The following is a 57671-nucleotide window of genomic DNA, read 5'->3' on the forward strand; positions in this document are numbered from 1 at the left end:
CTGCGCCGGGGCGGCAACGAGGGCAGCCGGGTCTGGAACACGATCCTCACCCCGGTGCTGCGCCACCCGCTGGCCGCCGCCGGCCTGGCCACCGCCGCTCTGCTGGCGATCGCCGCGCCGGCGCTGACGATGCACACCGCCAATCTGACGTTCCAGCAGCAACTGCCCAAGGGCAATGCCCTGGTGGCCACCTCGCAGCGGATCCAGGACGCCTTCCCCGGCTCCCCCTCCCCCGCCACCGTGGTGGTCAGGGCGAAGGACATCTCCTCCCCCGAGATGACGCAGGCCCTCGCCGACCTCCAGTCCAAGGCCCTCGCCACCGGCAAGATGCACGGCCCCACCGGCCTGACGCTGCACGCCGAACAGAACGTCGCCACGGTCGACATCCCGCTCTACGGCAGCGGCAACGACACCACCTCCGCCGAGGCGCTGAAGGTGCTGCGCGAGCAGGTCGTGCCCGCCACGGTCGGCAAGGTCCCCGGCACCGAGGCCCCCGTCACCGGCGCCACCGCCGGCTCGGTCGACTTCAACAAGCAGATGTCGGACTCGATGCTCCCGGTCTTCGGGTTCGTGGTCGCCTTCGCCTTCCTGCTGATGCTCTGCTCGTTCCGCTCGCTGTCCATCGCCGTCACCGCCGTGCTGCTCAACCTGCTCTCGGTCGGCGCCGCCTACGGCGTGCTGTCGCTGGTCTTCCAGCACGGCATCGGCGCCTCGCTGATCGGCACCGCCGGCGTCGGCGCGGTGGAGAGCTGGGTCCCGCTGTTCCTGTTCGTGATCCTCTTCGGCCTGTCGATGGACTACCACGTGTTCGTGGTCTCCCGGATCAAGGAGGCGCACGACCGGGGCCTGCCGACCGGCGCGGCCGTCGCCCACGGCATCCGCACCACCGCCGGCGTGGTCACCAGCGCCGCCGTGATCATGGTCGGGGTGTTCGCGGTCTTCGGCACGCTGTCCATGCAGTCCATGAAGCAGATGGGCATGGGCCTGGCGGTCGCCGTCCTGATCGACGCCACGGTGATCCGTGCCGTGCTGCTGCCCGCCGCGATGTCCCTGCTCGGCGACAAGAACTGGTACCTGCCGCGCTGGCTGCACTGGCTGCCGCAGCTGGAGGGCGAGGCGCCCTCCCCGGCCCCGGCCGGCACCGGATCCCACCGGCGCCACGACGAGCACGAACTGGTCGGCTGACCGCCCCCCTCCCTCCCCGCGGACCCCGGTTCGCCGACAATGAGCAGGTGATCTTCGACGAATCGGGGGCCCAGGCCCTCCTGCAGCAGGCGTGCGCCCCGGCCGGCATCGACCCGGCCGGGGCCGCGCTCATTTCGCTCGGCCAGAACGCCGTCTTCGACCTCCCCACGCTCGGCCTGGTCGCCAAGGTCGGCCGCACCCCCGGCTCGGCCGACCGCGCCGCCCGCGAGCTCGCGCTGGCCGACTGGCTGGACGGCGCGGGCGTGCCGGTGGTCCGCCCCGCCGACCCCGCGGTGCACCTGGCCCAGGAGCACCCCGTCACGCTGTGGCACCGGCTGGAGCCCGCCGTCCGCCCCGCCCGGCCCGCCGACCTCGCCCCGCTGCTGCGCGCCCTGCACGCCCTGCCGGCCGAGCCGGCCCCGCCGGTGGCGCTCGGCCGGCGCGATCTCCTCGCGCCGGTGGACAGTTGGCTGGCAGGCGCGGAGGGTCACATCGATCCGGCGGACGTGGCCTTCCTCCGTGACCGGAAGGAGACCTTTGTCACCGCTATTTCCGAATTGACCCCTTTCCTCCCGATGGGTCCGATCCACGGCGACGCGCTGCCGCGCAACGTGCACATCGCCCCCGCCGGCCCGGTGCTGCTCGACCTCGAGTACATGGCCTCGGACTTGCGCGAGCACGACCTCGTGGTGCTGGCGCTCAGTCAGGACCGGTACGGCGTACCGGCCGAGGAGGTCGCCGCGTTCAACTCGGCCTACGGCTGGGACGTCCGCGAGTGGCCGGGCTTCGCGGTGCTGCGCGGCGCGCGGGAGACCGCCAGCGCGGCCTGGGTGGCGCAGCAGTCGGCCGGAAACCCGTCCGCCCGGGCCGAGTTCCGTCGCCGGGTGGACTCGCTGCGTGACGGCGAGGCGGCAGTACGCTGGTTCGCGTTCTGACCGCTTCCGTTCGGTGCCCGCCCTGTGGCGCAGCGCACATCCGGACGGAACCACCTCGGTCGTACCTGGCGTCGTATCCGATCGGACGCCCCGCCGTGCAGGCGACAGGTACGACGTCAGGAGTCGTTCCATGGTGAAATCCCGCATATCCGCCCGTCGTCGTTCTCTTCTCATCGGTGCCACCGCACTGCTCGCCCCGGCCGTGCTGGTGGCCTGCGGCGCCCACGGCACCCCCCTCGCGGCGGGGGACGCCGCGCAGCACTCGGCGGCGTCGCCGAGCGCAAGCACGAGCACGAGCGCGACCACGGGCGGAAGCGGGACCTCCTCGGTGGCGGCCCGGCCGACGCCGAGCGAGGGCCCCTCGTCCCCGTTCGCCACGCCGAGCCAGGACCCGGCCACGCCGAGCCGGACGGCCACCCCGTCCGCGCCGGGCACCGCCCCGGCCACCCCGTCCGCCCCCGGCACCGCTTCGAAGCCGGCCGGCGGGCAGCCGAGCCACGCCCCGGCCACGCACGTGCTGTCGCATACCGCCTCGGGCGGCAGGACGGTGGCGCTGACCTTCGACGACGGCCCGGGCCCGGCCACCGGCCAGGTGCTGGACCTGCTGGCGAAGTACGACGCGAAGGCGACGTTCTGCGAGATCGGCGACAACGCGAAGGCGAACCCGGCGGCGGTCAAGCGGATCGTCGCCGAGGGTCACCGCCTGTGCGACCACACCGTCGACCACCCGCAGCCGATGCACACCCAGTCGCACCAGCAGCAGGTGGCGGAGATCGCCGACGCCAAGGCGGAGATCCTGAACGCCGCCGGCGGCGACGCGCAGATCAGCTGGTGGCGCGCGCCGGGCGGCGACTTCACCGCCGAGAACGAGAAGATCGGCGCCGACCAGGGCATGAAGTCCCTCGGCTGGTCGGTCGACCCGCGCGACTGGTCGCGCCCGGGCGTGCAGTCGATCGTCACCACCGTGCAGCAGAACCTGCGCCCGGGCGGCGTGGTGCTGATGCACGACGGCGGCGGCGACCGCACCCAGACCGTGGCGGCGCTGAAGCAGCTCCTGCCGTGGCTGGTGGCGCAGGGCTACACTTTCGACTTCCCCCAGTCCTGACCGGCCATCCTGCCGAGGCGTCCCGACGGTCCGTCGGGACGCCTCTTCGGCTGGTACGGGCTGGAGGCCGGGACGGGTTCTTCGTGCACATCGGCACCGACCGCCCGTACGAGCGCGCCGCAGCCCGGGTCCGCCGGCTCGGCCTGTTCCCAGAGAGTCCTGGCGGCCGTTCACCTCCCCGTCCGACCTGGCCCCGGTGGGTGGGCAGGTCACGGCCGCGGTGCTCGGCGCCGACCTGGTGCGGGAGGAGCTGCAGCTGTCGCTGAGGGCGCTGCAGGACAACCCGCTGGAGCAGCTGTCCGCCCGCGTCGGCGAGTTGGTCGACGGGGTGGTCACGGGGGTGCTCCCGTTCGGCCTGCTCGTCCGGATCGAGGACCGGCCCGACGGCCTCCAGGGGCTGGTGCCCGCCGCCGAGTCGGCCGGCGGGGCCGTTCAGGTCGGCGACGGGCTGACCGTGCGGATCCTCGAAGTCGACCTGGCTCGGCAGCGGTTCGTGCTCTCCTGCCGCTGACCGTCGGCCGCCGCCCTCAGGAGGCCGCCTTGAGCGGCCAGCGCGGGTCGACGGTGGCGGCCGGGTCCTTGCGGCGCAGCCAGGCCTGGAGGTCGGTGGCCCAGGTGCGGTACCAGTCGATCTGCCGCCGGTGGAGTTCGTCGAGCGGGAGGTCGCCGGCCTGGTCGGGGTAGCGGTGGCCGAGGGCGACGGCGACCCGGACGGCGGCGAGGGCGTCGCTGCCGGCCTCGTGGGCGTCGTGGAGTTCGACCCCGTAGACCTCGCAGACCCGCTGGAGGGTGCGGGAGCCCTTGCGGTACTTGTCGAGGGCGCGGTCGACGACCATGGCGTCGACCACGGGGGTGACCGGGCCGCCGAGGCGGTCGGCGAGGGTGGGTCGGCCGTGGCGGCGCAGTTCGGCGTCGAGCAGCGACAGGTCGTAGGGCGCGTTGAAGGCGACCACGGGCCGGCCGGCGGCGAGCCGCTGGTGCAGGGCGCGGGCGATCTCCTCGATCGCCTCGGCGGCGGGTCGGCCGTGGGTGCGGGCCTCGGTGTCGGTGATGCCGTGGATGGCGGCGGCCTCGGCGGGTATCGGGACGCCGGGGTCGAGCAGCCAGTTGGTGACCCGCTCGACGCGGCCTCCGAGGGTGTCGACCACGGCGGCGGTGACGATCCGGGACTCCTCCGGGTCGGTGCCGGTGGTCTCCAGGTCGAAACCGGTGAGCGGCCCCTTCCACCAGGTCATGGGGTGTGTCTCCTTCCGTCGGCACTGCCAGGACGCGGACCATCATCGCGCGCGGCTGTGACAGTGCCGACGGCGCGTCCGCTGTTCCGCGGGCATGTGCCCTGGTCAGGACACTGCGCGGGAGTCTCCCCAGAGGTCTTCGAACTCCTCGCGGTAGACCTCCAGCAGTCCGGGTTCGGTGCCGCCGACCTCCTGTCCGGCGCCGCCGCGCAGGACGAGGGCGGGTGATTCGATGCCGCGGGCCTTGCGCAGGTAGGGCTGGATCACGCCGAGGTCGGTGGAGCGCCGCCGGCCGCCGGCGCCGGTGGTGCGCGGGCCCTCGACCAGGTAGGCGGTGAACCGGGGCAGTTCGTCGAACACCCGGATCTCGAACGAGCCGGGGTCGCGCAGCCGGGCCCTCACCCGTCGCACGTGCATGATGTTCATCTCCACCGAGCGCCCCAACTCGCCGCGCCCGATGCCGAGTTCGCGTTCACGTCGGCGGACGGCGCTGCTCGCGGGGTTGAGGAACAGCAGCCGGACCCGGCAGCCGTCGGTGGCGAGGCGCACAAGTCGTTTGCCGGTGTAGTTCTGGCAGAGCATGCCGAGCCCGATGCCGACGGCGTCGAGGCGGCGGGCGCCGTCGAGGAGGTCCTCGACGGGCAGGTCGCGCTGGAGGCGGACCCGGTCGGGGTGGACGGCGACCACGTCGGCGTAGCGGCCGGCGACGAGTTCCTCGACCACGTCGGCGGGGACGCCGCCGTGCGCGCCGTCGAGCAGCGCGAGCAGCCGGGCGGCGGCCCGTTCGGTCTGGTCGAGGACGGTCTGCGACAGCGCCCGGTTGCGGGAGACCACGTGCCGGGCGACCTCCAGCTCGTCGAGGGCGAGCTCGATCTCGCGCCGGTCGACCAGGTGGGGTTCGAACAGCGGCCAGTGCTGGACCATCAGTTCGCGCAGCTGCGGCAGGGTGAGGAAGACCAGCGGGTCGTCGTCGACGGGGTCGAGCAGGTAGCCCTTGCGGCGGGAGACCTCGCGGACGGCGGCGGCCCGGTGCACCCACTCCTCGCCGGCCGGTCCGGCGGCGGCGGTGACCCACTCCTCGCCGTGCGCGGGCGCGTAGACGGGGCGCAGCACCTCGTGGACGAGGGCGCGGGTGCGCTGTTCGACGAGGTTGAGCCAGACATAGGCGCGGCCGGCCAGGCGGACCCTGTGGTAGGCGTCGTCCCACTGGTGGCCGGCCCAGGCGGGGGGCATGCCCTCGGCGGGGCCGCCCTGCGGGGGCAGCGGTCCGCGTCCGCCGCCGGTGCGGACGACCAGCGTCGGGGCCTCGCTGCTGCCGGCCCGCGGGTCGTGTCCGTCGCCGTCGGCGGGGAACGCCATCCGCCACCTCACCTCTCGTCCGCCGCCGGCCGGCTGACGGAGTGTCCGCCGGGTCGCTCCACCGTCGCGGCCCCCGATCGTCGGCCGCGCGGGCCCGGGGTTCTCGCGGTCCGGACGATCAAGGGTATCGCCCCCCGTGCCCGTGACACAGCCCTCTTGACAGCTCCCGCCGCACCGGCCGACGGTCCGTCACGGACCGGTCGCGGCAAGCCGTCCGGCCCGGCATCCGGGACACCCGTACGGGCGAACAACGGGCGAATGGAGGCGGATGGGCACGGTGTCGGCCCGCCCGGCGAGGAGGATGCGGATTGTGCCGGGCACCGCGTCGCCGATGCCCGGCACCTGCTCGGGCGCTCCGCCGGGTGACCGCCCGCGGGGCGCCGATCGGCGTCTGGCACAGGGAAGTCGAGGACACATGCAGGTCTGGCCGGGGCAGCCCTACCCGCTCGGCGCCACCTACGACGGCGCGGGCACCAACTTCGCGGTGTTCTCGGAGAGCGCGGACCGGATCGAGCTCTGCCTGATCGGCGAGGACGGTTCGGAGACGGCGGTGGAGCTGCGCGAGACGGACGCCTTCGTGCGGCACGCGTACCTGCCGGGCGTCCAGCCGGGCCAGCGGTACGGGTTCCGGGTGCACGGCCCGTTCCAGCCGGGGCTGGGGCTGCGGCACAACGCGTCGAAGCTGCTGCTGGACCCGTACGCGAAGGCGATGGGCGGCCACATCGACTGGGACGAGTCGGTGTACGGCTACCACTTCGGGGCGCCGGAGCGCCGCAACGACCTGGACTCGGCGCCGCACACCATGCACTCGGTGGTGATCAACCCGTACTTCGACTGGGGCACCGACCGGCCGCCGCGCACCGACTACCACCGCACGGTGGTGTACGAGGCGCACGTGAAGGGCCTGACCAGGCTGCACCCGGGCATCCCGGAGGAGATCCGCGGCACCTACGCGGGCCTGGCGCACCCGGCGGTGATCGAGCACCTGGCGAAGCTGGGCGTCACCGCGATCGAGCTGATGCCGGTGCACCAGTTCGTCCGCGACCACCGGCTGCGCGACCTCGGGCTGTCCAACTACTGGGGCTACAACACGATCGGCTACTTCGCCCCGCACTCCTCGTACTCCTCGACGGGCGACCGCGGGCACCAGGTGCAGGAGTTCAAGTCGATGGTGAAGGCGCTGCACGCGGCCGGCATCGAGGTGATCCTCGACGTGGTCTACAACCACACCGCGGAGGGCAGCCACCTCGGGCCGACGCTGTCGTTCCGCGGCCTGGACAACGCCTCGTACTACCGGTTGGCGAAGGACCAGCGCTTCTACGAGGACACCACCGGCACCGGCAACTCGCTGCTGATGCGTTCGCCGCACGTCCTTCAGATGATCATGGATTCGCTGCGGTACTGGGTCACCGAGATGCACGTGGACGGGTTCCGCTTCGACCTGGCGGCGACGCTGGCCCGGCAGTTCCACGAGGTGGACCGGCTGTCCTCGTTCTTCGACCTGGTCCAGCAGGACCCGGTGGTCTCGCAGGCCAAGCTGATCGCCGAACCGTGGGACCTCGGCGAGGGCGGCTACCAGGTCGGCAACTTCCCGCCGCTGTGGACGGAGTGGAACGGCCTCTACCGGGACACCGTCCGTGACTTCTGGCGCGGCGAGCCCGCCACCATCGCCGAGTTCGGCTCCCGGCTGACCGGCTCCTCCGACCTGTACCAGGACGACGGCCGCCGCCCGATCGCCTCGATCAACTTCGTCACCTGCCACGACGGTTTCACCCTGCGCGACCTGGTGTCGTACAACGACAAGCACAACGAGGCCAACCGGGAGGACAACCGGGACGGCGAGTCCTTCAACCGCTCGTGGAACTGCGGCGCCGAGGGCGACAGCACCGACCCCGGGGTGCTCGAACTCCGGGCCCGCCAGCAGCGCAACTTCATCGCCACCCTGATGCTCTCGCAGGGCGTGCCGATGCTCTCCCACGGCGACGAGCTGGGCCGCACCCAGCGCGGCAACAACAACGCCTACTGCCAGGACTCCGACCTGACCTGGGTGGCCTGGCCGACCCGGGACGGCGAGCAGGCCGACAGCCGGCTGCTGGAGTTCACCCAGGGCATGATCTGGCTGCGCCGCGACCACCCGGTCTTCCGCCGCCGCCGGTTCTTCCACGGCCGCCCGGTCTCCGGCACCCACGACGCCCTCACCGACATCGCCTGGTTCACCCCCGGCGGCGAGGAGATGACCGAGCAGGACTGGTCGACCTCGTACGCGAAGTCGCTGACGGTGTTCCTGAACGGCAACGCCATCTCCGAGCCGGACCGGCGCGGCGGCAAGATCGTCGACGATTCGTTCCTGCTGATGTTCAACGCCCACGCGGAGCCGATCGCCTTCACCGTCCCGGCCGGCCACGGCGAGGCCTGGCAGGTCGTCGTCGACACCTCGCTGCCCGCCCTCCCCGCCCCCGGGACCGGCCCCCGCGCCAAGGCCGGCGACACCCTGCGGCTGCTGGACCGCTCGCTGATGGTGCTGCAACGACCGGCGTAGCGGACCCGGCCGAAACCACCCGTTCGGGGCAATGCACGGTACGCCTCGGACCGGCCGGGTAGGGATCGGGCCATGACGTCAGTCGCCGCGCGACCTTCGACGGCCCGCTTCCCGACGGCCACCTATCGGCTCCAGTTGCAGCCGGAGTTCACCCTGCACGACGCCCGCCGCGCCGTGCCGTACCTGGCGGCCCTCGGGGTCTCCCACCTCCACCTGTCGCCGCTGCTGGAGGCGGTGCCGGGCTCCACGCACGGCTACGACACGGTCGACCACGGCCGGGTCGCCGAGCAGCTGGGCGGCGAACGGGCGCTGCGCGAGCTGGCCGGGGCCTGCCACCGGCACGGCCTCGGCCTGATCGCCGACGTGGTGCCCAACCACATGGCCCTGCCCGTGCCGGAGCAGCTGAACCGGCCGCTGTGGCAGGTGCTGGCGAACGGCCCCGACGACCCGTTCGCCGCCTGGTTCGACATCGACTGGACGTCCCAGCCGGGCCCGGTGGACGCCCCGGAGCGCGGCCGGCTGCTGCTGCCGCTGCTCGGCGACCGGCTGGGCGCGGAACTCGACCGGCTCACGGTCGACGGCGAGGTGCTGCGCTACTACGAGCACGAGTTCCCGCTGCGCCCCGGCACCGCGCAGCTGCCGCTGCCGGAGCTGCTGGACCGCCAGTGGTACCGCCTCTCCTGGTGGCAGCTCGCCGACGAGCAGATCAACTACCGGCGGTTCTTCACCGTCAACGAGCTGATCGCGGTGCGGATGGAAGTCCCCGAGGTGTTCGAGGCGACGCACGCGGTGCTGCTGCGGCTGCACCGCGAGGGCGTCCTGGACGGCTTCCGGATCGACCACCCGGACGGGCTGGCCGACCCGCGCGGTTACCTGCGGCGCCTCGCGGAGGCGACCGGCGGCGCGTACACGGTGGTGGAGAAGATCCTCACCGGCGAGGAGCGGCTGCCCGCCGACTGGCCGTGCGCGGGCACCACCGGCTACGACGCGCTGCGCCGCATCGACGGCGTGCTGACCGACCACCTGGGCGCGGAACGGCTGGCGGCCGCCTACCGGCGCGACGTCGGCGACCGGGCGGACGCGGCGACCACGGCGCTGATCGGCCGGGCCGAGATGGTCGCTCCGGACGGGGCGCTGTCGGCGGAGACCGACCGGCTGGTGCGCCTGGTCGGGCGGATCTGCGCGGACGGGCCGGAGCTGGCCGACCACTCGCCGCTGGCGGTGCGCCACGCACTGGAGGCCCTGCTGACCGAGTACCCGGTGTACCGGCCGTACGTGGTGCCCGGCGAGCCCGCGCCCGCCGAGGCCGCCGAGGCGCTCGCTCCGCCCGAGGGCGCGTCCGACACCGAGCGCCTGGTGCGCCGGCTCGCGCTCGGCGAGCTGGGCCGTTCGGCCGCGAAGGACGAGTTCTGCCACCGCTTCGGGCAGACCGTCTCCGCAGTGGCCGCCAAGGGCGTGGAGGACACCGCGTTCTACCGCTTCAACGCGCTGCTGTCGCTGAACGAGGTCGGCGGCCGTCCCGAGCACCCCGGCGTCACCCCGGCGGACTTCCACCGCTGGTGCGAACACCGGGAGCAGCACCAGCCGCAGGCGATGACGGCGCTGTCCACGCACGACACCAAGCGCAGCGCGGACGCCCGGGCCCGGCTCGCGGTGCTGGCGGAACTGCCGGAGGCGTGGGCGGCGGAGTGCACGGCGTGGACGGTGGCGGCCGGCCCGTGCCCGGACCGGGCGTCGGCGTGGCTGCTGTGGCAGACCCTGCTGGCGGCCTGGCCGCTGTCCGGGGAACGGCTGCTGGGCGTGGTGCTGAAGTCGGTGCGGGAGGCGAAGCGCCGCACCTCGTGGAAGGCCCCCGACGAGGCGTTCGAGCAGCGGCTCGCCCAGTACGTGCGGGACGCGCTGGCCAACCCGGGGCTGTGCCCGCGGATCGCCGGGTTCGTCGGCATGCTGGAGCCGTTCGCCCGGGTGAACTCGCTGTCGGCGGCGCTGCTGCACCTGCTGGCGCCGGGCGTGCCGGACGTGTTCCAGGGTGGCGAGGAGCCGCTGTACACGCTGGTCGACCCGGACAACCGGGCGCCGGTCGACCTGGACGCGCTGGCGGTGCGCCTGACCGACGCGGCCTCGCCGCGCCCCGGCGACCTGGCCCGGGAGAAGCTGCACCTGACCGCCACCGCCCTGCACCTGCGCCGCTCCGGCCCGCTGGGCGCGTACCGCCCGCTGGCCGCTGCGGGCCCGGCGGCCGAGCACCTGGTGGCGTTCGCCCGCGGCGGGCGGGTGGTGGGCGCGGCGACCCGCCTGCCGTACGGGCTGCACCGGGCGGGCGGCTGGCGCGGCACCCTGCTGGAGCTTCCGTCGGGCCGCTGGACGGACCGGCCGACAGGCCGCCGTTTCACCGGCGGTTCGGTCGAACTGTCGTATCTTTTCCAGCAGTTGCCGGTGGCGTTGCTGGTGGAGGGGGAATGATGCGGTACCGAGTGTGGGCGCCGGAGGCCAAGGTCGTCGAGGTGGAGGTCGGAGCGATCCCGTACCTGCTGGAACGCGACCCGGCGCACCCGGGCTGGTGGCACGGGGACGGCCCCGACGGCGATTACGGCTTCCGGCTGAACGGCGGCCCGGCGCTGCCCGATCCGCGCTCGCCGCGGCAGCCGTTCGGCCCGGACGGGCTGTCCCGCCCCGTCGACCACGCCGCGTTCGCCTGGACGGAGACGGTGTGGCGGGGCCGCCCGCTGCCGGGCGCGGTGGTGTACGAGCTGCACGTGGGCACCTTCACCGCCGACGGCACCTTCGACGCGGCCGCCGCCCGCCTCGACCACCTGGTCGAACTCGGCGTGGACTTCGTCGAGTTGATGCCCATCTGCCCGTTCCCCGGCCGGCACGGCTGGGGCTACGACGGGGTGGCGCCGTGGGCGGTGCACGAGCCGTACGGCGGCCCGGACGGGCTGAAGCGCTTCGTGGACGCGGCGCACCGGCGCGGACTCGGCGTGATCCTCGACGTGGTGCACAACCACCTGGGCCCGTCCGGCAACTACCTGCCCCGGTTCGGCCCGTACTTCACCGACCGGCACCACACGCCGTGGGGCGCGGCGGTGAACCTGGACGCACCGGGCTCCGACGAGGTCCGGGCGTACCTGATCGGCAGTGCGCTGGCCTGGCTGCGCGACTACCGGATCGACGGGCTGCGGCTGGACGCGGTGCACACCCTGGCGGACGACCGGGCGCTGCCGTTCCTGGAGGAACTCGCCGCAGCCGTCGACGAGTTGGCGGAGGCGACCGGCCGTCCGCTGTTCCTGGTCGGCGAGTCGGACCTGAACGATCCGCGCACCACCGCGCCCCGGCCGGCCGGCGGGCTCGGGCTGACCGCGCAGTGGAGCGACGACTTCCACCACGCCCTGCACACGCTGCTGACCGGCGAGGGGCAGGGCTACTACGCGGACTTCGCGGCCGACCCGTGGGCGGCCCTCGGCAAGACCCTCACCGGCGGGTTCTTCCACGACGGGACCTGGTCCTCGTTCCGGGGCCGCTCGCACGGCCGCCCGTTCCCGACGGCGTACGGGCACCGGCTGCTGGGCTACGCGCAGACGCACGACCAGATCGGCAACCGGGCCACCGGCGACCGCCTGTCGGCCGCGCTCCCGCCGGGCCGGCTCGCCGTGGCGGCCGCGCTGGTGCTGACCTCGCCGTTCACGCCGATGCTGTTCATGGGCGAGGAGTGGGGGGCGTCGACGCCCTGGCAGTACTTCACCGACCACACCGACCCGCAGCTCGCCGAGGCCGTCCGGCAGGGCCGCCGCCGGGAGTTCGGCGAGCACGGCTGGCGCGCCGAGGACGTCCCCGACCCGCAGGACCCGGCCACGGTGCGCGCCTCCACCCTGGACTGGTCCGAGCCCGACCGCAAGCCGCACGCCGAACTGCTCGGCTGGTACCGGGAGTTGATCCGGCTGCGGCACGCCGCGCCCGAGCTGACGGCGGGCGACCTGGCGGCGGTGCGGGTGCGGCACGACGCGGCGGCGGGCTGGCTGGCCGTCCACCGGGGCCGCTACCGGGTACTGGCCAGGATCGGCGGCGAGGGACCCGCCGCCGTCCCGCTGGAGGGCGAACTCGCCGCGCTGGAGGCCTCGTTCGGCGAGGTGCAGGCCGGCGTGAACGGTACGGTGCTGCTCGGGCCGGACTCGGTGGCGGTGCTGCGCACCACGGCCTGAGCCGCCGGCGGCTGCGTCACCACAGGCACCACAGGCACCACAGGCCGAGCCGCCACAGGCCGAGTCACCACAGGAAGGCCGCGATCCGGGCGTGCAGGCCGGTCGCGTCCAGGCCGTACGCCGCCAGGTGTTCGGGCATCGACCCGTAGTGTCGGTGCTCGGCCACCGGCACGCCCAACCCGAGGACGCGGTGCGGCAGTTGCTCCAGTGCGCGGTGCACCTCGCGTTCCGAGGTACCGGCCAGGTACGGCTCGACGACCACCACGTCGGCCCGGCCGCCGACCGCCGCCCGCAGGCCCGCCGCGTCGAACGGCCGCACGGTGGTCGCGTACATCACCGTCACGTCCAGCGTCTCGGTGGCCTCCAGCACCGCGTCCAGCATCGGGCCGACCGCCAGCACCACGCCGCCGGCGCCCTCGCGGACGGTCAGGAACCGGCCGGGTGCGATCGGCCGGGCCTCGCGGTTCTGCTGGGCGGACAGCCGCACGTACTGCAGGCTGTCGCCGGCCGCGACGGCGTGGCGCAGCAGCAGGTCGGCCTCGGCGGGGTGGCCGGGGACGTGCACGTTCCAGTCGGGCAGGGTGTCCAGCAGGGCGACGTCGCCGGGCGCCATGTGGGTGCGTCCGCCGGCCGGCCAGTCGTACGATCCGGCCGCGCTGACCAGGACCGCGCCCACGCCCTGGTGGTTCAGGTCGAGCTTCACCTGTTCGAAGGGCCGCTCGATCAGGAAGCTGGCGAAGGTGTGCGCGATCGGCCGCATCCCGGTCAGCGCCAGGCCGCCGGTGACGCCGATCAGCAGCTGCTCGCGGATGCCGACGTTCACCACCCGGTCGGGGTGGGCGGCGGCCGCGTCGGGGAACTGGGCGGCGCCGATGTCGGCGAGCACCAGGGCGGTGCGCGGGTCCCGGTCGAGCAGTTCGGCGGTGGTCAGCGCGAACTGGTCGCGCATCGTGAACTCCTGGGTGGTCATGGCGTGCTGTCTCCGCTCCGGCCCGGTCTCGGGCTGTCGGTTCTCGGGCTGACGGTTGTCGGGCTGACGGTTCTCGGGCTGACGGTTCTTGGCCTGTCAGTCCTTGGGTTCGACGCGGGCGACCACCACGTGCGGGCGGCCGGGGTGCGGGGCGGTGAACGCCCGGTACAGCTCCTCGTGGTCGCGGCCGTCCACGGTGGCCGCGGACCAGCCCTCGCCCGCGAACCGGGCCGCGATGCCGCCGTTCCAGCCGTGCGTGGCGGAAGAGTTGTCGATCACCACGACGTGCAGCCGCTCCAGGCCGTACGCGCCGGCGAACGCCACCGCCTCGTGGTTGCTGCCCTCGTCGAACTCGGCGTCCCCGACCAGCACCCACACCGCCGGGGCGTCCAGGCCCTGCGCCCGCAGACCCAGCGCCGTCCCGACGGCCAGCGGCAGCCCGTGCCCGAGCGAGCCGGAGCCGATCTCCGCGCCGGGCACCAGCAGCCGGTCCGGGTGGTGGCCGAGCGGCGAGTCGTACGACCCGAAGCTGGACAGCAGCTCCACCGGGAAGAAGCCCTTGGCGGCCAGCACCGCGTAGTACGCCATCGGGCCGTGGCCCTTGGACAGCAGGAAGCGGTCCCGGTCGGCCGCGTCCACGGTGGCCGGGCCGACCTTCAGGACCCGGTCGTAGAGCACCCAGAGCGCGTCCAGGGTGGAGGTCGCGGCCGGGGAGTGCTTCTCGTCGCCGGTCATCACCGACATCAGGTGCGGCAGGTCGGCCCAGCCCGGGCCGGCGGGGCGGCCGGGAGTGTGCGCTGTTTCGCTCGTCATGCCACCGAGCATCCAACTTCAAGCCCGCTTCAGGTCAAGGGCGCGCGCCGGTAGTGTTCCGGGGCATGACGCCCTCCCGGCACGACCGCCTCACCATCGGCCAACTCGCCGAGCGCAGCGGCCTCGCCACCTCCGCGCTGCGCTACTACGAGAGCCTCGGCCTGATCCACTCCGAGCGCACCACCGGCAATCAGCGCCGCTACCCGCGCGCCGCGCTGCGCCGGATCGCCTTCGTCCGGGCCGCCCAGCAGGTCGGCCTCTCCCTGGAGGAGGTCCGCACCGCGCTCGCCCGACTGCCCGAGGACCGTGCGCCCACGCCCCGCGACTGGCACTCCGTGGCCAGCACCTGGCAGCACCGCATCGACCGGCAGATCGCCGAACTCCAAATGATGAAAGCCAAGTTGACGGGCTGCATCGGCTGCGGCTGCCTCTCCATGAGCCGCTGCGCGCTGTACAACGCCGGCGACCGCGCCGCCGCGGCCGGGCCCGGCGCCCGCTACCTGCTCACCCGCGACCCGGACGACGGGCCGGAGCCGGTGGTCGGACCCGAGCGCCGACTCTGACGACGGCCCGGCTGTCGGACCCGGGCGCTAGCCTGGCCGCCGGGGACCGGTTTCGGCCATCCGTCGTCGAACCGGTTTCCCGGCCGTCTATGCTGCCCCGAAAGCGTGTTCCATCAACGGGGGGCCGGATATGACCGATCATCAGGAGATCTCGCTCGACTGGATGTCCGGCGCCCAGAGTCCGCCGCCGTCCGCCGAGCTGCGCCCCGAGGTCCCGCACCCGGCCCGGATGTACGACTACTACCTGGGCGGCAAGGACAACTTCCCCGCCGACCGGGCCGCCGCCGAGAAGGTGCTCGCGCTCAGCCCGCTGGTGCGGATCAGCGCGCTCGCCAACCGCGCCTTCCTGCAGCGCGCGGTGCGCACCCTCGCCGCCGAGGAGGGCGTCCGCCAGTTCCTCGACATCGGCACCGGCATCCCCTCCGCGGGCAACACCCACGAGATCGCCCAGTCCGTCGACCCCGCCGCCCGGATCGCCTACCTGGACAACGACCCGATCGTGCTGGTCCACGGCCGGGCCCTGCTGGCCGGCGCGCAGCAGGGCAGCGTCAGCGTCCTGCAGGCCGACCTGCGCGACCCGAAGGCGATCCTCACCGACCCCGCCGTCCGCGACCTGCTCGACCTCGACCGGCCGGTCGCCCTGATGCTGTTCGCGATCCTGCACTTCATCGACGACGCGGACGACCCGTACGCCGTCGTCCGCACCCTGGTCGACGCCCTGCCCTCCGGCAGCTTCCTGGCGCTCTCGCACGGCACCGCGGACTTCATCGACGACGCGGAGCACGCCTCGAAGGGCCCCGCCGTGTACCGCTCCGCGACCGCCCAGCTCACCATGCGCTCCCACGCGCAGGTGCTGCGCTTCTTCGACGGCCTGGAACTGCTCGAACCCGGTCTGGTCACCGCCCCGCAGTGGCGTCCCGACCAGGCCCCGCAGGACACCGACGACCAGGTCGCCATCTGGGCCGGCGTCGCCCGCAAGCCCTGACACCGCGTCACCGGCCGTCCGGCGGCAGTGCGATCATTCTTGCCTCCCCCACCTCCGGAGGCTGTCCCGTGACCGCACTGCCGCCGCCCCTGGTCGACCCCTCCTGGCTCGCCGACGGCCTCGCCGACCCCGACCTGGTGGTCCTGGACGCGAGCCTCGGCGCGCACCGCCACGCCGCGCTCCGCATCCCCGGCGCCCGCCCGTTCGACATCGACGGCCCGCTCTCCGACCCGGCCTCCGAACTGCCGCACACCATGCCCCCGGCCGCCGACTTCCAGCGCGAACTGCGCGCCCTCGGCGTCAACGACCGCTCCACCCTCGTCCTCTACGACGGCGCCGGGACCTACTCCAGCCCGCGCGCCTGGTGGATGCTGCGCGCCATGGGCTTCGACCGCGCTGCCGTCCTGAACGGCGGACTGCCCGCCTGGCAGGCCGCCGGCCACCCCGTCACCTCCGAGCAACTCCCGTACTCCCCCGGCGACTTCACCGCCCGCCCGCGCCCCGGCCTGCTGATCGACCGGGACGCCGTGGCCGCCGCCCTCGCCGACCCCGGCACCACCGTCCTGGACGCCCGCTCCCGCGAGCGCTTCACCGGCGACGCCCCCGAACCCCGCCCGCACCTGCGCCGCGGCCACCTCCCCGGCTCCGCCAACCTCCCCTTCACCTAACTCCTCACCCCCGACGGCCGCTACCTCCCCCTCCCCGACCTGCACGCCCGCCTCGCCGCCGCCACCGCCCACCGCCCCCGCCTCGTCACCACCTGCGGCTCCGGCGTCACCGCCTGCATCCTCGCCTTCGCCGCCCACCTCACCACCCACCCCACCCCCACCGTCTACGACGGCTCCTGGTCCGACTGGGGCCGCCCGGAAACCACCCTCCCGACGGCCACGGGGGACTGACCGACCGGCACCTCGCGCACACCTCGTCCACGTCGGCCAGTTCGGGCACCAGGCAGGCGAGTTCGTCCGCGATCCGGGTCAGGTCGGCGTGCGAGGTGCGCAGGTCCAGCCGCCGGTACTGGCAGTGGGCGAGGGCGGCGAGCGGCTCGGGGAGGCGTTCGGGGCGCAGCCTCGGGGTGGCGCCGACCAGCACCGGGACGACCAGCGCGCCCGCCGCGAACGCCTCGGCGATCTCGCGGCACGGCCAGTCCTCCGGGTCCTCCACCGCGGCACGCCCGTCCCGGCCCCGGACGTCGAACCAGCGCGGCCCGATCACCGCGAGCAGCACCGGGCAGGACCGCACCGCGGCGATCAGCTCCTGCGGGTAGCAGCGGCCGGGCGCGATGGACTTGCAGGCCCGGAACACCCGCTCGCTGCCGAACCGGTGCGACAGCCCGTGGTCGAGCAGCGCGGCGACCGCTTCCTCGTCGCCCGTGCGGTAGTTGACGAAGACAAGGGACATGCCCCCATCCTCTTCGGCGCCGTCCCACCCGTCGAGAAGGGCGACGCCGGCGACCGGTCAGGCGCGGCGCAGTTCCAGTTGGTGCCAGAGGTCGTGGACGCGGGTGGTGAGTCGGTCGAGGGTGCCGCTGTTGTCGAGGACCAGGTCGGCGACGGCGAGGCGGGCCTCGCGGGTGGCCTGGGCGGACATGCGGGCGCGGGCCTCGTCCTCGGGCATGCCGCGGAGGGCGGTGAGGCGGCGGAGGCGTTCGGCGTCGGGGACGTCGATGACGACGACCAGGTCGTAGAGGGGGGCGAGGCCGTTCTCGGCGAGGAGGGGGACGTCGTGGACGACGATCGCGTCGGGGCCGGCGGCGGCCTCCAGTTCGGCGGATCGGGCCCGGACCAGGGGGTGGACGATCGCGTTGAGGGCCGCGAGGCGGGCCGGGTCGGTGAAGACGATCCGGCCGAGGGCGGGGCGGTCGAGGGCGCCGTCGGGCAGCAGCACCTCGGGGCCGAACTCGGCGACCACCGCGGCCAGTCCGGGTGTACCGGGGGCGACCACCTCGCGGGCGATCAGGTCCGAGTCGATGATCACCGCGCCCAGCGCGGCGAGTTGGCGGGAGACCTCGCTCTTGCCCGCGCCGATTCCGCCCGTCAGTCCGATCCTCAGCATGCGAGTCAGGTTACCGGTCCGTACCGGGGCGCTCGGAGGGGCCCGCCCGGAGCGAACGCCGGACGGCCGCAAGGGTAACTTCGCGGGAATTCCGGGGAGGCCCGCCCAAGGGGCGTCCGGGACGAGTTGTCCGTACAGCTCTGCGAGGCCAATTCCCCGGTTAGGGTGCCGACGAACACCTGCCCCACCCTCGAACGATCGGAGCACACCCGTGTCCAGCAACTGGCCCGCCGGCCCGCGCCGGGTCCTGGTCGTCGGCATCGACGGCGTCCGTCTCGACCTGCTGCCCGAGCTGCGCACCCCGCACCTGGACGCGGTCGCCGCCGCCGGTTTCCTCGGCCGCGTCGAGGTCGACGACGCCACGCCGACGATGTCCGGCCCGTGCTGGGCGACCATCGCCACCGGCGTCGGCGTCGCCAAGCACGGCGTGCTCGGCAACCACTTCGGCGGCCACCGCCTCGACGTGTTCCCGGACTTCACCACCCGCCTCGCCAAGACGCACCGCCGCCGCACCTTCGCGGTCGGCGGCTGGGAGCCGCTGTTCCTGGCCCGCGACGGCGGCCCGCTGTTCAACGCGCCCGGCCGGCTCTCGTACATCGCGCCGCTGGAGGACACCCCGGAGGCGTGGGAGGTCTGCGACGAGCGGGTCACCGCCGAGGCCGAGTACGTGCTCGCCCGGTCCGACGACGACCCGCAGGCGTCCTTCGTCTACCTCGGCGCGGTGGACGAGACCGCGCACTTCCGCGGCTGCGGCGAGGACTACCGCCGCTCGATCGAGGCCGCCGACGTCCGCCTCGGCCGCCTGCTGGCCGCCCTGCGCGAGCGGCCCACGTACGCCGCCGAGGAGTGGACCGTCGTCGTCGTCACCGACCACGGGCACGTCGACGCGGGCGGCCACGGCGGCCGCAGCGAACTCGAACGCACCGCGTGGATCGCCGCGTTCGGCCCCGGCATCACCCCGGGCGCGCCGGTCGGCCCGCTGCACCACACCGACGTCGCGGCGCAGGTGTACGCGGCGCTGGAGATCGCCCCCGACCCGCACTGGACGCTCGACGGCCGCCCGTTCACGGCCGCCGCGACGGTGCACTGACCGGACGTCAGGACAGGTCGACGGACTCGCCGGCGCCCAGCATCCGGTACTCCACGCCGCCGGTGCCGGGCCCCTGCGGGCCGAGCAGCCGCCCGTGCACGGCCTGCCCGGCCTCGCTGAGGGTCGCCTCGTGGATGCCCACCGCCTGCCGGGGCCGGGCGTCGCGCAGGTAGTCGACCAGTTCGCCGACCTTCACCCAGGGCGCGCCGATCGGCAGCAGCAGCGTGTCGACGGTGTCCGGCGCGACGGTCAGCGCGTCGCCCGGGTGGAAGACCCGGCCGCCGAGCAGGAAGCCGATGTTCGGAATCCGCTCGATGTCCGGGTGGATCTCCGCGTGCCACTCGCCGTGCACCGTCACCGGCAGCCCGTCCAGCTCGAACGCGTCGCCGTCGCCGACCACCGTCACCCGCGTGCCGATGCCCTCCAGCTGCCGGGCCACCGAGCGGTTGGTCCAGACCCGCAGCCCCGGGTTGGCCTCGACGGCGGCCCGCACCTGCTCCTCGGTGAAATGGTCGGCGTGCTCGTGCGTGATCAGCAGCGCGCTCACCCCGCGCACCACGTCCGGGCCGGTGAACATGCCGGGATCGATCAGCACCGCCCCCTCCGCGTGCTCGATGCGGACGCAGGCATGGCCGTACTTCGTCAGTCGCATACCGCCCAGACTAGGGGGCAGGCGCAAACCCCGGCTGTTTGGGCAGGCGCGGGGCGGGCAGCGCCACGGGCAGCGTCAGCGGGCGCAGCGGCGGCAGTTCGACGTGCTCGCTGAGGCCGATGATTCCGTGCAGGCGGCGCAGTGGGGCGGGCGCCCACCAGTTGAGGCGGCCGAACAGCGACATGGTGGCGGGCACCAGCAGGGTGCGCACCAGGGTGGCGTCCACGGCGACGGCGACGGCGAGCGCGATGCCCATCTGTTTGACCATGAGCATCTGCCCGAAGGCGAACCCGGCGAACACGATCACCATCAGCAGCGCGGCCGAGGTGATGATCCGACCGCTGCGTTGCAGGCCCAGCTCCACCGAGCGCAGGCAGCCGTGGCCCTGGTCGTGGAGTTCCTTGATCCGGGACAGCAGGAAGACCTCGTAGTCCATCGACAGCCCGAACGCGAAGGCGAACACCAGCACCGGGATCACCGTCTCCAGGCCGCCGGTCGGGGTGAACCCGAGCAGCCCGCTGAAGTAGCCGTGCTGGAACACCAGTGTCAGCGCCCCCAGCGACGCGCCCAGCGACAGCACGTTCATCAGCAGCGCCTTGACCGGCAGCACCACCGAGCCGGTCATCATGAACAGCAGCACCAGCGTCCCCGCCGCGACCAGGCCCAGCGCCCACGGCCCGCGCGAGTCGATCTCGTGCCGGAAGTCCACCAGCGACGCCGCGTCCCCCGTCACGGACGTCTCCAGGCCGCCGCGGTGATCGCGCAGTTCGGCGACCACCCGCTCGGCCTCCGCGCCCTGCGGGTCGCCCTTCACCAGGACGTCCACGGTCTGCACCCCGTCCGAGACGGGCGTCACGGCCCGCACCCCCGACACGCCCGGCAGGCTCGCCACCACGGTGTCCGCGTAGTGCTGCGCCTGCTGCGGCGTCCCCTCGACGACCACCTGAACGGGGGCCGGGACCTGCGCCGGGAAACGTTCCTGCACCGTCTCGGCGACCTGCCGGGACGCGAAGCTCTTCGGCAGCACCTCGGCGCCCGAGTTGCGGAAGTGCGAGCCCAGGAACGGCGCGCCCGCCGCGAGCAGCAGCGCCACGCAGGCCAGCATCACCGGCACCGCCCGCCGCTGCACCCGGCGCACCGTCCGCGAGAAGAACCCCTCGTCCGGCACGGGCCCGCCGGGCGCCTTGATCCGCCGGCCCATGAAGCCCAGCAGCGCCGGAATCAGCGTCAACGCCGCCGCCACCGCGATCACCACCACGCTCACGCCGGCCACCGCGACCGCCCGGAACACCGGGCTGGTGAACACGAACAGGCCGCTCAGCGCCACCGCCACCGTCAGCCCCGAGAACGCCACCGTCCGGCCGGCCGTCGCGGACGTCCGCTCCACCGCCTGCGCGATCGTCGCGCCCAGGCCGCGTTCCTCGCGGAAACGGTTCACCATCAGCAGCGCGTAGTCGATCGACAGGCCCAGGCCCAGCACCGTCGCGATCGGCAGAACGCTGGTGTCGATGTCCATGATCCGGCTGAACCCGAACATCGCCAGCAGCGCGCCGCCCACCGACGCCACCGCCCCGATCCCCGGCAGACCCGCCGCGGCCAGCCCACCGAACACCAGCACCATCACGATCAGGGTGAGCGGCAGCGTCACGATCTCCCCGAAGCGGGTGTCCTTCGCGGTCTGGTCCTTCACCTCCTGCTGCAGCACGAGATCGCCGCCGACCACGGTGTGCGCGCCGTCCGCGGTGATCCGCTCCAGCCGGTCCGTCACCGCGCTCAGCTGCTTCGCCGACGCGCCGTCCGCCATCCGCACGCTCACCAGCGACGCCCTGCCGTCGTCCGCGCTCAGCCGGCCGCCCGTCGAGTACGTGTCCGCCACCGAGAGGACGCCGGGCAGCTTCGCCACCTCGGAACTCGCCTGCTGGACGGCCGACTTGACGCCTTCGTCCGCCACCTGCGGACCGTCCACCACCGCCGTCACGGTGCCCTGCGCCGGGTCCGCGGCCTGGACCACCGCCGCCCCCCGCGCCGACTCCGACCCACCACCGCCGGTCCCCGCCACCGAGCCCTCGAACACCCGCCCGCCGATCAGCACCCCCACCACGAGCACCGCCGCCCACACCCCCAGCACCCAACGCCGGTGCCGGAAACACACCCGCCCGAGCGCGGCCGACCGGCCACGAACCTGGGAAACCTGGACCTCTGCTACTGCGTTGGAGCGAGAGCTGCGCATGCGGGGAGCCTTTCGGACAACTGACCCCAAGGTATGCGCGACCACCCAAACGTTCTATAGCCGGACGATGAGCCTCATCTCACAATTCCCTTCACATAAACGCCACTTAAGCTCCTCCGTTCCCACCCTTCGACGCGACGGGACACGACGGGACGCGACGGGACGTGACGGGACGCGACTGCGGGCGCAAAAACAGGAACCCCCCGCCCAGGCAAGCCTGGACAGGGGGTCCCTGTTGAGTCAGCAGTCAGCTACTCCGAAGCGAGAGCGTTCAGCTCTGGCCACCGGCCAGCTTCTCCCGCAGAGCGGCAAGCGCCTCGTCGGACGCCAGCGCGCCCGAGCCCTCGTCGCTGCTGGAGGAGTACGAGCCGCCACCGGACACCGGGGCCTCCTCGCCGGCCTCGGCGGCAGCAGCCGCGTCCGCCTCGCGGGACTTGATGACCTGGGCCTGGTGCTGCTCGAAGCGGGACTGGGCCTCGGCGTACTGCCGCTCCCACTCCTCGCGCTGCTTCTCGAAGCCGGGCAGCCAGTCGTTCGCCTCGGGGTCGAAGCCCTCCGGGTAGATGTAGTTGCCCTGGTCGTCGTACGAGGCAGCCATGCCGTACAGGGTCGGGTCGAACTCGACCGACGCCGGGTCGGCACCGAGGGACTCGTTGGCCTGCTTCAGCGAGAGGCTGATGCGACGACGCTCGAGGTCGATGTCGATGACCTTGACGAAGATCTCGTCGCCGACCTGGACGACCTGCTCCGGGATCTCGACGTGGCGCTCGGCCAGCTCGGAGATGTGGACCAGGCCCTCGATGCCCTCGTCCACGCGGACGAACGCACCGAACGGAACCAGCTTGGTGACCTTACCCGGCACGACCTGGGAGATCTGGTGCGTACGGGCGAACTGCTGCCACGGGTCCTCCTGGGTCGCCTTCAGCGACAGGGAGACACGCTCGCGGTCCATGTCGACGTCGAGAACCTCGACGGTGACCTCCTGGCCGACCTCGACAACCTCGTTCGGGTGGTCGATGTGCTTCCAGGACAGCTCGGAGACGTGCACCAGACCGTCGACGCCGCCGAGGTCCACGAACGCACCGAAGTTGACGATCGAGGAGACGACGCCGGAGCGGACCTGGCCCTTCTGCAGGGTGGTGAGGAAGGTCTGGCGGACCTCGCTCTGGGTCTGCTCGAGCCAGGCACGGCGGGACAGGACCACGTTGTTGCGGTTCTTGTCCAGCTCGATGATCTTCGCCTCGAGCTCCTTGCCCACGTAGGGCTGGAGGTCGCGGACACGACGCATCTCGACCAGCGAGGCCGGGAGGAAGCCGCGGAGGCCGATGTCGAGGATGAGACCACCCTTGACGACCTCGATGACGGTACCGGTGACGATGCCGTCCTCTTCCTTGATCTTCTCGATCGTGCCCCAGGCGCGCTCGTACTGCGCGCGCTTCTTGGACAGGATCAGGCGACCCTCCTTGTCCTCCTTCTGGAGAACCAGGGCCTCGATGTTGTCGCCGACCGCGACAACCTCGTGGGGGTCGACGTCGTGCTTGATCGAGAGCTCGCGGGACGGGATGACACCCTCGGTCTTGTAACCGATGTCGAGGAGCACCTCGTCACGGTCGACCTTCACGATGACGCCCTCAACGATGTCGCCGTCGTTGAAGTACTTGATGGTCTCGTCGATGGCGGCGAGGAAGGCCTCGGCGTCGCCGATGTCGTTGACCGCAACCTGCGGGGTGGTGCTGACAGAGGTGTCGGTGGGGCTCGTCATTAGGAAAAGGGCTCCGGTACGGACATGAAGTCGTAGTAATGCCACGCGGAGGGCCCTGATCGCTCCCACCGAAAGCCGTACAGGCCAGAAAGCGGCCACCGAAACGATTCCGTCAACGGGAATCCCGGTGTCCGTCTGACGACCGTGGGGTCTTCGACAGATGCGAGCGCGACCTGCTCCGTCCGAGGCGCGCAGGCCCGCAGCGCAACTTGTAGCATACGGGGACACCCGGACACGGTCAATGCCGAAGTCGGCGAGACCGGTAGAGGCCGGGACGGATCAGGCCATATTCTCCGAAGGCGCACCTCGCGGCGGCTCGAACACCGGCCCTACTCCCCGGATGCCACGGCCCGACCCGATCCCGCCAGGGACCGGCTCCGCGGCAGCGGCGCTTCCGCATCCCATACCTTACGTGACGGATTCCATGACCCACTCCACCACCCCCGGTCCCATCGAGCCCCGCGACTACGACCCCGCCGAGTACGACGTTCCGAGCGCCTACCAGGGCGACGCCGAGCAGGACGAGGACGGCGACGAGGCGCTCCGGAGGGAGGCCGGGGAGGTGGAGTCGAGCCGGGCGAGCCGGCACTGGTGGGACCGGAACGCGGACGAGTACCAGGACGAGCACGGGGAGTTCCTGGGCGACGACCGGTTCACCTGGTGCCCGGAGGGCGTGGACGAGGCCGAGGTGCGGCTGCTCGGCGAGCCGGCGGCGCTGAAGGGCGCGGACGTGCTGGAGATCGGCTCGGGCGCGGCGCAGTGCTCGCGCTGGCTGGCCGCGCAGGGCGCCCGGCCGGTGGCGCTGGACATCTCGTACCGGCAGTTGCAGCACTCGCGGCGGCTCGACCTGGGCCGCGGCCTGGAGCCGGTCGCGGTGGTGCAGGCGGACGGCGCGGTGCTGCCGTTCGCGGACGGCTCGTTCGACCACGCGTGCTCGGCGTACGGCGCGGTGCCGTTCAGCGCGGACACGGCGCGGCTGATGCGCGAGGTGCACCGGGTGCTGCGGCCGGGCGGGCGGTGGGTGTTCTCGGTGACGCACCCGATCCGCTGGGCGTTCCCGGACGAGCCGGGCGAGGAGGGCCTGACCGCGTCGTCCTCGTACTTCGACCGGACGCCGTACGTGGAGCAGGACGAGCAGGGCGTGGCGACGTACGTCGAGCACCACCGGACGGTGGGCGACCGGGTGCGGGAGCTGGTCGGGGCCGGGTTCACGCTGGTCGACCTGATCGAGCCGGAGTGGCCGGAGGAGCTGGAGCAGGAGTGGGGCGGCTGGAGCCCGCTGCGCGGCCGGCACATCCCCGGGACGGCGATCTTCGTCGCCCGCCGGAACGGCTGACGGTGCGCGCCGGGGGGCTCGAACTGCCCGTCCGCACCGCGCTGTTGCCGCTCGCGGCGGCGCTGGAGGAGCACGGCGCGGCGGTGCTGTCCGCGCCGCCCGGCACCGGAAAGACGACGCTGGTGCCGCTGGCGCTGGCGGGCCTGCTGGACGCTTTCCCGGGCCCGCCGCGCCGGGTGCTGGTCGCCGAGCCGCGCCGGCTGGCGGTGCGGGCGGCGGCCCGGCGGATGGCCTGGCTGCTGGGCGAGCATGTCGGCGGCCGGGTCGGGTTCACGGTGCGCGGCGAGCGCCGGGTCGGCCCGGAGACCCGGGTCGAGGTGGTCACCACCGGCGTCCTGCTGCAGCGTCTGCAGCGCGATCCCGAACTGCCGGGCGTGGACACGGTGGTGCTCGACGAGTGCCACGAGCGGCACCTGGACGCGGACACCGCGCTGGCGTTCCTGCTGGACGTCCGGGCGGCGCTCCGCCCGGAGCTGCGGCTGCTGCTGGCCTCGGCGACCGCCGACACCGGCGCCTGGGCCGAACTGCTGGACGGCGCACCGGTGGTGGCCGCCGAGGGCGTCTCGCACCCGGTGGCGACGGTGTGGGCGCCGCCGCCGGCCGCGGTCCGTCCGCCGCAGGGGACGCGGGTCGATCCGGCGCTGCTGGAGCACGTCGCGGCGACGGTCCGCCGGGCGCTCGCCGAGCGCACCGGGGACGTGCTGTGCTTCCTCCCGGGCGTGGGTGAGATCGCCCGGGTGGCCGGGCAGTTGGCCGGCGTCGAGGTGCTGCAGCTGCACGGGCAGGCGCCGCAGTCCGTGCAGGACGCGGCGCTCGCGCCGGGCGCCGCGCGGCGGGTGGTGCTGGCCACCTCGGTCGCCGAGTCCTCGCTGACGGTACCGGGCGTGCGGGTGGTGGTGGACTCCGGGCTGACCCGGGAGCCGCGCACCGACCACGCCCGCGGCCTGTCCGGGCTGGTCACCGTCCGCACCTCGCTGGCCGCCGCCCGGCAGCGGGCCGGCCGGGCCGGCCGCGAGGCCCCGGGCACGGTGTACCGCTGCTGGGCGGAGGTGGAGGATGCCCGCGCGGCCCGCTTCCCCACGCCCGAGATCGCGCTCGCCGACCTGACCGCGTTCGCCCTGCAGGCCGCCTGCTGGGGCGACCCGGACGCCGCCGGCCTCACCCTCCCCGACCCGCCGCCCGCCGGGGCGATGGCCGCCGCCCGCGACACGCTGCGCGCACTGGACGCGGTGGACGCCGACGGCCGCCCCACCGACCGCGGCCGGACGATCGCCCGCACCGGCCTGCACCCCCGCCTCGCCCGCGCGCTGCTGGACGGCGCCGCGGCCGTCGGCCGTCGGCGTGCCGCCGAGCTGGTCGCGCTGCTCTCCGAGGAGCCGCCGCGCGCCCTCGGCGACGACCTCGCGCAGATCTGGCGCACCGTCAGGCAGGGCGACGACCCGTACGCGCGCCGGTGGAAGGAGGAGACCCGCCGGCTGGAGCGCGGCCTGGAACAGCACCGGGAGGGCGGCCTCTCCGACGCCGCCGCGGCCGGGCTGGTGGTCGGCCTGGCGTACCCGGAGCGGCTGGCCAGGGCCCGGGAGGGCGGCGACGGCGCGTACCTGATGGCCTCCGGGACGGCCGCCCAGGTGCAGGGCGGCTCGCGGCTGCCGGCCGGCGGGTGGCTGGCGATCGCGGTGGCCGACCGTCCGGCCGGTTCGCCGTCGGCGCGGGTGCTGCGGGCGGTGGCGATCGACGAGGCGACGGCCCGCCGGGCGGGCGCGCCGCTGCTGGACGGGCGGGAGGAGGTCGGCTGGTCGGCCCGGCAGCGGGAGGTGACGGCCCGTCGGGTGGAGACCCTCGGCGCGGTCGAGCTCGCCGCGGTGCCGCTGGCCTCGCCCGATCCGGCGCTGGTCCGCGAGGCGCTGCTGACCGGTCTCGAACGGGAGGGCGTGTCCGCGCTGTTGAGCTGGCCGCCCGCTGCGGCGGGGCTGCGCGAGCGGCTCGCCTTCCTGCACCGCACCCTGCGCGGGGTGTGGCCGGACGTGGGCGACGCCGCGCTGCTGACCGCCGCCGAGCAGTGGCTGGAGCCGGAACTCTCCCGGGCCCGCCGCCGCGCCGACCTGGAGCGGATCGACACCGCCGCCGCGCTGCAACGCCTGCTGCCGTGGGCGAGCGGCCAGGCGGGCCGGCTGGAAGAGCTCGCCCCGGAGCGGATCACCGTGCCCACCGGCAGCCGGATCCGGGTCGACTACACGGGCGACCGGCCCGTCCTCGCCGTCAAGCTCCAGGAGCTGTTCGGCTGGGACGCCGCCCCGGCCCTCGCCGACGGCCGCGCCCCGCTCACCGTCCACCTGCTCTCCCCCGCCGGCCGCCCGGCCGCCGTCACCGGCGACCTGGCCGCGTTCTGGCGCGAGGGCTACCGCGCCGTCCGCGCCGACCTGCGCGGCCGCTACCCCCGCCACCCCTGGCCGGAGGACCCGACGACGGCCGAGCCCACCCGCCGGGCGAACCCGCGCAGGTGACCGGGGCCGGACAGGCCCTACCGCCAGTCCTCCGCGAGGGCGGCCATGTCGATGTCGTCGATCCATTCGTCGCCGTACCGCAGCACCTGTCGGCGGACGCCCTCGACCTTGAACCCGGCCTTCTCGTAGGCCCGTTGGCCGCGCCCGTTGAAGGCGTAGACGCCCAGCGAGACCCGGTTCAGGCCGATGGCGCGGATGGCGTGGTCGGTGGCCATCCGGACGGCCTCGGTGCCGAAGCCGCGGTCGCGGCCGTCGGGGCCGATGCAGATGCGCAGGTTGCAGGAGCGGTTGGCCTCGTCCCACTCGTTGAGGACGATCTCGCCGACGCCGCGGCCGGTCGACCTGTCGACGATGATCAGGTCGAGTCGGTCGGTCTGCTCGTTGCGCGTGGAGTACCACTCGACGATGCGCTTCTCCATCGCCTCGTCCCACTCGGGCGCGACGGGCATGTACACGGGCGAGGTGTAGCGCAGTACGTCCGGGTCGTCGAGCATGACGCGCAGCCAGGGAAGGTCCTCCTCGGCGTTGACCGGCCGGAGGACGATCCGCTCCCCCTCCAGTGTCGGCTTGTCGGCGAACGTGGCGGTGGGAGTGGGAAGTTGATCAGTCATTCGGCCAGTCTCCGAGCCCCGGGCGGGGCCCTGCAAACGATTTAGCCGTCTGCAGGGGCCGCCGCCCGGGCCGGTGAGGGCTCAGTGCGCGGCAGCCTCCCAGTTGGCGCCGACGCCGACGGAGACGTCGAGCGGGGCGCGCAGCGGGTAGGCGGCGGCCATCTGTGCGCGGACCAGGGTTTCGACCTGCTCGCGTTCGCCGGGGGCGAGTTCGAGGACGATTTCGTCGTGCACCTGGAGGAGCATCCGGGAGGTGAGGCCGGCGGCGCGCAGGGCCTCGTCGACCCGGAGCATGGCGATCTTGACGATGTCGGCGGCGGAGCCCTGGATGGGGGCGTTGAGGGCCATCCGTTCGGCCATCTCGCGGCGCTGGCGGTTGTCGCTGGTGAGGTCGGGCAGGTAGCGGCGGCGGCCGAGCAGGGTCTCGGTGTAGCCGACCGCGCGGGCCTCCTCGACCACGTTGTGCAGGTAGTCGCGGACGCCGCCGAAGCGCTCGAAGTAGGTGTCCATCAGGCCCTGGGCCTCGGCGGGCTTGATGCCGAGCTGCTGGGAGAGGCCGTACGCGGACAGGCCGTAGGCGAGGCCGTACGACATGGCCTTGATCTTGCGGCGCATCTCGGCGTCGACCGCGTCGGGGGCGACCGAGAAGACCTGGGAGGCGACGGTGGTGTGCAGGTCCTCGCCGGAGGCGAAGGCCTCGAGCAGGGCTTCGTCCTCGGAGAGGTGCGCCATGATGCGCAGTTCGATCTGCGAGTAGTCGGCGGTGAGCAGCGACTCGTAGCCCTCGCCGACCACGAAGGCGCGGCGGATGGCGCGGCCCTCCTCGGTGCGGACCGGGATGTTCTGCAGGTTCGGGTCCTGGGAGGAGAGCCGGCCGGTGGCGGCCACCATCTGGTTGAAGGTGGTGTGGATGCGGCCCTGCGGGGAGACGGTCTTGAGCAGGCCCTCGACGGTGGTGCGCAGCTTGGCCTGGTCGCGGTGGCGGAGCAGGATGACCGGCAGTTCGTTGTCGGTCCGGGTGGCGAGCCAGGTGAGGGCGTCGGCGTCGGTGGTGTACCCGGTCTTGATCTTCTTGGTCTTGGGCAGGCCGAGGTCGCCGAACAGGATCTCCTGGAGCTGCTTGGGCGAGCCGAGGTTGAACTCGCGGCCGGCGGCGGCGTGCGCCTCTTCGACACAGCGCTGGATCTCGGCGGCGAACTGCGCCTCCAGGCCCTGCAGCCAGGCGCGGTCGGCGGCGATGCCGTAGCGCTCCATCCGGGCGAGCAGTTCGGCGATGGGCAGTTCCATGTCGTGGAACAGCTTGGCGGCGCCGACCTCGTCGAGCCGGGTGTCGAAGAGTTCGGCGAGGTCGTGGACGGCGCGGGCCTCGGTCATCAGGGCCTGGGCGCCGGCCGTCGGGTCGGGCTCGTCGGAGTCGAAGCTGAGTTGGCCGGTCTCGGCCTGCGCGGCGGCGGGGGCGAGCGAGCGGGCCAGGTACTCCTCGGCGAGGACGTCGAGGGTGAAGGTGCGGCGGCCGGGCTTCTCCAGGTAGGCGGCGAGCGCGGTGTCGGCGCTGACGCCGGCGAACTGCCAGCCCTGTTCGGCGAAGGCGCGCATGACCTGCTTGGCGATGTGCAGGGCCTTGGGGCGGTCGGCGTCGGCGAGCCAGGCGGTGAACGCCCGGTCGTCGTCCTCCTCCAGTGCGGCGGGGTCGAACCAGGCGGCGGCGGTGCCGGTGGCGAGCGCGACCTGCTTGACCCGGCCGCTGCCGAGGGCCCACTCGTAGTCGGCGGCGAGCGCGGTGCGTCCGCCCTTGCCGGTGTGCTCCTCCAGCCAGGCGGTGAGCGCGCCGGGGACGGTGAGCAGGTCGCCCTCGACGGCGGGGCCGGTGGGCATCTCGACGGCGGCGCTCTCGGCGTCGGCCGGGTCGATGCCGGCCACCCGGTCGCGGAAGTTGGGGTTGCGGAACTCCAACGCCTCCATCAGCCGGGCGATTTCCTCCCGGTCGAACGGCGTGCGCTCCAACTGCGGGACGGTGAGCGGGAGTTCGACGTCCCGCACGAGCTCGGTGAGGACCCGGTTGCGCTTGACGGAGTCGAGGTGCTCGCGCAGCTTCTCGCCGATCTTGCCCTTGACCTCGTCCGCGCGTTCGACCAACTCCTCGAAGGAGCCGAACTGGTTGACCCACTTCGCGGCGGTCTTCTCGCCGACGCCGGGGATGCCGGGCAGGTTGTCGGACGGGTCGCCGCGCAGCGCGGCGAGGTCGGGGTACTGGTCCGGGCGCACGCCGTACTTCTCGGCGACCGCTTCGGGCGTGTAGCGCTTCATCTCCGAGACGCCCTTGGTCGGGTAGAGCACCGTGACGTGCTCGTTGACCAGTTGCAGCGAATCCCGGTCGCCGGTGACGATGAGGACCTCGAAGCCCTCGGCCGCGGCGGCGGTGGCCAGGGTGGCGATGATGTCGTCGGCCTCGAAGTTCTCGGCGGTGATCCGCGGGATCCGCATGGCATCGAGGAGTTCGCCGATCAGCGGGATCTGGCTGCGGAACTCGTCGGGCGTCTTGGCGCGGTTGGCCTTGTACTCGGGGAACTCGGCGGCGCGGAAGGTCTGTCGGGACAGGTCGAAGGCCACTGCGAGGTGGGTGGGCGCTTCGTCCCGGACGGTGTTGACCAGCATCGAGGTGAAGCCGTACACCGCGTTGGTGTGCTGGCCGGTGGTGGTGGAGAAGTTCTCCACCGGCAGGGCGAAGAAGGCCCGGTAGGCCATCGAATGCCCGTCCAGCAGCATCAGCCGGGGCCGGCCGGCCGCACTCTTGCTCGCACCCTGTGTCGCCACGTCACGTCCCGTTCCTGCCGGATTGCACTGCCGTCCCCGATCCTAGGGCCCGGGGCCGACATCCCCCGGCGCGGCGCGGAGCACCTGCCTACCGACGGGTAGACAGTCGTACGATCGACGCGCATCAACGGAGTGAACCCCGAACAGGAGCACCATGACCGACGCGGCGCCCGTACTGAACGTGCCCCAGGACGTGCTGGACCACTTCGCGAAGCTGGGGGTGAGCCCGGAGACCTTCTCGGGCGGGCACCTGGGCGAGAAGCTGGGCATCACCATCGTCGAGGCCTCCCCGGACCGGGTGGTGGGCACCATGCCGGTGGAGGGCAACCAGCAGCCGTACGGACTGCTGCACGGCGGGGCGTCGGCGGCGCTGGCGGAGACGCTGGGGTCGATCGGCGCGATGCTGCACGCGGGCCCGGGCCGGTACGCGGTGGGCGTGGACCTGAACGCCACCCACCACCGTTCGGCCACCTCCGGCCTGGTGACGGGCGTGGCGACGGCGGTGTTCAAGGGCCGCACCGCGGCGACCTACGAGATCGCGGTGACGGACGACACCGGACGCCGGATCACCAGCTGCCGGCTGACCTGCATGCTGCGCGACCTGTAGACCTCCGGACGGGCCCCGGAGCGGGCCGTCGAACGGGTTCCCCCCGGAGGGGCCCGAATGTCTCAACTCCCCACGCGCCCCCTGGGTTTGGCCGCTCCCCGACAGGGGCACTCTCGGCTGGACGAGGGGGCGCCGCCATGTCCGCAGAACCGACGGGCGAGCCAGGGGGGTTCCTCGGCCCGGTGGAGCCGGGCGAGGGCACCTGGACGCAGCTGAGGCTGTACACCGAGCAACCGCCACGCCTGCTGAGCGGCCGCGTGAAGGCCCTGCTGGCAGCCGTTCTGATCCTGCTGGCCCTGCTGCTGACCGTGCGTCACGCGATCAACAGGTCTGCTGCCGCAGCGAGTTCGGCCCCGCTGCCGAACGTTCCGTTCCCCTCGCAGTCCGTCCGCTTCGAGTACGGGGGCCGGCTGCCGGCCTGGGAGGACTCGCTCGCACTGTCGCTGACGGTGCACAACACCGGCCCGGCGCCGGTGGACGTGCTGGGCGTGAGCCAGGGCTACCGCGGCCTGTCCGTGGTGGTGTCGGGCTGGCTGCCGCAGACGGTGCCACCGGGTCAGACCATCTCACTGCGGGTCGGCCTGCGGGTGACGGACTGTCCGACCGCCCCGGCGGACGCCGCGCAGCCCGAGCTGGATGTCACGCTGCGTAACGCTCGCGGGATGCAGACGGTCAGCCAGATCCTGGGCGACGCGTACGCCCGCGACCTGTCCGTGGCGCTGCACGCCACCTGCGACGCACCCGATAATCGGACGCCGACGACCAGCCCGACGATTGCGGACACCGCTGTTCGATAAGCGGAGTTTCCGTGTGCCACCAGGGAGTTGGGAACGTCAACCATTCCCCCCGCCTGACAGGGACCGGAATCTCCAGCCCCACCTGCGGTTTCTCGACCACGATCTGAGATCAACTTCCGGCGTGGTCATAACAAGAGAATCACAGCCCTCTCACCCCTCTGCCCGAGCCGCCGCGCCCGGTCTAGAGTCACGCCCAGTCACCGGCTGTCCGATTACCGGGCTCGGTCGAAGCGTTCCGGCACCGCCAGCCCTGGGCGCGTGTCTTCCATTGCAGAAGGAGACCACTCGTCGTGCGAAAGAGCTCACTGCTTGTCGTGACCATTGCAGTTACCGGAGCGCTCACCCTGTCGGCCTGTGGCTCGCGCGGCGCCAAGTCCGGCTCCGAAAACGCGGGCGGCACCACCAAGGTGGTCATCGGTGTGGACGCCCCGCTCAGCGGCAAGCTGTCCGCGCTGGGCCTGGGCATCAAGAACTCCACCGACCTGGCCGTCAAGAAGGCCAACAAGGAGAACCTGGTCCCCGGCGTCACCTTCGCCCTGGAGTCCAAGGACGACCAGGGCAACCCGAACACCGGCGGCCAGAACGCCACCGCCCTGGTGGGCATGAAGGACGTCGTCGGCGTGGTCGGCCCGCTGAACTCCAGCGTCTCGCTGACCATGCAGAAGATCTTCAGCGACGGCAAGCTGACCCAGATCTCCCCCTCCAACACCACCCCGGACCTCTCGCTCGGCCCGGACTGGACCAGCGGCAAGTACACCCGCCCGTACCCCACGTACTTCCGCACCGCCACCACCGACCTCGTGCAGGGCCGGTACGCCGCCCAGTACATGTTCAACGACGCCAAGAAGACCAAGGTCTACGTCCTCGACGACAAGAAGACCTACGGCGCGGGCCTGGCGGCCATCTTCCAGGACGAGTTCAAGAAGCTCGGCGGCACCGTGGTCGGCACCGACCACATCAGCCCCGACGACAAGGACTTCTCCGCGGTCGCCACCAAGGTCGCCTCCTCCGGCGCCGAGGCGGTGTACTACGGCGGCGAGTACCCGGAGGGCGGCCCGCTCTCCGACCAGATCAAGAAGGCCGGGGCGAAGATCCCGCTGATGGGCGGCGACGGCCTGGTCGACCCCGAGTTCATCAAGCTCTCCAACAACAACAGCGAGGGCGACCTGGCCACCTCGGTCGGCGCCCCGGTCGAGCAGCTGGACTCCGCCAAGGCCTACATCGCCGACTACACCGCGGCCGGCTACAAGGACGGCTACTCCGCGTACGGCGGCTACTCGTACGACGCCGCCTGGTCGATCATCCAGGCCGTCAAGGCCGCGGTCGAGCACAACGGCGGCAAGGTGCCCGACGACCTGCGCACCAAGGTGCTGGCCGAGATGGCCAAGGTGAGCTTCACCGGCGTCGGCGGCCAGGTCTCCTACGACCAGTACGGCGACACCACCAACAAGCAGCTCACCGTGTACACCGTCAAGGGCCCCGACTGGAAGCCGATCAAGACCGGCACCTACACCGGCTGATCTCTTCCTGCACCAGCCGCTGTCCGGCGGGGGGCGCCACAAGTGCCCCCCGCCTCCTCATACCCCTAACCACGGAGGCCCGCGGTGCACGAACTGCCGCAAAATCTGGCCAATGGGCTGATGCTCGGCCTGATGTACGGCCTGATCGCCATCGGGTACACGATGGTCTACGGCATCGTCCAACTCATCAACTTCGCCCACGGCGAGATCTTCATGATCGGCGGCTTCGGGGCCCTGACCGCCTTCGCGGCGCTGCCGCACGGCACTTCGCTCTGGCTGGCCCTGCCGGTCATGATCCTGGGCGGGGTGATCGCCTCCGTCCTCACCGCCACCGCCGCCGAGCGGTTCGCCTACCGGCCGCTGCGCGGCGCTCCCCGGCTGGCCCCGCTGATCACCGCGATCGGCCTGTCCATCGCCCTGCAGCAGGTGGTCTGGGCGTTCTACCCGGGCGCCAAGAAGGCCATCACCTTCCCGCAGTTCCAGGGCGACACCGTCGACCTCGGCCTGTTCAACCTCCAGCGCAACGACCTGTTCCTGCTGGCCGCCGCTCCGCTGTGCATGCTGATCCTGGCCTCCTTCGTGCGTTTCACCCGCACCGGCCGGGCCATGCAGGCGACCGCGCAGGACCCGGACACCGCGAAGCTGATGGGCATCAACACCGACCGCATCATCGTGATCGCCTTCGCGCTGGGCGCGGCCTTCGCCGCCATCGCGGCCGTGGCGCACGGACTGCGGTACGGCCAGGTCGACTTCATGATGGGCTTCATCGCCGGCCTGAAGGCCTTCACCGCCGCCGTCCTGGGCGGCATCGGCAACATCTACGGCGCGATGCTCGGCGGGCTGGTCCTCGGCATCGCCGAATCGCTGGCCACCGCGTACATCCAGAACGTCCCCGGCATGCACCAGCTCGGCGGCGGCGCCTGGGCCAACGTGTGGGCGTTCGTCCTGCTGATCGTCGTGCTGCTGGTCAGGCCACAGGGTCTGCTCGGCGAGCGCGTCGCGGATCGGGCGTGAGCAGCATGACCACAACTTCCCACGAGACGACGCCCGTTCTGCGTCTTCCCGGCACTGCGGCGCTCGCCGCGACGGTGGCCGGCGGGGTGCTCGCCGCCGCGTCCGCGGCGATGTCCTGGACGTGGACCGACGCGTTCCCCGGCGACCTCACCTACTACGGCTCCCCGGCCGGCCTGCAGTGGCTGGCGCTGGCCGGCGGCCTGCTGACGGTGCTGCTGGCGCTCGCCTCGCGCGCGCTGCCGGGCCTACGCCGGCTGAGCCCGTCCGGCAGCAACAACGGCGTGCTGTTCGCCGCCCTCGGCACCCTCGCGGTCTGCTGGTACTCGGTGATCGCGATCACCGTCCAGCTCGACGGCCTGGTCAACCTCGACCCGGGCGGCTGGGTCTCCGCGGTCGGCTCGCTGCTCGCCGTGGTCGGCGCGCTCGGCCTGCCGCTGGACCGCCGCACCGCCGTCCAGCAGCCCGCCGTGGCCTGGTGGTGGTACCTGGTCGCCGCCGTCGCCGCCGTGCTGCGGTACGGCCTCGGCGAGGGCTGGGCGCTGAACGCCGTCCCGACCGGGGTGCGGCCGATCGTCACCGAGAACCTGTGGTTCTTCGTCGCGCTGCCGGCCGGCATCGTCGGCTTCAAGCTGTGGCTGCTGCTGAACGCCTGGCTGCGGATCGGCCGGATCGAGCGGCCGCTGCCCGCCGCCCGCGCCCTGCCGTCCTGGGCGGAGATCCTGGTGATCACCGCGGTGTTCGCGGTCGGCCTGGGCGTGGTCGAGTTCGGCATCTCCACCGAGTACGGCGAGCTGTTCATCGGCTTCCTGCTGCTGGTGGTGTTCGGCACCGCGGCGCTGCTGTCCTCCGGCGTGATCGCCCGGCTGCGCGAACTGACCGTCCGGCACCGGGCGGTGACCACCGGCGCGGCGTTCGCCGCCGCGGGCGCGTTCCCGTTCACCCAGAGCGGCGAGACGTACGTGCTGATCGGCGCGAACATCCTGATCTTCGCGACGGTGGCGCTCGGCCTGAACGTGGTGGTCGGCCTGGCCGGCCTGCTCGACCTCGGCTACGTGGCCTTCCTCGGCGTCGGCGCGTACGCGGCGGCGCTGGTCTCCGGTTCGCCGTACTCGGTGTTCCGCGGCGTGCACGTGCCGTTCCCGGTCGCGGCGCTGATCGGCGCGCTGGCCGCGCTGGTCTTCGGCGTGGTGATCGGCGCCCCGACGCTGCGGCTGCGCGGCGACTACCTGGCGATCGTCACGCTCGGCTTCGGTGAGATCTTCCGGATCGGCATGAACAACCTGGACGGCAAGTCCGGCCCGAGCCTGACCAACGGCCCGAACGGCATCGCGGCGATCCCGGACGTCAACCTGTTCGGCTTCGACTTCGGCCAGCCGCACGACTTCGGCCCGGTGCAGCTCGGCAAGTTCGGCAACTACCTGCTGCTGATGCTGGTGGTCACCGCGATCGTCGTGGTGGTGTTCGGCCGGGTCGCCAACTCCCGGATCGGCCGCGCCTGGGTGGCGATCCGCGAGGACGAGACGGCGGCCGAGGCGATGGGCATCAACGGCTTCCGGGTGAAGCTGATCGCCTTCGCGCTGGGCGCCACGCTGGCCGGTCTGGCCGGTGCCGTGCAGGCGCACGTGTCGGGCGCGGTCTCGCCCGACCAGTACCAGTTCGCCGGGCCGGTGCCGCCGAACTCGGCATTCCTGCTGGCCGCGGTGATCCTCGGCGGCATGGGCACCATCTCCGGCCCGCTGGTCGGCGCGGCGCTGCTGTTCCTGATCCCGGCGAAGCTCCAGTTCCTGCAGTCCTACCAGCTGCTGGCGTTCGGCATCGCGCTGATCCTGCTGATGCGCTTCCGCCCGGAGGGTCTGATCCCCAACCGGCGGCAGCAGCTGGAGTTCCACGAGGCCGACGTGCCCGCACAGGGCGGCCCGGTCGACGACGCACTCACGAAGGCAGGGGCGTGAGCACCATGACCACCGACACCGCGCCCGCACCGCTCGCCGAACCCGTCCTGGAAGCCTCCGGCGTGGTCATGCGCTTCGGCGGCCTGACCGCCGTCAACCAGGTGGACCTGACGGTCCGGCAGGGCGAGATCGTCGGTCTGATCGGCCCGAACGGCGCCGGCAAGACCACCTTCTTCAACTGCCTGACCGGGCTGTACGTCCCGACCGAGGGCACCGTCACGTACAAGGGCCGGGTGCTGCCGCCCAAGCCGCACCTGGTCACCGAGGCCGGCATCGCCCGGACCTTCCAGAACATCCGGCTGTTCTCCAACATGACGGTGCTGGAGAACGTCCTGGTGGGCCGGCACACCCGCACCAAGGAGGGCCTGTTCTCGGCGATCCTGCGCGGCCCCGGCTACCGGCGGGCCGAGCAGGAGAGCCGCGAACGGGCCATGGAGCTGCTGGAGTTCTGCGGCCTGGCCGCGAAGTCCGAGCACCTGGCCCGCAACCTGCCCTACGGCGAGCAGCGCAAGCTGGAGATCGCCCGGGCGCTGGCCTCCGAGCCCGGCCTGCTGCTGCTCGACGAGCCGACCGCGGGCATGAACCCGCAGGAGACCCGGGCCGCCGAGGAGCTGGTGTTCGCGATCCGGGACCTCGGGATCGCGGTGCTGGTGATCGAGCACGACATGAAGTTCATCTTCAACCTGTGCGACCGCACCGCCGTGCTGGTGCAGGGCCAGAAGATCGTCGAGGGCGACCGGGAGACCGTCCAGAACGACGAGCGGGTCGTCGCCGCGTACCTGGGCGAGCCGCTCGAAGGAACCACCACCGCAACGGAGGCCGACCAGTGACCGCTCTGCTGGAGGTCGAGGACCTTCGCGTCGCCTACGGCAAGATCGAGGCCGTCAAGGGCATCAGCTTCACCGTCGAACAGGGCGAGGTCACCACCCTGATCGGCACCAACGGCGCGGGCAAGACCACCACCCTGCGCGCGCTCTCCGGGCTGCTCCGGCCGACCGCGGGCAAGATCCTCTTCGAGGGCTCGGCGATCGACACGGTGCCCGCGCACAAGATCGTCGCGCTGGGCCTGGCGCACTCGCCCGAGGGCCGGCACATCTTCCCCCGGATGACCATCGAGGAGAACCTGCTGCTGGGCGCGTTCCTGCGCCGCGACCAGGCGGGCATCGCACAGGACGTGGAGCGGGCCTGCACGCTGTTCCCGATCCTCGCCGAGCGCCGCAAGCAGGCCGCGGGCACGCTGTCCGGCGGCGAGCAGCAGATGCTGGCGATGGGCCGGGCGCTGATGTCCCGTCCGAAGCTGCTGATGCTGGACGAGCCGTCGATGGGCCTGTCGCCGCTGATGATGCAGAAGATCATGGCGACCATCGTCGAGCTGCGTGCCTCGGGCACCACCATCCTGCTGGTGGAGCAGAACGCGCAGGCCGCGCTGTCGCTGTCGGAGCGCGCGTACGTGATGACCACCGGCGAGATCACCCTCTCCGGCACCGGCGCGGAGCTGCTGCGCGACGACACGGTGCGCCGCGCCTACCTGGGCGAGGACTGACGGTACGTCACCACCGCGAGTGCCCCCGCCGGGAATCCGACGGGGGCACTCGTGTGCGCGGTCAACTCTCCGCCGTCTCCGCCTTCTTGCGGTCCTGGGCGGCGCCCTCCTCGATCACGGCCTCGGCGACGGCGGCCATGGTCATCCGGCGGTCCATCGAGGTCTTCTGGATCCAGCGGAACGAGGCGGGCTCGTTCAGCCCGAACTTGGTCTGCAGCACGCTCTTCGCCCGGTCGACCAGCTTGCGGGTCTCCAGGCGCTGCGAGAGGTCCGCGATCTCCTCCTCCAGGGTGCGCATCTCGGTGTAGCGGGAGACCGCCATCTCGATCGCCGGCACCAGGTCGCTCTTGCTGAACGGCTTGACGATGTACGCCATCGCGCCGGCGTCGCGGGCCCGGTCGACCAGCTCGCGCTGCGAGAAGGCGGTGAGCATCAGCACCGGGGCGAGGTGCTGCTCGTGGATCCGCTCGGCGGCGGACAGGCCGTCCAGCACCGGCATTTTGACGTCCAGAATGGCCAGGTCGGGCTTGAGCTCCTCGACCAGCCGGACCGCCGTCTCGCCGTCACCGGCCTCACCGACGACGGTGTAGCCCTCCTCCTCCAGCATCTCCTTGAGATCGAGGCGGATCAGTGCCTCGTCCTCGGCGATGACGATTCGGGTGATCTGGGGCGAGTCGGTGTCAAGCGGCTGGGCCTGCTCGTCGGCGGTGCTCACGGGGCTCCTCGGTCCGGCGGGGTGCTGCATGCACGAGCCTACCCAGACACGGTATGTTTGGTTCACCACGGTGGGGGGTTTGACCTTCGAACCGCTGGGCCCCGATAGCCCAATCGGCAGAGGCAACGGTCTCAAACACCGTCCGGTGTGGGTTCGAATCCCACTCGGGGCACTTCTCCTTCAATTCCAAGGTCGCCGACCTTGGGTGCGCGCCGCCGCGGTGACCATCACCACGGCGGCGTCGCCGTCTCCGGCAGCGGCCGTCTCACCGATTGGGACGGCGGCCGCGGCCGGCTCAGGACGCCAGGCGCAGTCCGCCGGGCAGCCCCGCCCGGTGGGCGACGGCGGCGGCCTCGCCGCGGGAGGCGACGCCGAGCTTGGCCAGGATGTTGGCGACGTGGAACTTCACCGTGGACTCGCTGATGTGCAGCGCGGCGGCGATGTCCCGGTTGCGGCGGCCCCGGGCGAGCTCGTCGAGGACTTCCAGTTCGCGGGCCTGAAGGCCGTCCAGCGGGCCGCCGGCCGCGGCGGGTTCGGGCAGGGCCAGCGGCAGGTCCACGGTGACGGTGGCGCCCCAGCCGGGGACGGCCTCGACGGTGCTGCGGCCGCCCAGCGCGGCGATCCGCTCCGCGGTGCGGTGCACGCCCAGCGCGTCGGCCGCCAGCACGCCGAGGCCGTCGCCGCGCACCACCGCGCGCAGCACTTCGCCATGCCCCGCGAGGGCCTGCGTGAACTGCCAACCGACGTGCAGCCGCCCGGGCTTCTCCTGGTCGAGCATCACCAGCACGGCGGCCCGGACGGCGTCCCGCGCGGTGTGCGCCAGGTCGGCGGGGACGGAGCGGGCGGCGTCGGCCGGCGGTGCGACGTCGAGGCGGATCCGGGTGTGGCGCAGCAGCGGGCGCAGTTCGCGGACCAGCCGGGCGAACGCGGCGTCGGCGGGTTCCTCGCTGAGGGTGCGGTCCAGGTCGGCGGAGCGGCGCACGTCGAGCAGGGCGGTGACGGCGAGTTCGGTGGCGGCGCGGCGGGCGGCGGCGTCGTCCAGGTCGGCGGAGCGCAGCGGGGCGAGGATGGCGGTGAGCGCGGCGCTGTGGGCCCCGGCGGATTTGGCGATGGCCCAGGCGCGGGCGTTGGCGGAGACCCGGGAGACGGCGGTCTGGGCGGGGGCGGCGTCGGTGGCGCGGTGTTCGGAGTGGGCGACGATCAGGTCCCACAGCTGTTGCAGGATCTCCGGTGCGTCCGCCGCGAGCGGCTCCGCGTCCGGCCGGACCAGCACCAGGACGGCGCCCTTCCCGGCCCCGGGCGTGGTGGTGACGACCACCAACGGCCGCTCCTGCCCGGCGAGTTCGGCGACCCCTTGCCACGGCCGGCCGGGCCCCGCCTCGGTCAGGGCGCGCTCGCCGAGCCGGGAGATCACCAGACTGCCGAAGGCGTCGGCGAACTCCGCCGGCCCGACGGTGTGCGCCGGCGAGTACGCGCAGACGCCGCTGAGCTGGGCGGCCGCGACGTGCGGGACCAGCGGTTCGAGCACCTCGGACAGCCGCGCCAGCAGGCCGGGGCGGGGTTCGCGCAGCACCTCGACGACGCGGGCCAGTGCGTCCTGCGGGCGGGCCCAGGGGGCGGTCTCGTCCATACCCGTCAGCCTAGTTCGGGCGCCGCACGACGGCCCTGGCTTTTCGGCCAGGTCGAACTGTCCGAAAGGCTGGCCGGGCGGCAGCCGCCCGGGGCGCAGGATGGAACACGTCGGAACGAAGCAACTCCTCATGAACCCAAGGACATTGCCATGACCAAGGCCATTGCTTTCGCGCACTACGGCGACCCGGACGTGCTGGGCCCGATCGACCTGGACCTGCCCGAGCCGGGGCCCCGGCAGGTGCGGGTCGCGGTCCGCGCGGTGGGCGTCAACCCGCTGGACCACAAGGTGCGCAGCGGCGCGCTGGACGGCTTCTTCCCCGTCGTCTTCCCGTCGGTGCCGGGCTACGAGGTGGCGGGCACGGTGGAGGCGGTCGGCGCCGAGGTGACCGGGTTCGCGGTCGGGGACGAGGTGTTCGGTGCGGTGATGGGCGGCGGGTACGCCGAACACGCCCTGGTGGACGCCGAGTTGCTGGCCCGCAAGCCGGCCTCGCTGAGCTGGGCGGAGGCGGCGGCGCTGCCGGTGGCCGCGGAGACCTCCGAGCGGATCCTCGGTGTGCTCGGCGTGCAGCCGGGCGAGACGCTGCTGGTGCACGGCGCGGCCGGCGGTGTCGGCACGCTGCTGCTGCAGTTCGCCCGGGCCCGCGGGATCACCGTGGTGGGCACCGCGAGCGAGGCCAACCACGCGTACCTGCGGGAGCTGGGCGCGATCCCGGTGGCGTACGGCGAGGGCCTGGCCGAGCGGGTGCGGGCGGCCGCCCCGGGCGGGGTGGACCGGGCGCTGGACGCGGCCGGGAAGGCCGACGAGGTGCCGGTGTCGATCGAACTGACCGGCAGCGCGGACCGGGTGCTGACCATCACCTCGCCGATGGCGGCCGAGCAGCACGGCGTCCGCTTCACCGGCGGCGCCGAGGCCGAGCCGTACCACCCGCGGGCGTTCGCGGCCGCGCTGGCGCTGCACGAGGCGGGCGCCCTGGTGCTGCCGATCCACCGGGTGCTGCCGCTCGCGGACGCCGCCGAGGCGCACCGGCTCAGCGAGCACGGCCACCTGCGCGGCAAGATCGTCCTGACGGTGTGACACGAAGGGCCGCCCGTACCGACGGGCGGCCCTTCGGGGGTCAGTTGTCCAGCTCGCCGACGTGGTGCACCCGCACCAGGTTGGTGGAGCCGGCCAGTCCGGGCGGGGAGCCGGCGGTGATCACCACGATGTCGCCGCGCTTGCAGCGGCCGAGGCTCAGCAGCTGGGCGTCGACCTGGGCGACCATCTCGTCGGTGGTGGTGACGAACGGGCCGAGGAACGTCTCCACGCCCCAGGTCAGCGCCAACCGGCTGCGCACGGCGGGCTCGTAGGTGAACGCCAGGACCGGGATCGGCGAGCGGTAGCGGGTCAGTCGGCGGGCGGTGTCGCCGCTCTGGGTGAACGCGATCAGGTACTTGGCGTCCAGGAAGTCGCCGATCTCGGCGGCGGCCCGGGCCACCGCGCCGCCCTGGGTGCGGGGCTTGCTCTTCTCGGTGAGCGGCGGCAGCCCGCCCGTCAGGATCTCGGTCTCGGCGGCCTCGACGATCCGGGCCATCGTCCGGACCGTCTCCACCGGGTACTTGCCGACCGAGGTCTCGCCGGACAGCATCACCGCGTCGGTGCCGTCGAACACCGCGTTGGCCACGTCGGACGCCTCGGCGCGGGTCGGCCGGGAGGCGTTGATCATCGAGTCCAGCATCTGGGTGGCGACGATCACCGGTTTGGCGTTCCGCCTGGCCAGCTTGATCGCCCGCTTCTGGACGATCGGCACCTGCTCCAGCGGGAGTTCGACGCCCAGGTCGCCGCGGGCGACCATCAGTCCGTCGAAGGCGTCCACGATGGAGTCCAGGTTCTCCACCGCCTGCGGCTTCTCGATCTTGGCGATGACCGGAATCCGACGGCCTTCCTCGGCCATGATCCGGTGCACCTCCTCGACGTCCTTCCCGCTGCGCACGAACGACAGCGCGATCAGGTCGGCGCCGGTCCGCAGCGCCCAGCGCAGGTCTTCGACGTCCTTGTCGGAGAGCGCGGGCACGGAGACGGCGACTCCGGGCAGGTTGAGGCCCTTGTGGTCGGAGACCAGGCCGCCTTCGATGACGATGCAGTGCACCCGGGGTCCCTCGACATGGGTGACCTCCAGGCAGACCCGGCCGTCGTCGACCAGAATCCGCTCCCCGCGCGACACGTCCGCGGCCAGCCCCCGGTAGGTGGTGCCGCAGATCTCCCGGTCGCCCGGGACGTCGTCGGTGGTGATGGTGAACTCGTCGCCGCGTTCCAGCAGCACGGGGCCGTCGGCGAAGGTGCTCAGCCGGATCTTCGGGCCCTGCAGGTCGGCAAGCACCCCGACGCTGCGGCCTGTCTCGTCCGAGGCCTTGCGGACCCGGTGGTAACGCTCCTCGTGCTCCGCGTGGGAGCCGTGGCTGAGGTTCATTCGGGCGATGTCCATACCGGCGTCGACCAGGGCCTTGATCTGGTCGTACGAGTCCGCGGCAGGCCCGAGAGTACAAACGATTTTTGCTCGGCGCATACCTAGCAAGCCTAGGTATTACCGGGCCGTAACAGCACGCTTCCGGCCAGTCGTCCCATGGCAGTTGGCGAAAGATTTGATGAACGGACCGACACAGTCGGGACGGTGGGGTACGGGGTGAGCGCGACCGCCCCCGATTGACGCACGGCTGTGCGGTCCGCCGGGCCACTGTCACGGGAGAGTTGCCCAGATCTCACCTGTTGGACAGCTCTCGGGGCTGGTACGGAGGCCGAGAAGAGGGCAGACTGCCACACGCGTTTTCTACGCGCGTCGCGGCGGGTGGCGGGGTGTCAGCCGCCCCTCCGCCGTGCCCGCCTGACGGCCCGTACGCCCGACTTGGAGTCTTGATGTCCCTGAACCGCCGTGACTTCGTCACCCGCTCCGCCGCCACCGCGGCCGGCGCCGCCCTGGCCGGCGGCCTGACCGCCGCCACGGCCACCCCCGCCGCCGCGGCGGACCAGAACCAGGACGAGTCCCGCGGTCGGGGCCCCGTCCCGTTCAAGGCGAGCTTCACCGTGATGGGCACCACCGACCTGCACGGCCACGTCTTCAACTGGGAGTACTTCACCGACTCCGAGTACGACGACAAGGCCCACAACGACGTCGGCCTGGCGAAGATCTCCACCCTGGTCGAGCAGGTCCGCAAGGAGAAGGGCCGCGGCCACACCCTGCTCATCGACGCCGGCGACACCATCCAGGGCACCCAGCTGTCCTACTACTACGCCCGGGTCGAGCCGATCACCGGCAAGAAGGCCCCGCGCCACCCGATGGCCGCCGCGATGAACGCCATCGGCTACGACGCCGCCGCGCTCGGCAACCACGAGTTCAACTACGGCATCCCGCTGCTGCGCGCCTACCAGGACCAGCTGGACTTCCCGCTGCTCGGCGCCAACGCGCTGGACGCCAAGAACGAGAAGCCCGCCTTCCCGCCGTACGTCATCCGCGAGCTGCACCTCGGCCACGGCCGGCCCCTCCGGGTCGGCGTCCTCGGCCTCACCAACCCCGGCATCGCCATCTGGGACAAGGCCAACGTCCAGGGCAAGCTGACCTTCCCGGGCATCCCCGAGGTCGCCGCCAAGTGGGTGCCGAAGCTGCGCGCCGCCGGCGCCGACGTCGTCGTCGTCTCCGCGCACACCGGCGCCGACGACCCGTCCTCCTGGGGCGACCAGCTGCCGTACGCCGAGAACGCGGGCGTCACCATGGCCGCCACCGTCCCCGGCATCGACGCGGTGCTGATCGGCCACGCCCACAAGGAGGTGGTCCAGCGCGACGTCGTCAACACCAAGACCGGCAAGACCGTCGTGCTGTCCGAGCCGCTGTGCTGGGGCGAGCGCCTGACCTGCTTCGACTTCGAGGTCGAGTTCGCCCGCGGCCAGTGGACCGTCACCGGCGTCACCTCGCGCCTGCTGAACTCCAACGCCGTCGCCGAGGACCCGAAGATCGTCAAGCTGGTCGACGCCCAGCACAAGAAGGTCGTCGCCTACGTCAACCAGGTCATCGGCACCTGCAAGGAGAGCCTCTCCATCGCCGAGTCCCGGTTCAAGGACACCCCGATCATCGACCTGATCGGCCGCATCCAGGCCGACGCCGTGCGCGACGCGCTGGCCGGCGGCCAGTACGCGAACCTGCCGGTGATCGCCCAGGCCGCGCCGTTCAACCGCACCGCCGTCATCCCGGCCGGCGAGGTCAAGCTGCGCGACGCGGCCGGCCTGTACATCTACGAGAACACCCTGGAGGCCCGCCTCCTGACGGGTGCCCAGATCAAGGACTACCTGGAGTACTCCGCCAAGTACTACGCCCAGGTCGCCCCCGGCGCGCCCATCAACCTGGACACCCTCACCAACCAGGCCAACAACACCCCCGACTACAACTACGACTCCCTGTACGGCGTCAGCTACGACATCGACATCGCGCAGCCGGTCGGCAGCCGCATCGTCAACCTGTCCTACCAGGGCAAGCCGGTCGACCCGACCGCGCAGTTCGTCCTCGCCGTCAACAACTACCGCGCCAACGGCGGCGGCAACTTCCCGCACGTCGCCAAGTCCCAGCAGCTGTGGGCGAACTCCGACGAGATCCGCAACACCATGATCGCCTGGGTCAAGGCCAAGGGCGTCATCGACCCGGCCGACTTCTACGGCCAGTCCGCCTGGCGCCTGGTCCGGGCCGGCGTCCCGGTCTTCTGACCCCCGCCGCTCCAGGGGCCGTTCGGATCGCATCCGGACGGCCGCTGGAACCGGACGGCTGTCCGGACCGTCCAACTCGCGACCGTGGAACGGATGTTGAGGGGGACGACAGACATGCGCGGACGAATCGCCATGGCAGCGGCGACGGTGACGGCGGCCCTGCTGCTGACCGGGTGCACGAGCACTCCGGGAGGATCGGGCGCGGAGCCCTGGCCGACGCTGATCACGGCCGGCCCCGAGGTGCGTCCCGCCACCGGCGACGCCGCCCGGCGCGCCGCCGAGGTGACGGCCGCCTGGCCCGGGTCGGCCGCCCAACAGACCTGGACGCACGGCTACTACCCCACCGAGGACACCACCGAGTGGCTGCCCCAGGGGGTGTTCCACAGCGGCCCCGACAAGGCAGCCTACGAGGCCGGCCACTTCGACCTGAAGACCACGCTGCCGGTGTCCGTCTCCGGCATCGCCGAGGTGCAGTTCGCGGACGGCTCCCGGCTGACCCTCCCGCAACGTTCCGCGCAGGACGTCCTCAGCTGGCTGAGCGGCCGCAAAGACCCCTGCCGCGGCCAGTGCGGCGACAGCCGGCTGTCCATCACCGCCGCCCAGCCCGGCACCACCACCGTCACCACCAGCAGGGGCCGAGCCACCATCCCCGTCTGGGAGTTCACCATCGAGGGCTACGACCAGCCGTTCCGCTACCCCGCCGTGCTCACCCAGGCCGAACACCCGCCCATCCCCGGCCCCGGCCCGCTCGCCGGCAGCGGCGGCAGCACCCTGGTCTCCGTCTCCGCCGACGGCCTGGTCCTCACCGCCACCGTCCCGCAGGGCAGTTGCGACTCCGCCCAGCCCGGCGAGGTCCACGAGACCGACCAGGCCGTCGTCCTGATCGGCCGCATCGCCCCGCGCCACCCCGGGGGCGGTGCCTGCCCCGCCTCGCTGGGCCACATCCCGGTCGAGTTCCGCCTCTCCCGGCCCCTCGGCACCCGCGCCGTCCTCGGCCTCGACGACGGGCTCCCGCAGTCCCCGCGCGACAGGGGCTGATCCCCGGAACGAGACCGGAGCAGCCCGATAGCCTGGCCGGATGCTGACCACCGAACGCCTCGTGCTGCGCCCCTGGGAACCCGCCGACCGCGACCGCGCCTTCGACCTGTACTCCCAGTGGGAGGTGGCCCGTTGGCTCGGTCGCGAGCCCCGCGCCCTCGCCGAACCGGCCGAGGCGGACGAGATCATCGCCCGCTTCCACTCCCGCTGCACCGCGGACGGCCGGTACGGCGTATGGGCGGTCGAGGTCCGCGAGACCGGCGTGATCGCCGGGACGCTGCTGCTGATCCCGATACCGGACGGCAACGGCGAGATCGAGATCGGCTGGCACTTCCACCCGGACAGCTGGGGCCACGGCTACGCGACGGAGGCCGCGGCCGCGATCCGCGACCGCGCATTCGCCGACGGACTCACCGAGCTCTACGCCGTCGTCCGCCCGGACAACACTCGCTCGACGGCGGTCTGCCACCGCCTGGGCATGACGCCGCTCGGCCGCACCGACCGCTGGTACGGCACCGAGCTGGAGGCGTTCCACCTCACCCGCCAGGGCCGGGGGAGAACTGCGCGAAGCGGAAGGCACCCGACCGCAAGGTCGCGACGCAGGACGACGACCTGCACGTGATCGCGGCCTTGCGGTCGGGCCTGCGTCCGTCCTAGAACGGGAAGCGCGAACGCCCGTGCTGGATCGAGATCCACTTCACCGTGGTGAACGCGTCCACACTCGTGTCCCCGTTGAGCCGCCCGAGCCCCGAGCTCTTCTGCCCGCCGAACGGCACGATCGGCTCGTCCGCGATCGTCCCGTCGTTGACGTGGATCATGCCGGTGTCGATCCGCTGCGCGAACCGCACACCCCGCTCGATGTCGGCGGTGTGCACCGCGCCGGACAGGCCGAAGGGCGTGTCGTTGGCGATCCGGGCGGCCTCGTCCTCGCCGTCGAACGGGATCAGCAGCGCGACCGGCCCGAAGATCTCCCGCTGCAGGATCGGGGCGTCGGCCGGAATGTCCGTGAGGACCGTCGGCTTCACCAGGGTGCCGACGGTCGCGCCGTGCAGCAGCGCCCGGGCGCCGCCCGCTATCGCGGCGTCGACCTCCGTCGTGACGGACTCCGCCTGCGCGGTGTTGATGAGCGGTCCGAGCTGGGTGGCGGGGTCGCCGGGGTCGCCGGCCCGCAGCGAGGCGACCTTCGCGGTGAACTTCTCGCTGAACTCGGCGAACAGCGACCGGTCCACCAGGATGCGGTTGGCGGCCATGCAGATCTGCCCCTGGTGGACGAAGCGGCTGGCCACCGCGGCGTCCACCGCGTAGTCGACGTCCGCGTCGTCGAGCACCACCAGCGCGCTGTTGCCGCCGAGTTCGAGCACCGTCCGCTTCAGGCGGCTCGCCGCGACGGTGGCGACGTGCCGCCCGACGCTGTCCGAGCCGGTGAAGGCGATCACCTTGGGCACCGGGTGCTCGATGAACGCGTCGCCGATCTCGGCGATGTCGGTGAGGACGACGTTGAGCACGCCGGCGGGCAGCCCGGCCTCCTCGAAGATCTTGGCGATCAGGGTGCCGCCGGCCACCGGCGCGTCCTGGTGCGGCTTGAGGACGACCGCGTTGCCGAGCGCGAGCGCGGGCGCGACGGCCTTCAGGGAGAGGAAGACGGGGGCGTTGAACGGACTGATCACGCCGACCACGCCGACCGGCAGCCGGTAGAGGCGGTTCTCCTTGCCGGGCACCGGCGAGGGCAGGATCCGGCCCTCGGCGCGCAGCGCCACCGACATGGCCTCCCGCAGCATGTCCTTGACCAGGGAGAGTTCGAAGGCGGACTTCATCAGGGTGCCGCCGAGTTCGACGGTCATCACCTCGAGGATCTCCGCCTCGCGGGCCTCCACCACCTGCAGGGCCCGTTCGAACACCAGCCGGCGTTCGTAGGCGCTGGTGGCGGCCCACGCGGGCTGGGCCCGCTCGGCGGCGCGGTAGGCCTGGTCGATCTCCTCGGCGGTGGCGACCGTGAAGGAGGCCAGCTTCTCCCCGGTGAAGGGATCGAGGTCCACGATGTCCCAGGAGCCTGTTCCCGGCCGCCACTGGCCGTCGATGTACTGCTGGGCGAGTTCCGCGATCAAGGACATCAGATCCCTTTCGGCGCTAACGATCACCTACTGACGGATCATCATCCTAATTGGGGGTCAGCTCTCTTGGAGGATCTCTACGAGAAGCGACCTGGTCTCTTCCTCGGACAGCGCCGCCGCCGACACCCGGTCCAGCGCGGCCGTGTACTCGGAGACCTCGCTCGGCTTGTCCAGGTACAGCGCGGTGGTGAACTGCTCGACGTACACCACGTCCACGAGGTCCGGCTCCGGGAAGCACAGCACGGTGAACGCCCCGCTGTCCGCGGCCAGCGCGCCCATGCCCAGCGGCAGCACGCGCAGGCCGATGGTCTCCCGCAGCGACAGCTCGGCCAGCCGCTCCAGCTGACCGCACATCACCTCGGGCCCGCCGCACGGCCGGCGCAGCGCCGTCTCGTCGACGATCAGCTCCAGCCGGGCGGTGGTGTCGGCCGCGAGGTAGCGCTCCTGGCGGCGCAGCCGGACGGCCGCCCGGCGGACGATCTCCTCGTCCGGCACGCCGGGACTGCCCGCCCGCATCACGGCGTGCACGTACTCCGGGGTCTGCAGCAGCCCGGGCACGAACTGCACCTCGTAGCTGCGCACCAGGTTCGCCGCGTCCTCCAGGTTGAGGTACGTCTGGAACCAGCCCGGGATGACGTCCCCGTAGCCGTGCCACCAGGCCGGGGCGTTGGTCTCGCCGACCAGGCCGAGCAGCGCCGCCCGGGAGTGCTCGTCCTCGACGCCGTACAGCGTCAGCAGGTCCGCCACGTCGCGCTGTTTGAAGCCGACGCGGCCGAGTTCCATCCGGCTGATCTTCGACTCGGAGGCGCGGATCGAGTAGCCCGCGTCCTCCCGGGTCACGCCGCGGGCCTCGCGCAGGCGCCGCAACTGGGCGCCCAGCTGGATGCGACGCGCGGTCGCGCCGCTGCCCGTCTGCAGGCCCGTCATGCAAACCTCCGCGCCGAACCGACAGTTGGACCCTGTGGGATGCAGTCTGCCACTGCGCGACGACACTCCGCGAGGGGCTTCCGGCATTTGGCCACGGACGTTGCACAGTTGTGCTGCTCCGCCGCCGCTCAGGACAGCGCGGGCAACACCTCCGCAAGATCGGTGCGCGAACTCACCCCGAGCTTCGGGTACGCCTTGTACAGGTGGTGGCCGACGGTGCGGGCGCTGAGGAACAGCTGCGCGGCGATGTCCCGGTTGGACAGGCCCTGCGCGGCCAGCCGGACGATCTGCGACTCCTGCGGGGTCAGGCCCGCCACCGCCTTGACCGGGCCGCCGGTGGCGGGCGCGCCGGTGGCGTCCAGCTCCAGCCGGGCCCGCTCCGCCCACGGCAGCGCGCCGAGCTGCCGCAGCGTCTGCTCGGCCGACCGCAGCGGCACCCGGGCCTCGGCCTTGCGCCGGTTGCGGCGCAGCCACTCGCCGTACAGCAGTTCGGTGCGGGCCTGCTCCCACGGACGCGGCTGCTCGGCGTGCCGGGCCAGCGCCGCCAGGTAGAGGTCCTCCGCCCACTCGTCGGGCGCCAGCAGCGCGTGGCAGCGGTGCACCAGCGCCCGTGCCCACGGCCGGCCGCCGCGCTCCGCCCAGCGTTCGAACCGGGCCAGCGGCTCGGCGACCTCCTCGGGCCGGCGCAGCCGTACCGCGGCCTCCACCAGGTCCGGCACCGAACGGGTCGCCGACACGTGGAAGTTGTGCCCGCCGCCGGTCAGCGCCGCCAGCTGCGCCCAGGCGTCCTCGGCCCGGCCCGCGCCCAGCTCCAGCACGCCGAGCGCCCACTGCGCCCACCGCACCCCGGACGCGCCCCGGGCCCGCGCCAGCCCCGCCTGCTCCCGGCACCGCGCGTCCTCGCCGCGGGCCGCCGCCAGGTACGCCAGGAAGCCGTGCGTCTGCCCGGTCCACTGCGGCTGCCCACAGTCCTCGGCGAGCCGCAGCGCCTCCCCGGCGTGCTCGTCGGCGGTGCCCGGACGGCCGGTGAACAGCTCGGCCTCGGCCAGGAAGAACAGCAGCGTCGGCAGTGTCCCGAACAGGCCGCCCTCCCGGGCCTCCCGGACCAGCCGGCCCGCCAGGTCGAGCACCTCCTCGTCCTGCCCGGCGCTCAGCGCGGCCCCGCACACCAGTGCCAGGTCCACCGGTGCCACCGCCCCGGCGGCCCGCGCCGCCCGTTCGGTCTCCGCCGGGGTCGGCGCGTCCGGCGCGTCCGGCACGTCCGGCGCGTCCGGCGCGTCGCCCAGCGCCCGGGCCAGGTAGCGCGCCACCGGCGCCAGCGGGTCGCCCGCCGGAAGGACGAGGTCGTCGAGCGCCGTGAGCGTGCCGCGGACCGAGTCGGCGTCCAGGTACCAGGCCGCGTGCACCGCCTGCACCAGCACCCGGGCCGCCGGGCCGGGCGCGAACTGCGCCGCCAGCGCCGCCGCCTCCGTCAGCCGCAGGTGCGCGGAGCGGTGCTCGCCGCGCCAGAACTCGGCCACCCCGCGGGCGAACAGCAGGTGCGCCCGGGTCACCGCGTCCAGCCCGGGGACGTCCGCCGCGGCCGCCAGCGCCTCGGCCCGGCCGAGTTCGCCCGCCTCCAGCGCGGCCTCCACCGCCTCCACCGTCAACTCCCGTGCCCGCGACGGGTCCGGGCTCAGCCGCGCGGCCCGCTCGTACGCCGCCGACGCGCCCAGGTGGCCGCCGCGCCAGGCCGCGCCGGCCGCCGCCGACGCCAACTCCTCCGCCACCGCCGCGTCCCGGCCGGTCGCGGCGAGGGCCAGGTGCCAGGCCCGGCACAGCGGCGCACGCTCGCCGTACGCCTGCGCCAGCGCGGTGTGCGCGGCCAGCCGGTCCACCAGCGGGGCCCGGTCGATCAGCGCCGAACGCAGCACCGGATGCCGGAAGGTCACCCGGTCGGCGCCCAACTCGACCCGCACCAGCCCCTGTTGCTCGGCGGGTGCGAGGTCCGCCACGGTCAGTCCGCACTCGGCCGCCGCGCGCAGCACCACCTCCAGCGAACCGGACTCCTCCAACGCCGCCAGCAGCAGCCACCGTTGGGTCCCGCCGGGCAGCCGGCTCACCTGCCCGTGGTACGTCAGCCGCAGCCGCCCCGCCGGGGGCAGCACGCCGGCGACCTCGCCCGCCGAAAGCTCCAGCAGCGCCAGGGGGTTGCCCTGTGCCGCCTTCAACACCGTCTCGGTGTCGGCGAGTTCGGGCGCGACGGCGGCCAGCAGCTCGACGGCGGCCTGCTCGCTCAGCGGCTCCACCCGCACCTCGGGCAGCCCCGGCAGCTCCGGGCCGTCCGTCCGGGTCGCCAGCAGCAGCGCCACCGCCTCCGCACCCAGCCGGCGGGCCGCGACCTGCAACGCCGCCACGGACTCCCGGTCCACCCACTGCACGTCGTCCACCAGGCACAGCAGCGGCCCCTGCTCGGCGAGATCACCCAGCAGCGTCAGCACCGCCAGCCCCACCAGCAGCCGGTCCCCCGCCGGGCCGTCCGACAGCCCCAACACCCGCTCCAGCGCAGCCCGCTGGGGCCCGGGCAGCTCCGGCACCCGGTCCAGCACCGGGGCCAGCAGCTGACTCAGCGCCGCGTACGGCAACCGGGCCTCCGACTCCACACCCGTCGCCCGCAGCACCCGCCCCTGCGCGCCGTCGGCCGCCTCGGCCAGCAGCACGCTCTTGCCGATCCCCGGCTCCCCGCGCAGCACCAGCACCCCGGCCCGGCCCGCGCCCGCCTCCGCCAGCAGCCGGCCCACCGCCGACTGCTCCGCCCCCCGCCCGTACAGCAGCATGCCCCGCACCCTACCTATGCGTGACTGATTCCCCGTTCCCGCGCTCTCCGTAACTTCTTGTCCTGCAAGGAGAACCACACCGAAACGGAGCCCGCCATGGACCTGCAGAACCTCACCGAGCGCTACATCGCCGCCTGGAACGAGACCGACCCGACCGCCCGCCGCAAGCTCGTCGAGGACGCCTGGGCCACCGACGGCACCTACACCGACCCGCTGGTCGCCACCCGCGGCCACGACGAGTTCGACTCCACCCTCGCCGCCGTCCAGTCCCAGTTCCCCGGCCTCGCCTTCCGCCTCGCCGGCCCCGTCGACGCCCACCACAACGTCGCCCGCTTCACCTGGCACCTCGCCCCCGAGGGCACGGACGAGCCCCTGGTCATCGGCTTCGACGTCCTCACCGCCACCGAGGACGGCCGCGTCGCGAGCGTGGTCGGCTTCCTGGACCGCGTGCCGCAGGGCTGAACGCCGGACTCCACAAACAACGACGCCTGCCCTCAACCTGGTCGGGGAAAGGGGCAGGCGTCGACCGGATCCCGGCGGCTCTGGCGGGTCGGTGTTTGTCGGCCGTACCCCCCGCGAGGGGGGCTGGCGTCTGTGGGGTGGTGGTCAGACCACCAGGGGACGGTCGGTCGGCTTGATCGGGGCGGGGAGCGGTGTCTTGCCACCCAGGTACGTGTCGACCGCCGCAGCGGCCGAACGGCCCTCCGCGATCGCCCAGACGATCAACGACTGACCGCGACCGGCGTCACCGCAAACGTACACCCCGGGGACGTTGGTGCCGAACTTGCCGTCCCGGGCGACGTTCCCGCGCGGGTCGAGCTCGACGCCGAGCTGCTCCACGAGACCGTTCTTGACGTCCGTCCCGGTGAAGCCCATGGCCAGGGTGACCAGTTGGGCGGGGATCGCCTTCTCGCTGCCCGGCACCGGCTCGAACTTGCCGTCCTTGAAAGCGACCTCGACGAGGTGCAGCTCCTGCACGTTCCCGTCCTCGTCGCCCGCGAAGTGCGTGGTGGAGACCGAATAGACCCGCTCCCCGCCCTCCTCGTGCGCCGAGGTGACCTTGTACGTCATCGGCATGGTCGGCCACGGCTGCCCGGCCGGACGCGCGTCCGACGGTCGCGGCATGATCTCCAACTGGGTGACGGAGGCCGCGCCCTGACGGTGCGCGGTGCCGACGCAGTCGGCGCCGGTGTCGCCGCCGCCGATGACGACGACGTGCTTGCCCCTGGCCGAGATCGGGGAGTCGACGTAGTCGCCCTCCTGGACCTTGTTGGCCAGCGGCAGGTACTCCATCGCCTGGTGGATGCCGTTCAACTCCCGTCCGGGGACGGGCAGATCACGCGCGGTGGTGGCGCCGGCCGCGATCACGACGGCGTCGAAGCGCGAACGCAGGTCCTGCCCGGTGAGGTCGACGCCGACCTCGACGCCGGTGCGGAAGCGGGTGCCTTCCGCGCGCATCTGCTCGATGCGGCGGTTGATGTGGCGCTTCTCCATCTTGAACTCGGGGATGCCGTAGCGCAGCAGTCCGCCGATCCGGTCGGCCCGCTCGTACACGACGACGGTGTGCCCGGCCCGGGTGAGCTGCTGGGCGGCGGCCAGGCCGGCCGGGCCGGAGCCCACCACGGCGACGGTCTTGCCGGAGAGCCGCTCCGGGACCTGCGGGGTGACGCCGCCCCGGTCCCAGGCCTTGTCGATGATGGTGACCTCGACGTTCTTGATGGTCACCGGGTCCTGGTTGATGCCGAGCACGCACGCCGACTCGCACGGAGCCGGGCACAGCCGGCCGGTGAACTCCGGGAAGTTGTTGGTGGCGTGCAGCCGCTCGATGGCGCCGACGAAGTCGTCCCGGTAGGCGAGGTCGTTCCACTCGGGGATGAGGTTCCCGAGCGGGCAGCCGTTGTGGCAGAACGGGATGCCGCAGTCCATGCAGCGGCCGGCCTGCTTGCTGATGATCGGAAGGAGGCTGCGCTCGACGTAGACCTCGTTCCAGTCGCGCAGTCGCACGTCCACCGGACGGCGCTCCGCCAGCTGCTTGGGCGTGGTCAGGAAGCCCTTGGGGTCAGCCACGTGCCGCCTCCATCATCTTCGCGGTGGTGTCGGCCTCGGAGAGGCCATCGCGCTCAGCGGCGTCCTTGGCGGCGAGCACTGCCTTGTAGTCGGTCGGCATGATCGTGGAGAAGCGGGAGACCCCGCTGCCCCAGTCGGCCAGGAGCTCGGCGGCGACGGTGGAGCCGGTCTCCTCGTAGTGCTGCTGCACGGTCTCGCGCAGCCATTCGCGGTCGGCGGCGGAGGGGGCCTCGATGCCCACCATGCCGCTGTTGACGTTGGCGGGGCGCAGGTCCAGCACGTAGGCGATGCCACCGGACATGCCCGCCGCCAGGTTGCGGCCGGTCTCGCCGAGGACGACCACCCGGCCGCCGGTCATGTACTCCAGGCCGTGGTCGCCCACGCCCTCCACCACCAGGGTGGCACCGGAGTTGCGGACGGCGAAACGCTCACCGGCCTTGCCGCGCAGGTGGATCCGGCCCGCGGTGGCACCGTAGCCGATGGTGTTGCCGGCGATCACGTGGTGCTGCGCGTCGGCGCCGATCGCGGCGGCGTCCCGGGCGGGACGGACCACGATGACGCCGCCGGACAGGCCCTTGCCGACGTAGTCGTTGGCGTCGCCCTCCAGCCGCAGCGTCACGCCCCGGGGGACGAAGGCGCCGAACGACTGGCCGGCCGAGCCGGTGAAGGTGATGTCGATGGTGCCTTCGGGCAGGCCCTCGCCGCGGTACTTCTTGGTCACCCGGTGGCCGAGCATGGTGCCGACGGTGCGGTTGACGTTGCGGATCGGCAGCTGGATGCGGACGGCGTCGCCGCGCTCCAGGGCGTCCTCGGCGAGCTCGATCAGCTGGTTGTCGAGGGCCTTGTCGAGCGCGTGGTCCTGCTCGACGGTGCGGTGCAGGGCCGCGCCCTCGGGCAGTTCGGGGACGTGGAACAGCGGGGCGAGGTCGAGCCCGGCGGCCTTCCAGTGGTCGATCGCGGCGCGCGCGTCGATGTGCTCGGCGTGGCCGACGGCCTCCTCGATCGAGCGGAAGCCCAGCTCGGCGAGGATCTCGCGGACCTCCTCGGCGATGAACTCGAAGAAGTTGACCACGAATTCGGGCTTGCCGGTGAAGCGCTCGCGCAGCACCGGGTTCTGCGTGGCGACGCCGACCGGGCAGGTGTCGAGGTGGCAGACCCGCATCATGATGCAGCCGGAGACCACCAGCGGGGCGGTCGCGAAGCCGAACTCCTCGGCGCCCAGCAGGGCGGCGATGACCACGTCGCGGCCGGTCTTCAGCTGGCCGTCGGTCTGCACGACGATGCGGTCGCGCAGGCCGTTGAGCAGCAGGGTCTGCTGGGTCTCGGCGAGGCCGAGCTCCCAGGGGCCGCCCGCGTGCTTCAGCGAGGTCAGCGGGGAGGCGCCGGTGCCGCCGTCGTGCCCGGAGATCAGGACGACGTCCGCGTGCGCCTTCGACACACCGGCGGCGACGGTGCCGACGCCGACCTCGGAGACCAGCTTCACGTGGATGCGGGCGTCCGGGTTGGCGTTCTTCAGGTCGTGGATCAGCTGGGCGAGATCCTCGATGGAGTAGATGTCGTGGTGCGGCGGCGGGGAGATCAGGCCGACGCCCGGGGTCGAGTGCCGGGTCTTCGCCACCCACGGGTAGACCTTGTGGCCGGGCAGCTGGCCGCCCTCGCCGGGCTTGGCGCCCTGGGCCATCTTGATCTGGATGTCGTCGGCGTTGACCAGGTACTCGGAGGTGACGCCGAACCGGCCGGAGGCGACCTGCTTGATCGCCGAGCGGCGCTCCGGGTCGTGCAGGCGCTCCGGGTCCTCGCCGCCCTCGCCGGTGTTCGACTTGCCGCCGATCCGGTTCATCGCGATCGCGAGGGTCTCGTGCGCCTCCATCGAGATGGAGCCGTAGGACATCGCGCCGGTGGAGAACCGCTTGACGATCTCGGAGACCGGCTCGACCTCGTCGACGGAGATCGGGGCCCGGCCGAGGCCGTCCAGCTGGAACAGGCCGCGCAGCGTCATCAGCCGCTCGGACTGGGCGTTCACCCGGTCCGTGTACTGCTTGAAGACGTCGTAGCGCTTGGTGCGGGTGGAGTGCTGGAGCCGGAACACCGTCTCCGGGTCGAACAGGTGCGGCTCGCCCTCGCGGCGCCACTGGTACTCGCCGCCGATCTCCAGCGCGCGGTGCGCGGCGGAGATGCCGGACGCCGGGTACGCCTTGGCGTGCCGGGCGGCGGTCTCCTTGGCGATCTCGTCGAGGCCGATGCCGCCGAGCTTGGTGGTGGTGCCCGCGAAGTAGGCGTTCACCAGCTCCTGGGACAGGCCGATCGCCTCGAAGACCTGCGCGCCGCGGTAGGAGGCGACGGTGGAGATGCCCATCTTGGACATCACCTTCAGCACGCCCTTGCCGAGCGCCTTGATCAGGTTCTTGATCGCCTTCTCGGGCTCCGCGCCCTTGACGCTGTGCGGACTGGAGAGGGCCCCCTGCGTGACCAGGTCCTCGACCGACTCCATCGCCAGGTACGGGTTGACCGCGCCGGCGCCGTAGCCGATCAGCAGCGCGACGTGGTGCACCTCGCGGACGTCACCGGCCTCGACCAGCAGCGACACCTGGGTGCGCTGCTTGGTGCGGATCAGGTGGTGGTGGATGGCGGAGGTGAGCAGCAGCGACGGGATCGGCGCGTGCTCGGCGTCCGAGTGCCGGTCGGACAGCAGGATGATCCGGGCGCCGTCGGCGATCGCCGCGTCGGCCTCGGCGGCGATCTCGGCGAGCCGGGCGGCGAGGCCCTGACCGCCGGTGGCGACCTTGTACAGGCCGGAGAGCGTGACGGCCTTCAGGCCGGACTGGTCGCCGTCCGCGTTGACGTGGATCAGCTTGGCCAGCTCGTCGTTGTCGATCACCGGGAAGGTGATGCCGACCGAGCGGCAGTGCGCCGGGGTGGCGTCCAGCAGGTTGCCCTCGGGGCCGAGGTTGCTGTGCAGCGAGGTGACCAGCTCTTCGCGGATGGCGTCCAGCGGCGGGTTGGTGACCTGGGCGAACAGCTGGGTGAAGTAGTCGAACAGCAGCCGCGGCTTCTCGCTGAGCGCGGCGATCGGCGAGTCGGTGCCCATCGAACCGAGCGCCTCGGCACCGGACTTGGCCATCGGCGCGAGGATGACCCGGAGCTCCTCCTCGGTGTAGCCGAAGGTCTGCTGACGGCGCGTCACCGAGGCGTGGGTGTGGGCGATGTGCTCGCGCTCGGGGAGCTTGGCGAGCTGGATCTGCCCGGCGGCGACCCACTCCTCGT

General features: G+C 72.7%; 44 protein-coding genes and 1 tRNA gene (2 of these 45 running past the window's edge). 26 read left to right on the forward strand and 19 right to left on the reverse strand.

The window, feature by feature from the left end; all coding sequences use genetic code 11:
- The 4 genes from AMK19_RS19955 to AMK19_RS19970 all read left to right on the forward strand — a co-directional run.
- Positions 1-1185, forward strand: partial view of an MMPL family transporter gene (locus AMK19_RS19955; protein WP_073813555.1) — the 3' portion only. 1023 nt of this gene lie to the left of the window's left edge; 1185 of the gene's 2208 nt are visible here — the last part of the coding sequence; its start codon lies off the left edge, out of view; its stop codon occupies positions 1183-1185.
- Between the two features lie 47 nt (positions 1186-1232).
- The gene (locus tag AMK19_RS19960; protein WP_083647098.1) at positions 1233-2120 is read left to right on the forward strand and encodes a phosphotransferase enzyme family protein; all 888 of its coding nucleotides are present in this window, start codon (positions 1233-1235) and stop codon (positions 2118-2120) included.
- Between the two features lie 130 nt (positions 2121-2250).
- The gene (locus AMK19_RS19965; RefSeq protein WP_073813559.1) at positions 2251-3225 is read left to right on the forward strand and encodes a polysaccharide deacetylase family protein; all 975 of its coding nucleotides are present in this window, start codon (positions 2251-2253) and stop codon (positions 3223-3225) included.
- Between the two features lie 196 nt (positions 3226-3421).
- On the forward strand, positions 3422-3736 hold the full coding sequence (locus AMK19_RS19970; protein ID WP_073813561.1) for a S1 RNA-binding domain-containing protein: 315 nt from the start codon (positions 3422-3424) through the stop codon (positions 3734-3736).
- Positions 3737-3752: 16 nt separating this feature from the next.
- On the opposite strand, the gene AMK19_RS19975 is transcribed toward AMK19_RS19970, so the two are convergent.
- Both AMK19_RS19975 and AMK19_RS19980 read right to left on the reverse strand, forming a co-directional pair.
- Positions 3753-4460 (reverse strand): exonuclease domain-containing protein, encoded by a 708-nt coding sequence (locus AMK19_RS19975; RefSeq protein WP_073813563.1) that lies wholly within the window; start codon positions 4458-4460, stop codon positions 3753-3755.
- A gap of 105 nt (positions 4461-4565) precedes the next feature.
- A complete protein-coding gene (locus AMK19_RS19980) occupies positions 4566-5819 on the reverse strand; it encodes an SAV2148 family HEPN domain-containing protein (protein WP_073813565.1) in 1254 nt (417 codons plus the stop codon).
- 415 nt (positions 5820-6234) lie between these two features.
- Between AMK19_RS19980 and glgX the strand changes: the two genes are divergently transcribed.
- From glgX to treZ, 3 genes are all read left to right on the forward strand, one after another.
- Positions 6235-8358 carry a glycogen debranching protein GlgX gene (glgX, locus tag AMK19_RS19985; protein ID WP_073813567.1) on the forward strand — a complete coding sequence of 708 codons (2124 nt, stop codon included), beginning with the start codon at positions 6235-6237 and terminating at the stop codon, positions 8356-8358.
- 72 nt (positions 8359-8430) lie between these two features.
- A complete protein-coding gene (gene treY, locus AMK19_RS19990; RefSeq protein ID WP_073813569.1) occupies positions 8431-10821 on the forward strand; it encodes a malto-oligosyltrehalose synthase in 2391 nt (796 codons plus the stop codon).
- On the forward strand, positions 10821-12557 hold the full coding sequence (gene treZ, locus AMK19_RS19995) for a malto-oligosyltrehalose trehalohydrolase (RefSeq protein ID WP_073813571.1): 1737 nt from the start codon (positions 10821-10823) through the stop codon (positions 12555-12557). The genes treY and treZ overlap by 1 nt, the downstream gene beginning before the upstream one ends.
- Before the next feature lie 64 nt (positions 12558-12621).
- On the opposite strand, the gene AMK19_RS20000 is transcribed toward treZ, so the two are convergent.
- On the reverse strand, positions 12622-13527 hold the full coding sequence (locus AMK19_RS20000) for a transketolase family protein (RefSeq protein ID WP_073813573.1): 906 nt from the start codon (positions 13525-13527) through the stop codon (positions 12622-12624).
- Positions 13528-13623: 96 nt separating this feature from the next.
- Positions 13624-14340 (reverse strand): thiamine pyrophosphate-dependent enzyme, encoded by a 717-nt coding sequence (locus tag AMK19_RS20005; protein WP_073813575.1) that lies wholly within the window; start codon positions 14338-14340, stop codon positions 13624-13626.
- Between the two features lie 65 nt (positions 14341-14405).
- Here AMK19_RS20005 and soxR point away from each other — a divergent pair, with 65 nt between their 5' ends.
- The 3 genes from soxR (at position 14406) to AMK19_RS20020 (ending at position 16556) form a co-directional block, all read left to right on the forward strand.
- On the forward strand, positions 14406-14903 hold the full coding sequence (soxR, locus tag AMK19_RS20010) for a redox-sensitive transcriptional activator SoxR (protein WP_073813577.1): 498 nt from the start codon (positions 14406-14408) through the stop codon (positions 14901-14903).
- A 130-nt stretch (positions 14904-15033) separates the two neighbouring features.
- The gene (locus AMK19_RS20015) at positions 15034-15888 is read left to right on the forward strand and encodes an SAM-dependent methyltransferase (protein WP_083647104.1); all 855 of its coding nucleotides are present in this window, start codon (positions 15034-15036) and stop codon (positions 15886-15888) included.
- 68 nt (positions 15889-15956) lie between these two features.
- Positions 15957-16556, forward strand: a complete 600-nt coding sequence (locus AMK19_RS20020) for a sulfurtransferase (RefSeq protein ID WP_241844491.1) — start codon at positions 15957-15959, stop codon at positions 16554-16556.
- Between the two features lie 139 nt (positions 16557-16695).
- Here AMK19_RS20020 and AMK19_RS20025 read toward each other — a convergent pair whose 3' ends face one another.
- The gene (locus AMK19_RS20025; protein WP_073813579.1) at positions 16696-17289 is read right to left on the reverse strand and encodes a TIR domain-containing protein; all 594 of its coding nucleotides are present in this window, start codon (positions 17287-17289) and stop codon (positions 16696-16698) included.
- A gap of 57 nt (positions 17290-17346) precedes the next feature.
- Complete coding sequence (coaE, locus tag AMK19_RS20030; RefSeq protein WP_073813581.1) at positions 17347-17943, reverse strand: dephospho-CoA kinase; 597 nt, start codon at positions 17941-17943, stop codon at positions 17347-17349.
- 211 nt (positions 17944-18154) lie between these two features.
- On the opposite strand from coaE, the gene AMK19_RS20035 reads away from it, so the two are divergent.
- A complete protein-coding gene (locus AMK19_RS20035; protein ID WP_073813583.1) occupies positions 18155-19033 on the forward strand; it encodes an alkaline phosphatase family protein in 879 nt (292 codons plus the stop codon).
- Positions 19034-19040: 7 nt separating this feature from the next.
- Here AMK19_RS20035 and AMK19_RS20040 read toward each other — a convergent pair whose 3' ends face one another.
- The 3 genes from AMK19_RS20040 to rpsA all read right to left on the reverse strand — a co-directional run bounded on the left by AMK19_RS20040 (position 19041) and on the right by rpsA (position 23677).
- Entirely contained in the window at positions 19041-19685 is a 645-nt protein-coding gene (locus tag AMK19_RS20040) for an MBL fold metallo-hydrolase (RefSeq protein WP_073813585.1), read from the reverse strand.
- A gap of 10 nt (positions 19686-19695) precedes the next feature.
- Positions 19696-21813, reverse strand: a complete 2118-nt coding sequence (locus tag AMK19_RS20045; RefSeq protein WP_198953376.1) for an MMPL family transporter — start codon at positions 21811-21813, stop codon at positions 19696-19698.
- Positions 21814-22186: 373 nt separating this feature from the next.
- On the reverse strand, positions 22187-23677 hold the full coding sequence (gene rpsA, locus AMK19_RS20050) for a 30S ribosomal protein S1 (RefSeq protein ID WP_073813589.1): 1491 nt from the start codon (positions 23675-23677) through the stop codon (positions 22187-22189).
- A gap of 340 nt (positions 23678-24017) precedes the next feature.
- Between rpsA and AMK19_RS20055 the strand changes: the two genes are divergently transcribed.
- Together AMK19_RS20055 and hrpB are read left to right on the forward strand one after the other, a co-directional pair.
- The gene (locus tag AMK19_RS20055) at positions 24018-25013 is read left to right on the forward strand and encodes a class I SAM-dependent methyltransferase (RefSeq protein WP_443135026.1); all 996 of its coding nucleotides are present in this window, start codon (positions 24018-24020) and stop codon (positions 25011-25013) included.
- A gap of 2 nt (positions 25014-25015) precedes the next feature.
- Positions 25016-27517 (forward strand): ATP-dependent helicase HrpB, encoded by a 2502-nt coding sequence (gene hrpB / locus AMK19_RS20060; protein ID WP_073813591.1) that lies wholly within the window; start codon positions 25016-25018, stop codon positions 27515-27517.
- Positions 27518-27534: 17 nt separating this feature from the next.
- On the opposite strand, the gene AMK19_RS20065 is transcribed toward hrpB, so the two are convergent.
- Positions 27535-28128 carry a GNAT family N-acetyltransferase gene (locus tag AMK19_RS20065; RefSeq protein WP_073813593.1) on the reverse strand — a complete coding sequence of 198 codons (594 nt, stop codon included), beginning with the start codon at positions 28126-28128 and terminating at the stop codon, positions 27535-27537.
- Between the two features lie 81 nt (positions 28129-28209).
- The gene (polA, locus tag AMK19_RS20070; RefSeq protein WP_443135028.1) at positions 28210-30894 is read right to left on the reverse strand and encodes a DNA polymerase I; all 2685 of its coding nucleotides are present in this window, start codon (positions 30892-30894) and stop codon (positions 28210-28212) included.
- Positions 30895-31096: 202 nt separating this feature from the next.
- Here polA and AMK19_RS20075 point away from each other — a divergent pair, with 202 nt between their 5' ends.
- From AMK19_RS20075 to AMK19_RS20105, 7 genes are all read left to right on the forward strand, one after another.
- Positions 31097-31549, forward strand: coding sequence for a PaaI family thioesterase (locus AMK19_RS20075; protein WP_073813597.1), 453 nt, complete (start codon positions 31097-31099; stop codon positions 31547-31549).
- 137 nt (positions 31550-31686) lie between these two features.
- Entirely contained in the window at positions 31687-32346 is a 660-nt protein-coding gene (locus AMK19_RS20080) for a hypothetical protein (RefSeq protein WP_143200304.1), read from the forward strand.
- A gap of 290 nt (positions 32347-32636) precedes the next feature.
- On the forward strand, positions 32637-33866 hold the full coding sequence (locus AMK19_RS20085) for a branched-chain amino acid ABC transporter substrate-binding protein (RefSeq protein WP_073813601.1): 1230 nt from the start codon (positions 32637-32639) through the stop codon (positions 33864-33866).
- Positions 33867-33950: 84 nt separating this feature from the next.
- Positions 33951-34880, forward strand: coding sequence for a branched-chain amino acid ABC transporter permease (locus AMK19_RS20090; RefSeq protein WP_073813603.1), 930 nt, complete (start codon positions 33951-33953; stop codon positions 34878-34880).
- A gap of 5 nt (positions 34881-34885) precedes the next feature.
- A complete protein-coding gene (locus AMK19_RS20095) occupies positions 34886-36832 on the forward strand; it encodes a branched-chain amino acid ABC transporter permease (protein ID WP_073813844.1) in 1947 nt (648 codons plus the stop codon).
- A 5-nt stretch (positions 36833-36837) separates the two neighbouring features.
- Positions 36838-37662 (forward strand): ABC transporter ATP-binding protein, encoded by an 825-nt coding sequence (locus AMK19_RS20100; protein WP_073813846.1) that lies wholly within the window; start codon positions 36838-36840, stop codon positions 37660-37662.
- Positions 37659-38375 carry an ABC transporter ATP-binding protein gene (locus AMK19_RS20105; RefSeq protein ID WP_073813605.1) on the forward strand — a complete coding sequence of 239 codons (717 nt, stop codon included), beginning with the start codon at positions 37659-37661 and terminating at the stop codon, positions 38373-38375. Before AMK19_RS20100 ends, AMK19_RS20105 begins: the two co-directional genes overlap by 4 nt.
- Positions 38376-38436: 61 nt before the next feature.
- On the opposite strand, the gene AMK19_RS20110 is transcribed toward AMK19_RS20105, so the two are convergent.
- Positions 38437-39090: an ANTAR domain-containing response regulator gene (locus AMK19_RS20110; protein ID WP_073813607.1), complete on the reverse strand. Its 654-nt coding sequence runs from the start codon at positions 39088-39090 to the stop codon at positions 38437-38439.
- Between the two features lie 98 nt (positions 39091-39188).
- Between AMK19_RS20110 and AMK19_RS20115 the strand changes: the two genes are divergently transcribed.
- Positions 39189-39262: transfer RNA gene (locus AMK19_RS20115), tRNA-Leu, on the forward strand.
- Between the two features lie 123 nt (positions 39263-39385).
- Here AMK19_RS20115 and AMK19_RS38135 read toward each other — a convergent pair.
- Complete coding sequence (locus AMK19_RS38135; RefSeq protein ID WP_073813609.1) at positions 39386-40720, reverse strand: helix-turn-helix transcriptional regulator; 1335 nt, start codon at positions 40718-40720, stop codon at positions 39386-39388.
- Positions 40721-40870: 150 nt separating this feature from the next.
- Between AMK19_RS38135 and AMK19_RS20125 the strand changes: the two genes are divergently transcribed.
- A complete protein-coding gene (locus AMK19_RS20125) occupies positions 40871-41797 on the forward strand; it encodes an NADP-dependent oxidoreductase (RefSeq protein WP_073813611.1) in 927 nt (308 codons plus the stop codon).
- A gap of 40 nt (positions 41798-41837) precedes the next feature.
- Here AMK19_RS20125 and pyk read toward each other — a convergent pair whose 3' ends face one another.
- Complete coding sequence (pyk, locus tag AMK19_RS20130; protein WP_073813613.1) at positions 41838-43265, reverse strand: pyruvate kinase; 1428 nt, start codon at positions 43263-43265, stop codon at positions 41838-41840.
- A 347-nt stretch (positions 43266-43612) separates the two neighbouring features.
- Between pyk and AMK19_RS20135 the strand changes: the two genes are divergently transcribed.
- The 3 genes from AMK19_RS20135 to AMK19_RS20145 all read left to right on the forward strand — a co-directional run bounded on the left by AMK19_RS20135 (position 43613) and on the right by AMK19_RS20145 (position 47108).
- Positions 43613-45448, forward strand: coding sequence for a bifunctional metallophosphatase/5'-nucleotidase (locus AMK19_RS20135; RefSeq protein ID WP_073813615.1), 1836 nt, complete (start codon positions 43613-43615; stop codon positions 45446-45448).
- Positions 45449-45562: 114 nt separating this feature from the next.
- The gene (locus tag AMK19_RS20140) at positions 45563-46486 is read left to right on the forward strand and encodes a hypothetical protein (RefSeq protein ID WP_143200305.1); all 924 of its coding nucleotides are present in this window, start codon (positions 45563-45565) and stop codon (positions 46484-46486) included.
- A gap of 40 nt (positions 46487-46526) precedes the next feature.
- Positions 46527-47108 (forward strand): GNAT family N-acetyltransferase, encoded by a 582-nt coding sequence (locus tag AMK19_RS20145; protein WP_083647108.1) that lies wholly within the window; start codon positions 46527-46529, stop codon positions 47106-47108.
- 31 nt (positions 47109-47139) lie between these two features.
- Here the strand turns inward: AMK19_RS20145 and AMK19_RS20150 are convergent, their stop codons facing one another.
- From AMK19_RS20150 to AMK19_RS20160, 3 genes are all read right to left on the reverse strand, one after another.
- On the reverse strand, positions 47140-48597 hold the full coding sequence (locus tag AMK19_RS20150; protein WP_073813619.1) for an aldehyde dehydrogenase family protein: 1458 nt from the start codon (positions 48595-48597) through the stop codon (positions 47140-47142).
- 57 nt (positions 48598-48654) lie between these two features.
- Entirely contained in the window at positions 48655-49524 is an 870-nt protein-coding gene (locus tag AMK19_RS20155) for a helix-turn-helix domain-containing protein (RefSeq protein WP_073813621.1), read from the reverse strand.
- Positions 49525-49652: 128 nt separating this feature from the next.
- Positions 49653-52340 carry an AAA family ATPase gene (locus AMK19_RS20160; protein ID WP_073813623.1) on the reverse strand — a complete coding sequence of 896 codons (2688 nt, stop codon included), beginning with the start codon at positions 52338-52340 and terminating at the stop codon, positions 49653-49655.
- A gap of 96 nt (positions 52341-52436) precedes the next feature.
- Between AMK19_RS20160 and AMK19_RS20165 the strand changes: the two genes are divergently transcribed.
- On the forward strand, positions 52437-52802 hold the full coding sequence (locus AMK19_RS20165) for a nuclear transport factor 2 family protein (RefSeq protein WP_073813625.1): 366 nt from the start codon (positions 52437-52439) through the stop codon (positions 52800-52802).
- Positions 52803-52946: 144 nt separating this feature from the next.
- Here AMK19_RS20165 and AMK19_RS20170 read toward each other — a convergent pair whose 3' ends face one another.
- Positions 52947-54407: a glutamate synthase subunit beta gene (locus AMK19_RS20170; protein ID WP_073813627.1), complete on the reverse strand. Its 1461-nt coding sequence runs from the start codon at positions 54405-54407 to the stop codon at positions 52947-52949.
- Positions 54400-57671, reverse strand: the 3' portion of a protein-coding gene (gltB, locus tag AMK19_RS20175) for a glutamate synthase large subunit (RefSeq protein ID WP_073813629.1). It continues 1387 nt past the right edge of the window; only the last 3272 of its 4659 coding nucleotides appear in the window; its start codon lies beyond the right edge, outside the window — the gene reads right to left on this strand; the stop codon is at positions 54400-54402. The genes AMK19_RS20170 and gltB overlap by 8 nt, the downstream gene beginning before the upstream one ends.

This window comes from Kitasatospora sp. CB01950, from assembly GCF_001905465.1.
Taxonomy (GTDB): domain Bacteria; phylum Actinomycetota; class Actinomycetes; order Streptomycetales; family Streptomycetaceae; genus Kitasatospora.

Coding starts and splice junctions, on each gene's coding strand:
- AMK19_RS20055 (WP_443135026.1), top strand. CDS start 24,018: ATGCCACGGCCCGACCCGATCCCGCCAGGGACCGGCTCCGCGGCAGCG.
- AMK19_RS20125 (WP_073813611.1), top strand. CDS start 40,871: ATGACCAAGGCCATTGCTTTCGCGCACTACGGCGACCCGGACGTGCTG.
- AMK19_RS20095 (WP_073813844.1), top strand. CDS start 34,886: ATGACCACAACTTCCCACGAGACGACGCCCGTTCTGCGTCTTCCCGGC.
- AMK19_RS20015 (WP_083647104.1), top strand. CDS start 15,034: ATGACCGATCATCAGGAGATCTCGCTCGACTGGATGTCCGGCGCCCAG.
- AMK19_RS20145 (WP_083647108.1), top strand. CDS start 46,527: ATGCTGACCACCGAACGCCTCGTGCTGCGCCCCTGGGAACCCGCCGAC.
- AMK19_RS20165 (WP_073813625.1), top strand. CDS start 52,437: ATGGACCTGCAGAACCTCACCGAGCGCTACATCGCCGCCTGGAACGAG.
- soxR (WP_073813577.1), top strand. CDS start 14,406: ATGACGCCCTCCCGGCACGACCGCCTCACCATCGGCCAACTCGCCGAG.
- AMK19_RS20160 (WP_073813623.1), bottom strand. CDS start 52,340: ATGCTGCTGTACGGGCGGGGGGCGGAGCAGTCGGCGGTGGGCCGGCTG.
- AMK19_RS20000 (WP_073813573.1), bottom strand. CDS start 13,527: ATGACCACCCAGGAGTTCACGATGCGCGACCAGTTCGCGCTGACCACC.
- AMK19_RS19965 (WP_073813559.1), top strand. CDS start 2,251: ATGGTGAAATCCCGCATATCCGCCCGTCGTCGTTCTCTTCTCATCGGT.
- AMK19_RS20080 (WP_143200304.1), top strand. CDS start 31,687: ATGTCCGCAGAACCGACGGGCGAGCCAGGGGGGTTCCTCGGCCCGGTG.
- AMK19_RS20150 (WP_073813619.1), bottom strand. CDS start 48,597: ATGTCCTTGATCGCGGAACTCGCCCAGCAGTACATCGACGGCCAGTGG.
- pyk (WP_073813613.1), bottom strand. CDS start 43,265: ATGCGCCGAGCAAAAATCGTTTGTACTCTCGGGCCTGCCGCGGACTCG.
- coaE (WP_073813581.1), bottom strand. CDS start 17,943: ATGCTGAGGATCGGACTGACGGGCGGAATCGGCGCGGGCAAGAGCGAG.
- AMK19_RS38135 (WP_073813609.1), bottom strand. CDS start 40,720: ATGGACGAGACCGCCCCCTGGGCCCGCCCGCAGGACGCACTGGCCCGC.
- AMK19_RS20135 (WP_073813615.1), top strand. CDS start 43,613: ATGTCCCTGAACCGCCGTGACTTCGTCACCCGCTCCGCCGCCACCGCG.
- AMK19_RS20025 (WP_073813579.1), bottom strand. CDS start 17,289: ATGTCCCTTGTCTTCGTCAACTACCGCACGGGCGACGAGGAAGCGGTC.
- AMK19_RS20065 (WP_073813593.1), bottom strand. CDS start 28,128: ATGACTGATCAACTTCCCACTCCCACCGCCACGTTCGCCGACAAGCCG.
- AMK19_RS20075 (WP_073813597.1), top strand. CDS start 31,097: ATGACCGACGCGGCGCCCGTACTGAACGTGCCCCAGGACGTGCTGGAC.
- AMK19_RS20100 (WP_073813846.1), top strand. CDS start 36,838: ATGACCACCGACACCGCGCCCGCACCGCTCGCCGAACCCGTCCTGGAA.
- treY (WP_073813569.1), top strand. CDS start 8,431: ATGACGTCAGTCGCCGCGCGACCTTCGACGGCCCGCTTCCCGACGGCC.
- rpsA (WP_073813589.1), bottom strand. CDS start 23,677: ATGACGAGCCCCACCGACACCTCTGTCAGCACCACCCCGCAGGTTGCG.
- polA (WP_443135028.1), bottom strand. CDS start 30,894: ATGCTGCTGGACGGGCATTCGATGGCCTACCGGGCCTTCTTCGCCCTG.
- treZ (WP_073813571.1), top strand. CDS start 10,821: ATGCGGTACCGAGTGTGGGCGCCGGAGGCCAAGGTCGTCGAGGTGGAG.
- AMK19_RS20005 (WP_073813575.1), bottom strand. CDS start 14,340: ATGACGAGCGAAACAGCGCACACTCCCGGCCGCCCCGCCGGCCCGGGC.
- glgX (WP_073813567.1), top strand. CDS start 6,235: ATGCAGGTCTGGCCGGGGCAGCCCTACCCGCTCGGCGCCACCTACGAC.
- AMK19_RS19980 (WP_073813565.1), bottom strand. CDS start 5,819: ATGGCGTTCCCCGCCGACGGCGACGGACACGACCCGCGGGCCGGCAGC.
- AMK19_RS20155 (WP_073813621.1), bottom strand. CDS start 49,524: ATGACGGGCCTGCAGACGGGCAGCGGCGCGACCGCGCGTCGCATCCAG.
- AMK19_RS19975 (WP_073813563.1), bottom strand. CDS start 4,460: ATGACCTGGTGGAAGGGGCCGCTCACCGGTTTCGACCTGGAGACCACC.
- AMK19_RS20140 (WP_143200305.1), top strand. CDS start 45,563: ATGCGCGGACGAATCGCCATGGCAGCGGCGACGGTGACGGCGGCCCTG.
- AMK19_RS20040 (WP_073813585.1), bottom strand. CDS start 19,685: ATGCGACTGACGAAGTACGGCCATGCCTGCGTCCGCATCGAGCACGCG.